Annotated in this window: 53 protein-coding genes, 1 pseudogene and 1 riboswitch (1 of these 55 running past the window's edge); of the genes and pseudogenes, 33 read left to right on the plus strand and 21 right to left on the minus strand. The window is 42.9% G+C overall.

Annotated features, from left to right (window positions below; translation table 11 throughout):
• The 7 genes and pseudogenes from PSE7429_RS24080 to PSE7429_RS00315 all read left to right on the plus strand — a co-directional run.
• A pseudogene (locus PSE7429_RS24080) lies at positions 1–247 on the plus strand (IS1 family transposase); the annotation flags it as partial.
• A 227-nt stretch (positions 248–474) separates the two neighbouring features.
• On the plus strand, positions 475–1248 hold the full coding sequence (locus tag PSE7429_RS24950; RefSeq protein WP_009625020.1) for an RNA polymerase sigma factor: 774 nt from the start codon (positions 475–477) through the stop codon (positions 1246–1248).
• Positions 1188–2828, plus strand: coding sequence for a tetratricopeptide repeat protein (locus PSE7429_RS00290; RefSeq protein ID WP_009625021.1), 1641 nt, complete (start codon positions 1188–1190; stop codon positions 2826–2828). Before PSE7429_RS24950 ends, PSE7429_RS00290 begins: the two co-directional genes overlap by 61 nt.
• A 153-nt stretch (positions 2829–2981) precedes the next feature.
• Positions 2982–4319 carry a hypothetical protein gene (locus PSE7429_RS26710; RefSeq protein ID WP_009625022.1) on the plus strand — a complete coding sequence of 446 codons (1338 nt, stop codon included), beginning with the start codon at positions 2982–2984 and terminating at the stop codon, positions 4317–4319.
• Positions 4320–4796: 477 nt separating this feature from the next.
• Positions 4797–5834, plus strand: coding sequence for a DUF1350 family protein (locus PSE7429_RS00305; protein ID WP_009625023.1), 1038 nt, complete (start codon positions 4797–4799; stop codon positions 5832–5834).
• A gap of 287 nt (positions 5835–6121) precedes the next feature.
• Positions 6122–6889 carry a uracil-DNA glycosylase gene (locus tag PSE7429_RS00310; RefSeq protein WP_009625024.1) on the plus strand — a complete coding sequence of 256 codons (768 nt, stop codon included), beginning with the start codon at positions 6122–6124 and terminating at the stop codon, positions 6887–6889.
• Entirely contained in the window at positions 6889–7179 is a 291-nt protein-coding gene (locus tag PSE7429_RS00315) for a DUF2288 domain-containing protein (RefSeq protein WP_009625025.1), read from the plus strand. Before PSE7429_RS00310 ends, PSE7429_RS00315 begins: the two co-directional genes overlap by 1 nt.
• Before the next feature lie 492 nt (positions 7180–7671).
• On the opposite strand, the gene PSE7429_RS00320 is transcribed toward PSE7429_RS00315, so the two are convergent.
• From PSE7429_RS00320 to rnc, 5 genes are all read right to left on the minus strand, one after another.
• On the minus strand, positions 7672–8346 hold the full coding sequence (locus PSE7429_RS00320; protein WP_009625026.1) for an esterase/lipase family protein: 675 nt from the start codon (positions 8344–8346) through the stop codon (positions 7672–7674).
• Positions 8347–8644: 298 nt separating this feature from the next.
• Entirely contained in the window at positions 8645–8848 is a 204-nt protein-coding gene (locus tag PSE7429_RS00325; protein ID WP_009625027.1) for a hypothetical protein, read from the minus strand.
• Positions 8845–9771, minus strand: coding sequence for a glycosyltransferase family 2 protein (locus tag PSE7429_RS00330; RefSeq protein WP_009625028.1), 927 nt, complete (start codon positions 9769–9771; stop codon positions 8845–8847). The genes PSE7429_RS00325 and PSE7429_RS00330 overlap by 4 nt, the downstream gene beginning before the upstream one ends.
• 48 nt (positions 9772–9819) lie before the next feature.
• A complete protein-coding gene (locus PSE7429_RS00335; RefSeq protein WP_009625029.1) occupies positions 9820–11442 on the minus strand; it encodes a cellulose synthase family protein in 1623 nt (540 codons plus the stop codon).
• Between the two features lie 318 nt (positions 11443–11760).
• Entirely contained in the window at positions 11761–12507 is a 747-nt protein-coding gene (rnc, locus tag PSE7429_RS00340; protein WP_009625030.1) for a ribonuclease III, read from the minus strand.
• Between the two features lie 63 nt (positions 12508–12570).
• Here rnc and PSE7429_RS00345 point away from each other — a divergent pair, with 63 nt between their 5' ends.
• From PSE7429_RS00345 to PSE7429_RS23160, 10 genes are all read left to right on the plus strand, one after another.
• A complete protein-coding gene (locus tag PSE7429_RS00345) occupies positions 12571–13878 on the plus strand; it encodes an ABC transporter substrate-binding protein (protein ID WP_009625031.1) in 1308 nt (435 codons plus the stop codon).
• A 280-nt stretch (positions 13879–14158) separates the two neighbouring features.
• Positions 14159–14551 carry a type IV pilus biogenesis protein EbsA gene (gene ebsA / locus PSE7429_RS00350; protein ID WP_009625032.1) on the plus strand — a complete coding sequence of 131 codons (393 nt, stop codon included), beginning with the start codon at positions 14159–14161 and terminating at the stop codon, positions 14549–14551.
• A 191-nt stretch (positions 14552–14742) separates the two neighbouring features.
• Complete coding sequence (locus tag PSE7429_RS00355) at positions 14743–15003, plus strand: hypothetical protein (protein WP_009625033.1); 261 nt, start codon at positions 14743–14745, stop codon at positions 15001–15003.
• A gap of 223 nt (positions 15004–15226) precedes the next feature.
• The gene (locus PSE7429_RS00360) at positions 15227–15670 is read left to right on the plus strand and encodes a hypothetical protein (protein ID WP_009625034.1); all 444 of its coding nucleotides are present in this window, start codon (positions 15227–15229) and stop codon (positions 15668–15670) included.
• 279 nt (positions 15671–15949) lie between these two features.
• A complete protein-coding gene (locus PSE7429_RS00365; RefSeq protein ID WP_009625035.1) occupies positions 15950–16858 on the plus strand; it encodes a hypothetical protein in 909 nt (302 codons plus the stop codon).
• A 78-nt stretch (positions 16859–16936) separates the two neighbouring features.
• Entirely contained in the window at positions 16937–17950 is a 1014-nt protein-coding gene (locus PSE7429_RS00370) for a hypothetical protein (RefSeq protein WP_009625036.1), read from the plus strand.
• Positions 17931–19277 (plus strand): glycoside hydrolase family 19 protein, encoded by a 1347-nt coding sequence (locus PSE7429_RS25390; RefSeq protein WP_144052466.1) that lies wholly within the window; start codon positions 17931–17933, stop codon positions 19275–19277. Before PSE7429_RS00370 ends, PSE7429_RS25390 begins: the two co-directional genes overlap by 20 nt.
• Before the next feature lie 51 nt (positions 19278–19328).
• Positions 19329–20171 carry a Uma2 family endonuclease gene (locus PSE7429_RS00380; RefSeq protein ID WP_009625038.1) on the plus strand — a complete coding sequence of 281 codons (843 nt, stop codon included), beginning with the start codon at positions 19329–19331 and terminating at the stop codon, positions 20169–20171.
• Complete coding sequence (locus tag PSE7429_RS00385) at positions 20164–20754, plus strand: AAA family ATPase (protein WP_009625039.1); 591 nt, start codon at positions 20164–20166, stop codon at positions 20752–20754. Before PSE7429_RS00380 ends, PSE7429_RS00385 begins: the two co-directional genes overlap by 8 nt.
• 46 nt (positions 20755–20800) lie before the next feature.
• Entirely contained in the window at positions 20801–21379 is a 579-nt protein-coding gene (locus PSE7429_RS23160; RefSeq protein WP_009625040.1) for a type IV pilin-like G/H family protein, read from the plus strand.
• Positions 21380–21606: 227 nt separating this feature from the next.
• Here the strand turns inward: PSE7429_RS23160 and PSE7429_RS00395 are convergent, their stop codons facing one another.
• From PSE7429_RS00395 to PSE7429_RS00415, 5 genes are all read right to left on the minus strand, one after another.
• Positions 21607–22818, minus strand: a complete 1212-nt coding sequence (locus PSE7429_RS00395) for an urease accessory protein UreH domain-containing protein (RefSeq protein ID WP_009625041.1) — start codon at positions 22816–22818, stop codon at positions 21607–21609.
• A gap of 71 nt (positions 22819–22889) precedes the next feature.
• Positions 22890–23339 carry a hypothetical protein gene (locus PSE7429_RS00400; protein WP_009625042.1) on the minus strand — a complete coding sequence of 150 codons (450 nt, stop codon included), beginning with the start codon at positions 23337–23339 and terminating at the stop codon, positions 22890–22892.
• Positions 23340–23374: 35 nt separating this feature from the next.
• A complete protein-coding gene (locus tag PSE7429_RS00405) occupies positions 23375–23968 on the minus strand; it encodes a superoxide dismutase family protein (protein WP_158467598.1) in 594 nt (197 codons plus the stop codon).
• Positions 23969–24270: 302 nt separating this feature from the next.
• Entirely contained in the window at positions 24271–24612 is a 342-nt protein-coding gene (gene petJ, locus PSE7429_RS00410; protein WP_009625044.1) for a cytochrome c6 PetJ, read from the minus strand.
• 469 nt (positions 24613–25081) lie between these two features.
• On the minus strand, positions 25082–25861 hold the full coding sequence (locus PSE7429_RS00415; protein ID WP_009625045.1) for an ABC transporter ATP-binding protein: 780 nt from the start codon (positions 25859–25861) through the stop codon (positions 25082–25084).
• A gap of 291 nt (positions 25862–26152) precedes the next feature.
• Positions 26153–26314: riboswitch (cobalamin riboswitch) on the plus strand.
• A gap of 345 nt (positions 26315–26659) precedes the next feature.
• Here PSE7429_RS00415 and PSE7429_RS00420 point away from each other — a divergent pair.
• From PSE7429_RS00420 to PSE7429_RS00455, 8 genes are all read left to right on the plus strand, one after another.
• Positions 26660–27037: a DUF1636 domain-containing protein gene (locus PSE7429_RS00420; RefSeq protein ID WP_040686829.1), complete on the plus strand. Its 378-nt coding sequence runs from the start codon at positions 26660–26662 to the stop codon at positions 27035–27037.
• 253 nt (positions 27038–27290) lie between these two features.
• A complete protein-coding gene (locus PSE7429_RS00425; protein ID WP_144052467.1) occupies positions 27291–29354 on the plus strand; it encodes a TonB-dependent receptor in 2064 nt (687 codons plus the stop codon).
• Between the two features lie 82 nt (positions 29355–29436).
• On the plus strand, positions 29437–30303 hold the full coding sequence (locus tag PSE7429_RS00430; RefSeq protein WP_009625049.1) for a (2Fe-2S) ferredoxin domain-containing protein: 867 nt from the start codon (positions 29437–29439) through the stop codon (positions 30301–30303).
• Positions 30304–30379: 76 nt separating this feature from the next.
• Positions 30380–31567 carry an ABC transporter substrate-binding protein gene (locus tag PSE7429_RS00435; protein WP_009625050.1) on the plus strand — a complete coding sequence of 396 codons (1188 nt, stop codon included), beginning with the start codon at positions 30380–30382 and terminating at the stop codon, positions 31565–31567.
• Positions 31568–31680: 113 nt separating this feature from the next.
• Positions 31681–32655, plus strand: a complete 975-nt coding sequence (locus PSE7429_RS00440) for an iron ABC transporter permease (RefSeq protein WP_009625051.1) — start codon at positions 31681–31683, stop codon at positions 32653–32655.
• Positions 32656–32998: 343 nt separating this feature from the next.
• A complete protein-coding gene (locus PSE7429_RS00445) occupies positions 32999–33898 on the plus strand; it encodes a Sll0314/Alr1548 family TPR repeat-containing protein (RefSeq protein WP_040686808.1) in 900 nt (299 codons plus the stop codon).
• Between the two features lie 283 nt (positions 33899–34181).
• Positions 34182–35018 carry a Cof-type HAD-IIB family hydrolase gene (locus tag PSE7429_RS00450; protein WP_009625053.1) on the plus strand — a complete coding sequence of 279 codons (837 nt, stop codon included), beginning with the start codon at positions 34182–34184 and terminating at the stop codon, positions 35016–35018.
• A 10-nt stretch (positions 35019–35028) separates the two neighbouring features.
• Positions 35029–35973 carry an endonuclease/exonuclease/phosphatase family protein gene (locus PSE7429_RS00455; protein ID WP_009625054.1) on the plus strand — a complete coding sequence of 315 codons (945 nt, stop codon included), beginning with the start codon at positions 35029–35031 and terminating at the stop codon, positions 35971–35973.
• 38 nt (positions 35974–36011) lie between these two features.
• On the opposite strand, the gene PSE7429_RS00460 is transcribed toward PSE7429_RS00455, so the two are convergent.
• The 4 genes from PSE7429_RS00460 to PSE7429_RS00475 form a co-directional block, all read right to left on the minus strand.
• On the minus strand, positions 36012–36860 hold the full coding sequence (locus tag PSE7429_RS00460) for a C39 family peptidase (protein ID WP_009625055.1): 849 nt from the start codon (positions 36858–36860) through the stop codon (positions 36012–36014).
• 61 nt (positions 36861–36921) lie between these two features.
• Entirely contained in the window at positions 36922–37725 is an 804-nt protein-coding gene (gene phnE / locus PSE7429_RS00465; RefSeq protein WP_009625056.1) for a phosphonate ABC transporter, permease protein PhnE, read from the minus strand.
• Positions 37722–38501, minus strand: a complete 780-nt coding sequence (locus PSE7429_RS00470; RefSeq protein ID WP_009625057.1) for a phosphonate ABC transporter ATP-binding protein — start codon at positions 38499–38501, stop codon at positions 37722–37724. Before PSE7429_RS00470 ends, phnE begins: the two co-directional genes overlap by 4 nt.
• A gap of 230 nt (positions 38502–38731) precedes the next feature.
• Positions 38732–39766, minus strand: coding sequence for a phosphate/phosphite/phosphonate ABC transporter substrate-binding protein (locus PSE7429_RS00475; protein ID WP_009625058.1), 1035 nt, complete (start codon positions 39764–39766; stop codon positions 38732–38734).
• A gap of 185 nt (positions 39767–39951) precedes the next feature.
• Here PSE7429_RS00475 and PSE7429_RS00480 point away from each other — a divergent pair, with 185 nt between their 5' ends.
• The 4 genes from PSE7429_RS00480 (at position 39952) to PSE7429_RS00495 (ending at position 44046) form a co-directional block, all read left to right on the plus strand.
• Complete coding sequence (locus PSE7429_RS00480; RefSeq protein ID WP_040686835.1) at positions 39952–40740, plus strand: hypothetical protein; 789 nt, start codon at positions 39952–39954, stop codon at positions 40738–40740.
• 81 nt (positions 40741–40821) lie between these two features.
• On the plus strand, positions 40822–41760 hold the full coding sequence (locus PSE7429_RS00485) for an RnfABCDGE type electron transport complex subunit D (RefSeq protein ID WP_009625060.1): 939 nt from the start codon (positions 40822–40824) through the stop codon (positions 41758–41760).
• Between the two features lie 17 nt (positions 41761–41777).
• Positions 41778–43163 (plus strand): DUF2330 domain-containing protein, encoded by a 1386-nt coding sequence (locus PSE7429_RS00490; RefSeq protein ID WP_009625061.1) that lies wholly within the window; start codon positions 41778–41780, stop codon positions 43161–43163.
• Positions 43164–43266: 103 nt separating this feature from the next.
• On the plus strand, positions 43267–44046 hold the full coding sequence (locus tag PSE7429_RS00495) for a Uma2 family endonuclease (protein ID WP_009625062.1): 780 nt from the start codon (positions 43267–43269) through the stop codon (positions 44044–44046).
• Positions 44047–44131: 85 nt separating this feature from the next.
• On the opposite strand, the gene PSE7429_RS00500 is transcribed toward PSE7429_RS00495, so the two are convergent.
• Together PSE7429_RS00500 and PSE7429_RS00505 are read right to left on the minus strand one after the other, a co-directional pair.
• Positions 44132–44410: a hypothetical protein gene (locus PSE7429_RS00500; RefSeq protein WP_009625063.1), complete on the minus strand. Its 279-nt coding sequence runs from the start codon at positions 44408–44410 to the stop codon at positions 44132–44134.
• Positions 44411–44544: 134 nt separating this feature from the next.
• Positions 44545–45012 carry a hypothetical protein gene (locus PSE7429_RS00505; protein WP_144052468.1) on the minus strand — a complete coding sequence of 156 codons (468 nt, stop codon included), beginning with the start codon at positions 45010–45012 and terminating at the stop codon, positions 44545–44547.
• A 610-nt stretch (positions 45013–45622) separates the two neighbouring features.
• On the opposite strand from PSE7429_RS00505, the gene PSE7429_RS00510 reads away from it, so the two are divergent.
• Both PSE7429_RS00510 and PSE7429_RS00515 read left to right on the plus strand, forming a co-directional pair.
• On the plus strand, positions 45623–47803 hold the full coding sequence (locus PSE7429_RS00510; protein ID WP_158467599.1) for a tetratricopeptide repeat protein: 2181 nt from the start codon (positions 45623–45625) through the stop codon (positions 47801–47803).
• Between the two features lie 335 nt (positions 47804–48138).
• Positions 48139–49128: a sensor domain-containing diguanylate cyclase gene (locus tag PSE7429_RS00515; protein WP_009625067.1), complete on the plus strand. Its 990-nt coding sequence runs from the start codon at positions 48139–48141 to the stop codon at positions 49126–49128.
• A gap of 48 nt (positions 49129–49176) precedes the next feature.
• Here PSE7429_RS00515 and glmU read toward each other — a convergent pair whose 3' ends face one another.
• The 3 genes from glmU to PSE7429_RS00530 form a co-directional block, all read right to left on the minus strand.
• The gene (gene glmU / locus PSE7429_RS00520) at positions 49177–50541 is read right to left on the minus strand and encodes a bifunctional UDP-N-acetylglucosamine diphosphorylase/glucosamine-1-phosphate N-acetyltransferase GlmU (protein WP_009625068.1); all 1365 of its coding nucleotides are present in this window, start codon (positions 50539–50541) and stop codon (positions 49177–49179) included.
• A gap of 198 nt (positions 50542–50739) precedes the next feature.
• Positions 50740–52128 carry an aspartate ammonia-lyase gene (locus PSE7429_RS00525; RefSeq protein WP_009625069.1) on the minus strand — a complete coding sequence of 463 codons (1389 nt, stop codon included), beginning with the start codon at positions 52126–52128 and terminating at the stop codon, positions 50740–50742.
• 228 nt (positions 52129–52356) lie between these two features.
• Complete coding sequence (locus PSE7429_RS00530) at positions 52357–53487, minus strand: LuxR C-terminal-related transcriptional regulator (RefSeq protein ID WP_009625070.1); 1131 nt, start codon at positions 53485–53487, stop codon at positions 52357–52359.
• Positions 53488–54219: 732 nt separating this feature from the next.
• On the opposite strand from PSE7429_RS00530, the gene PSE7429_RS00535 reads away from it, so the two are divergent.
• Together PSE7429_RS00535 and PSE7429_RS00540 are read left to right on the plus strand one after the other, a co-directional pair.
• Complete coding sequence (locus PSE7429_RS00535; protein ID WP_009625071.1) at positions 54220–54642, plus strand: cupin domain-containing protein; 423 nt, start codon at positions 54220–54222, stop codon at positions 54640–54642.
• A 177-nt stretch (positions 54643–54819) separates the two neighbouring features.
• Positions 54820–55932: a DegT/DnrJ/EryC1/StrS family aminotransferase gene (locus PSE7429_RS00540; RefSeq protein WP_009625072.1), complete on the plus strand. Its 1113-nt coding sequence runs from the start codon at positions 54820–54822 to the stop codon at positions 55930–55932.
• A 427-nt stretch (positions 55933–56359) separates the two neighbouring features.
• On the opposite strand, the gene hisC is transcribed toward PSE7429_RS00540, so the two are convergent.
• Both hisC and PSE7429_RS00550 read right to left on the minus strand, forming a co-directional pair.
• Positions 56360–57406, minus strand: coding sequence for a histidinol-phosphate transaminase (hisC, locus tag PSE7429_RS00545; protein ID WP_009625073.1), 1047 nt, complete (start codon positions 57404–57406; stop codon positions 56360–56362).
• A 107-nt stretch (positions 57407–57513) separates the two neighbouring features.
• Positions 57514–57671, minus strand: partial view of a LysR family transcriptional regulator gene (locus PSE7429_RS00550; protein WP_009625074.1) — the 3' end only. Its footprint extends 769 nt past the window's final position; only the last 158 of its 927 coding nucleotides appear in the window; its start codon lies beyond the right edge, outside the window; the stop codon is at positions 57514–57516.

Here is a 57671-nt window from a genome sequence, read left to right on the forward strand (position 1 = left end):
ATTTACACTGATTTCTACTCGTCTTATCCTGTCGTATACCCAGCAAGCGTCATAGGGCTGTGGGTAAAGAAACGGGAAAGACTAACTATATTGAGAGATTCAACGGTACGTTACGACAACGAGTATCAAGACTAGTTAGAAAACTCTATCCTTTTCTAAGAAACTAGAAAATCACATTGGGGCCATTTGGAATTTTATTCATCATTACAACACTTCTTTACCTGCTCGGTCATCCTTTCCTTTTTAGGACTACCCATTTTTTAGCTATTTTATGCTTTTTGTATAAGGATAAATCTATGATTTAATGTTTTGATTTAATGCTTTAGTCTTTTGCTTCTAAAGCGTTGAATTTTAGTTGGAACTAGATTAAGATTTTTTTGACTGAGACTAAGGGATTTTGTGGATTTATCTATTCTCGTTCATAAAATTCCTGTAAATATGCTGATTTGAAATGCGTCATCCATAGAACCTTAGATGAACGAACAAATGTGCGATCAAAACAATTGTTTAGACTTTTGGCATTTATGGCAATTGCATCAAAATTACTTATACAACTGTTGTTTAAAGTGGATGGGGGGTAACTTTACTGATGCTGAAGATGTCTTAAGTCAGGCTATGCTCAAAGCCTGTCATGAATGGCCAAAATACGTAACTAAGGTAAAACATCCTAAAGCTTGGTTAAGTCGTCTAATCCATAATTTCTGTATAGATATACTCCGAAAGCGTCGAAATGAATCAACAAGGATTGAAAATATCGAGAAGATTAAATCAAAGGAGAATCCATCCTTATATTATGCAGGCGTTGTGCCTGAAGCTAATCTTTTGAACTTAGAATTGTGGAGATATATTCAGCAGAAAATTAGATTATTACCTAAGAGTTTGAGTGCTTCTTTTATCCTATATTACTATCAGGAAAAATCCTATAGAGATATAGCTAAACAACTATTGATCTCGGAAGACAATGCTCGTAGATCCGTTAAAAAGGCTAAGAAATTTCTCCAAAAATATTTAAATAGATATCTGGCTGGTGAGGATGATACGGCTATAGACCCCCTCCCATTATCCATAGATTTAGCCGATTACTTAGCAGATTGTATAGATAGGCAGGCATTGCTTCCCTGCGATCGGGAATTAACAATCGTAATCAATGAATATCAAGAAGAAATCAACTATAACTCTACTGTCATATGTCAGGAAGAATTACCACATCATTGGTACAACTCAGTCAGTCTTCTAGGTTGGAGTTAAATTTTTACATTGACTTAAAAGACAAAATAACTAGAAGAGATCAAAAATTTATTTCCCTGCAAAAATACGTCCAAAAGCATCCCCAAGGCTGGAAAAAGAGATTGGAATTTGCAGATTTACTCTGTCAAATGGGAAATTGGCAACAGGCGATCGCGGAATATCGGCAAGTAATTGCTGTGCAACCGCAATTACTGAATGTGTGGCTGCAACTAGGGAGAATCTTACGATTGATGCGTTTAAAAGCGGATGCCGTGGAGGTATATCAAAAAGCTTTATTGCGGGCTGAGAAAAAAGGAACTCAAGAGCATATTCATGGGTTAATAGCTGTCTGTCGCGATCAAAGTCATAGGGCTATTGAGTCCTTTACCTTGGCAACAGTTATCGAGCCTGACAAGATCGCCCATTGGATGGCGTTAGCAGAGGTACATTGGCAAAGGGAGAATCCTTTGGGTGTTTTAAACGCCTTAGAAAAGGTTGACGCGATCGCCCCCAATGATTTTCTTGCATTAATTTACATCTATGATGCCTTGATCGCTCTTGGTGATTTTTCGGTTGCGAGAGATAAACTCAGTAGGGCGATCGCGATCGCTCCCGATGATATACGCATAATCCAGCGCCAGATTGACCGACGTTGTCAGATGCGACTGGTTTCTGGGCAAGAGGGAAAACTGACCAAAAAAATGCTTACCTCTTTACTAAAACTGTCACCTCATAGTGCAGATGCGCAAAAATCGCTGGCTTACTATTATATTTTGCGAGGGGACTGGCAGTTAGGGGTAAAGGTATTAGCAGCCTTGACCGCCCAATATCCCAATTATCCCCATGCTTGGTATTACTACGGTAAATGTCTATTTGAGACTGGCGAATACGAACAGGCGATCGCTGCCATGGGGCAAGCCTACCATCTATACCCCCATGATTGTGAAATTTATCTTGGGCTGTGCGAGATGTTAGCGACTGCCAAACAATTGCAGGACTTGCATACCTTGATAGAAGAAATGCTTCTCCGTTTTCCCGATCGGTGGCGAGTATGGTCAACTGCGGGGCGCATCTTCGTAGAGTCTTTTGCACAGAAAGAAAGAGGTTGTATTGTCTCCCAGCAAGCGATCGCCCTTGCTCCACAGTTAGCCGATCCTTGGATTCTGCACGGACGGGTATTGGCTTTGGCGGGGCAACATTCAGCAGCCATCCATGCACTTGAGCAAGGGAAAGCACTTTTGCGCATTGGCGGTTTGCAATTGATCCCAGTTGCTTTATGGCTGGGAGATAGCTATTTATTATCAGATAGAGACGATTTAGACGATTTATCAGATAGGGGCGGTGGCGATCGTGCGATCGCAACTTCGACAGCAATTAATTATTGGCAAGCAGCTTGTCAAGGGTGTCAGGATCTGCAAGAGCATAATCCTGCGATGACTTCTTACTGGCTTGGAAAAGCTTTAACTAATTTAGGCGATCGCTTAGGGGCTATACAGGCCTATGAGAATGCCTTGAAATGGCAATTACTGTATCCCGTTCGTGGAGAGGTAGAAATGCTTTTGCAACAACTCAAAGGCAAAAAATTAGAGCGACGAGTCTAAACATCAATCCTAAAGAGTTGAGAAACAAGTAGAAAAAACGTGGCTAACTCGAAAAATTCCTGATTTCGATCAGTTAAACGTCTAAATAATTGTGGTCATAAAAACCACAGATCTGAAAATAACTTTACGAACAAAGAATATTCAGGAGAATTTGTGAAGAAATTAGCTGCAATTTTGGCTGCGCTTCTTAGCTTTGTTTTGTGCCTAGGTGGGGTAAGCCCAGCTTATGCTCAACAAGCTACCCAGCCTGCATCTCGCGGGATAACCACTTTTTATGTCACTCCCGAACAACAGGCTGAAGGAGTTAAGGTATATCGCGATATCTTGCAATATGATGTGGCGATTCCCAATCTCGACCTCAGTGCGATGCTTCCTGAAAATTTAAGTGATTTTCCAGCCTTGTATAAGCAAGTACTAGAAGCTTCACGGCAGAAAAACGGCATTAATGGCTCGTTTACTCAGGGTTGGTTTGATTTCCAAGGGTCAAGAGCCGTAGTGCCAGGAACTAACACGCTTTTCACCATTGACGCTCCTGCTCAAGGTCGAATCTACAGTGTTGTTGCGGGGCTGCCTGCATCTCAATGCCCTGTCAAAATCGCAAAGACCTCGATCTCTTTCTTGGATAAAGTTGCAGATGCTGAATCCAAGGCAAAGGAATTAGATACTCAGGGATATTTAGTTTATGTCTCTCCTGTAGACGATCTGACCATCAAAGCATTTTCGCAAATTTTTTACGATCAAACTACTGGTAAGAAAAAGACCGATGCAAACTGCTTCTTAGTTTCTGGAGCCACTGAAAACGTTAAAACCGATTTCACGAAGATCTTTCCTTTGCTTCCTCCATCACTACAGCAACCAGCAAGGCAACAGCCATTTGAGTTCGAGGCTAGAGTTGGAGATTCAATTTTTCTTGTCAATGCAAGAAAAACTCTTTCACCACTTCCTCCCACTAATGCTTTGAGGTATGGAGAAACATACAATATTCAGAATGGATACGCTGGTTTTAAAGGAGGTTTTTTAGACACTAGAGCTACAGGCTGTCAGGGCAATGTTTACTGCGTATCGACGGCAACAAGCACTAACAGAGACAGTGGAAGTGGTAGCTGGAAAATTGTTTCTAAAAAGGGAACCGTGGACAACGGTAAACCTGTTTTAGCTAATGATGAATTTTATTTGCAAAATCAGTACGGTAATGCGACCTATTTAGATACTAGAGGCGCAGGTTGCAATGATGATAAATATTGCGTATCAACTGCAACAAGTACTAATAGAGATAGCGGTAGTGGAACTTGGAAAATCATTCCAAGTAATGCTAAAGATGGCTTTGCTACTCTAGCCCAAGAAGTCGTACTTCAGAACGGATATGCTAATTTCCAAGGAGGTTTTCTAGATACTAGGGGTGCAGGTTGTCAAAGTAATGCCTACTGTGTGTCAACGGCAACAGGTCCTACTAGGGATAGTGGTAGCACACTCTGGAAATTCATCAAGTAAGTGTTTAAGATTGCTGATTCTCAATAGATTGGCAACAGCTTCAGCAGCTTAATAAATGTGGATAATATTATTTAAATCCCATTTATTAAGCTGTTATTCACCGATCTATATTTCATACCAAGTTAAGAAATGGCGTAGCCATTTCTTAACTTAAAACCCCTTACTGACTATGTTTAGTTTTTAATTCACAAAAGTGTTATCACAAGGATAACTTTTGTATTGTTGAGCAGAAATTGAGATCTCTTTCTTGATATTGGGATGCGATCTATTTAGCCAGTTAGATAATGTATTTAACTAATAAGATATTTCCGAATAAGTGGCTGGGCATAATTAAAACCCAGAATCACAAGCTGTAGTGCTCGCTAGGTGTGCGTTATAGCTTGTGGGGTTTTATATTTAATTGTATCCAGCTACTTATATATAACTTTGTGGAATGGAATTAATTTTTGACAGGTAATTAACGTCAGCAGTTTATTTATGAAATTTCAACCTATTGCGCATAGCTGGGTGGCTCTACACCCAAAACCAAGGGGAGCCATTCAATTTATTGGTGGCGCATTCTTCGGTACGTTTTTCCCAATGTTTTTCTATCGTTCTCTGCTTCGGGGACTATTTGAGGATGGCTATACCATAGTTGTCTTACCATTCAACTTTACTTTTGATCACTATACTGAAGCTGGTTTTTTAATCAAAGAGCAGTATGAAATCATGCCAGAGCTAGTCAGAATCGCCATAGCCTACGGATATGACTATTCAGCTTACCTCAGCGATCGCAACTTTGCTTGGCTTGGGCATAGTATTGGTTGCAAATATATTGCTCTTTTGGAAGCATTTAGTGCCTTACCTTCAATTGATAATCAGCAAGAGCTGAAAGAACTGATTGGACGGATAGTTAGAGAAACAGCAACCAAAAAGGATTCTCCAGCAAAGCTCGATCGCAAGATTGATAATATTTTTGATGGTCTTTTAAGTTTAACTAACGATCTAAAGCTAAAGAGTAAAGAGGCTAAAGCATTAATTGCCGATTACGTTGAGCGATCGACCAATGTGAAGCAGTTAAAAGGTCTTGTCGAAATCAGTAGCCTCTTCATCAAGAACCAACCTTCTTTACTACTCGCTCCCGTAAATACGGGGCTTGATAGTGCTATTCCTAAGCCTTTAGCCACCGTATTGATTAATTTAGGAATAAATGTCAATCCAACGCCAGAACAAACCTATGCCCTCATCAAGTCTGGCAATTTATTCAAACTCTTAGGGATAGTTGCCTTCAAGACCGATAAAATTGCCTTATCAACATGCCTATGGTTTGAGAATGATTTTAAAAAGCCACCTAAGAATTTTCAAGAATATTTAATAGGCGGTCATTTAAGACCATTGGGTATGCAGTTGGCTAACGCTGTCATCAATTTTCCAGACTTTGGAGACAATATTCCTCTTGTTGAATCTATCCAAAAACGCGATATAAAATTTCAAATCCCCGTTAGTAAGTTATATCAAAGGCTAGAAAATAGGTAGGAAGTAGTTCAGCATAATTAAAAACCAAAACTAGAGAGTACCGCCCGCTACGCGGGCAGTACTCTCTGGTTTTATACCAAGTTAAGAAATGGCTACGCCATTTCTTAACTTGGTATAAAAACCCTTACTGGGTTTGGTTTTTAATTTAAGAAAGTGTGACAACACTTTCTTAAATTGGTATTAGGGCAAGAGCTTAGGGTTAAAGCTCAAAATATGTTGACTACAGGATTGCTTACATAGGTAAAATATTAGCTATAAGCAATGACTTTGGGGCATATACGCTTTCTATGACTGACAAAGAACAAATGAGCCTGTTCGATCTAACTCCATCGGAGGTTCCTTTGCTTGAGCTTCCCCATGCAGAGGTGACGACTGAGGTGACAACGGTAAAAAAAGCTCCTCGTTCTGCTAAAAGCCCAGTTCCTGAAGCTATAGCGTACGAGCAGTTTGACAGTCTCGAAGCATTGCGCGAAGCAGCTTGTAATTGCCAAAAATGTCCGCTTGCCTCAACGCGCACTAATGTCGTTGTCGAAAGAGGCGATCGCCATGCCAAGATTCTCATCATCGGTGAAGCTCCTGGGGAGCAGGAGGATTTATCTGGATTGCCCTTTGTTGGCAAATCAGGACAGCTTTTAGACAAAATCTTAGAATCTGTGGGATTTGACACGACTAAAGATGTCTATGTTTGTAATACCGTCAAATGTCGTCCGCCCAATAATCGGGTTCCTACCCCATTAGAAACAACTACTTGCAAGCCCTATTTACTAGAACAGATTCGACTAATCGATCCTAAAATCATTTTGCTTACTGGGGCGACTTCCCTCAAATCGATATTGGCGGAAAAGCTATCAATTACTAAAGTGCGCGGTCAATGGTACGAATGGGAAGGACGTTTTGTCATGCCCATATTCCACCCATCCTATCTATTGCGCAATCAAAGTCGCGAGCAAGGTAGTCCGAAGTGGTTAACATGGCAAGATATTAAAGCGATCAAAGCTAAGTACTTAGAGGTTATTGGGGGCGATCGCACAGTTGATGATAGCGAGGAATTTTAGTGAGTACGGCAAGAAAAGATTTAGAAGAAATGGTGGATGTGGCGCTGTGGGAATGGCTATCTCCCCATGCGGCAAGGGCAAGGGTGATTTTAGTTGGGGCAAAGTTGGATCTAGTGGATGTGGGAATAGCTCTAACCGAAGATAATACGCAGTTAGTCCAGTCTTGGATCGAGGATGGATGGTTACGCCATCCCACTGCCGAAGAGCTGAGCTCTTGGAATGCTAACCAAGAACAAGAATTTACGAGTTTGGTCGTACCACCCTTTGTCCTTGTGAGAATTGACGCATAGCGTAGATGCTAGCTACCCCAAAAGATGAGTGGCGGCGCGAAGCGCCGCCACTCATCTTTTGGGGTAAGCTTAGCGACAGCTAGATGCGCTAACGAAGAGCTGTAAAAATCTATAAAAATCCATAAAAATCCATAAAAAAGGGGGAGTAGTAATTACTACTCCCCCTTTTTTTATATTAACCAAAAGAAAAAGCCTAGGTTACTTTCCCTGTTTCGTTCCTAGGCTTTTTCTTTTGTTCGCTCCTCACACCTCTATACTATACATCCGTCTTTTAAAAATGTCTACTAGATTGTTGTAAAATTGAGGGCTTTTTCATAAGCCTTTTGGCTGATATTTGCTTTTTAGGGGCGATCGCCATTCTTTCAGGGGTGTCGCAGGGATTCTTTCTAGGCGTTATACCAATTCCCAAAATGGCAACGCCATTTTGGGAATTGGTATAACCTTACTGGGTTTCCAAGTTAAGAAATGGCATAGCCATTTCTTAACTTGGTATTAAAGATATTTCGACCAAATATCGATCGCTTCTTGGGAGCCGTACCATTTCCCTGATCTTGCTGAATGATAAACCCCATCAATTTCAATATTCGTAGCCCCATCTAAATAGGCTGCTTCAAGGGGAATAATGCCATCGCCCCAAGCATCTCCTTGCCCCGTAGTAAGTTCATAGCTGCTATAGGCTAGCCATTTTTGCGGTGAAGACTTTGCGCCTCGAACAGATTTCCCTGCGACGCAGATATATTCAATATCGTCATAAAAAGCATCGGGATAATTGTCATTGACAAAGCCTAAATTTCTTAGCGACCAAGGTTCAAGGCTGCGCTGGGGGGTGCCGAGACAGACTAGTTTGGCAACCTTAGATCGCGCATCCCAAACCTTGTCATAGTAGGGGCGATCGCCTAGATAAATTCGCGCTAGCCATCCCCCTGCCGAATGGGCAATGATATTGACTTTAGATGCGCCCGATCTCTCTAATTCTAAGTTTACGGTTTGATCTAGTTTTTCTAAAATGGGGGCAATTGATCGCCCGCCTACTGTCGGAACCCATTCCCACCACTTTAAAGGAACTACCGTCGCCGATATATTTTGCTTGGCTAATTTCTCAGCGATCGGGATGTAGTCGGTGGCTCCCGCGAGATAACCTGCCAGAATGATAGTGGGATTGGACATATAGCAATGTTTGTTGTCAAATTTATCAAGGGCGTAAAAACCAAAGCCAAACCTTAAACCTGTAGCGCACGCTGCCCGTGCGCTATAGGTTTAAGGTTTTTATATTTAATTGCGCCTATTTACTTACAGCAATTATCGATCAAACGAACCACAAAGAAATTTTTGAAAGCGTTGCTTTGCAACGCTTTCAAAAATTTCTTTGGTTTGGGTTTGAGCGCAATGCGCTGTAGGTTTAGTTTGGTATCAAAACCAGATTCAAAAAGCTGTGGCGTGCGTAGAGTGCGCCACAGCTTTTTGATTATATTTCATCGGGTCTTTGGCTGAGGCAGCTACCGCCGCGAGCTGCGTTGCGGAAAGTTTGTACCGCTTCTACGGTATTAATATGACCGCAGTAAGGACAGTAAACTTGCTCGCCAATTTGGGGCTCGATGTCGGCACGACTCCACCATTTTCGACAGCGATCGCAATGAAAGTGATAGAGAAATTCTAAGGAAACCTTCATAGGCTTTGCCTAGTTTCTCGATAAGCGGCATATACGCCCTTAACGTTGTACCAATTCAAGAAAATTCTAGCGATTTCTAGGGCTAATTGGGGCTTACCTTGATTGATGAGCCATGTGAGGAGAGGACGCAGCGATCGCTCGTTGAGCAAGCCACCCAAGGACAATATACCCCAAAGCAATACATGGAGCCATGTCATCTGAATCATCATTCTCACTTGCCAAGTGGGATGTTTTTGGTAAAACAATACCCCCATACGTCCCCTCTGGGCTTCGACATCGACGAGGGCTGGCAATTGCTCGATCGTAAAGGCGGGATGCCAATGATAGCCAACAGCCTCAGGACATTTGATTAGTCTTAAGCCGAGATTTTTGAGGCGTACGCCCAGTTCTAGATCTTCCCAGCCATACTGACGGAAGCCAGTATCAAACTTGCCTGCTTCAAGCAGCCAATGTTTAGCGATCGCTACATTACCCGTTGCAAAAAACGCATGGGAAATATCGGTGATTTTGACAGGTTCAGAGGTGGGTTCGTCAAAATTAGCCGTATTAATTACTTGACCGTAGGTAAAGGCGCGATCGCCATTAGCTAGGGATTTTTCTAAAGCCTTTGCATGGGCGGATAAAAATATGGGGGTAACGACAAGATCGCTATCGATAAATACGATTACTTCGCCACGCGCGACATCGATGCCTGTATTTCTGGCGATCGCCGCTCCCTCATGATTTTGCAAAACTAATCGGACATGGGGAAATTTTTGGGGATGGCTTTGCAAAAATTCCACCGTGCCATCGGTGGAGCCATCATCAACTACTACAATCTCATAGGGAGTTGTAAAATTCTGCGCTTCCATCGCTTGCAGGCATTTCTGCAATATTGGTAGGCGGTTATAAGTTGGGATAACAATTGACCACATATTGACCATTATAAAATTTAGAGAGCGTTTGGCGCTCTCTAATTTCGGTTCATTCAGTTAATTACGTGATTGCTGCCAAGACTGCCAAAGAGTCAATCCGCCAACATAGCCATAGCTCAACGCATATAAGACCATAAAGGGCAAAGTTATATATAGACCCTTATGGAAAGCCAATACCGAAGCGATCGCACTATAAATGCATAGCCCGATTTCGATCGCCGCCGTAGCATCAAGGGGGATTTTATAAGCCTTATTTTCCCAGCGATCGCTCTTATGTTTGATATCGAACTTGGGCGTACGGCGAAAATTTGCGCCAGTATTTGACAAGCCCGCGAATACGGCTCGGCTATTGCTCCAAGAAATACCTGTGCCTAAAACTGCTAACAGAAAAATCCGTCCGAGGCGACGATACCAAAGCTTGGGATATAGATCACGTTGGGCATGGAAATATAAAAATGGGGGGCCAAAGGTAGCTGGCAGCATAAATACTGACCAAATACCCTCAAAAGAAACTCGCAAAGCGGTTGCACTATCAGGCGTGATCAGCATCAGAGGAATTGAAAGCAAAACCAAAAGCAACATCAAAGGATGGGCTGAATATCCCGATAAATGCATGGTGGCTTGAAATTTGACGGGAAAACTGAGATTGGCTTCCCAGATGGCAAACATTAACTTTTTGGCACATTGAATGCTTCCCTTTGCCCAGCGAAACTGCTGTAATTTGAAGGCAAGCATGGCAACGGGTAGCTCCGCAGGCGCGACGATATTATTGTCATAAACTACCTTCCAGCCTTTGAGTTGAGCGCGATAGCTCAAGTCCATATCTTCAGCGAGGGTATCGGCATGCCAACCACCTGCGTCAATAATGGCCTGTCGGTTCCAAATACCCGCAGTACCATTAAAATTTAAGAAATAGCCGTTGTTGCACCTTGCCTGCTGCTCGATCGCAAAGTGTCCGTCTATTCCTGTGGATTGTAACTTGGTAAGCAACGAATATTCAGAGTTTATATGTCCCCAACGGGTTTGGACTACTGCCACCTTGGCATCGGGATTCTCGACATAATGGCGGATCGTATCCTTGAGCCAGTTGGCGGAGGGGATAAAATCAGCATCAAAAATAGCAATGTAATTTCCCTGCACGAGAGGCATTGCGTCTTGCAAAGCTCCTGCCTTAAATCCTGTGCGATTGACACGATGGACATATTCGATCCAGAAACCTTGATTTTGGTATTCTTGGACGGTTTCGCTGAGGATCTCTTGAGTATCATCGATAGAGTCGTCAAGTACCTGAATTTGCATTCGATCGCGGGGATAGTCCAGCTTACACACAGCATCAACCAAGCGGCGCGATACATAGCGCTCGTTAAAAATCGGCAACTGGATCGTAACGATTGGCAGTTCCTCTAAGGCGATCGCATGATGCTCTGGGGGATCGACCGCCAAAACATAGCTGGCAAAGCTATTGTTTAGAGGTTTGTCGAGGCGAAATTGATCGAAATTGTCAAATTTATTGACAGCGATCGCCCCTGCACTTGTTGATGGCGCTGTGGCGGCTTGGGCGGTTTGGTATTCTCTAGCAGGATTAAGCTGCGGAAAAACAAGTTGTTTCCGTAGAGAAAGCTTAGGCTTATGGACAGCAGTGAGCCAATAAGCATTTAGCCCATAAAGTAATAGCCACATTGCTGCCACAGCATTGAGGGCGGCTAGGATCGATATTAGTATCAGAATGACTCTTGACTCCTTCTTACCACACGAAGCACTAATCTATAAAAATTGAGCAGAAAAGCGAAATTAGCACACTAAGAAATATTACGATGCTTGTCCTGTATTTGTAGAAAAATTTACGATTTGACGTTAAGTATTTATACGCTTAAGTGTGAATCTTAATAAATATGATGAAGGTTTGCCAAATATCTACAGATGGAAATAGATGGAAATAGATGGAAATTACCTAAAATAAATTTGCGTCGCAAATTTATTGTTGCGGTTTGGGGGCGGTTAAATTTCATTTTGCATTCTTTCAAGGGCGATCGCAGCCGCTTCTTGTTGCGCCGCCTTGATACTTTTACCCTGTCCTTTGCCCCAACAGCGATCGTTAAACCATACTTCTACAGAAAAAATATTGGTCTGCTTTGATTCAGTTGTTTCAATGTTGCGATATTCGGGTAACCTCTTCCACCGACCCTGCGTTAATTCTTGCAGCGCGACCTTGTAGTTACCCAAGGCAGGAATTGCTAGCAACGCTGAGGCAAAACGTTGCATATGTGGGTCGAGCCATTTGCGAATCAAGTGCAGATCCCTTGTATTGACATATATCGCTGCCATTAAAGCCTCAAGGGCATCCGCTAGGAGCGATCTCAGAGCTTGGGCATCGTTCCGAGCCGCATTTGAGACGACAACATATTTTTGCAGTTCGTAAATGCTGGCAATTTCGGCGAGGGTTTTGTCACTAACGAGATGCGATCTCAATGCGGCTAGGTCTCCCACCGAGCGATCGCCATAGCGCTCTTGTAAAAATAAACTCACCGACAGGCGCAACACGCTATCGCCCACAAACTCTAATTGATCGTTGTTGTAGGTAGTTGAGAAACTTGGATGCACCAAAGCGCGATCGATTAGCAGCCAGTCAAAACCTTCAGGGTTTTGCGATGGATTGATCGTTTCTAGTTTTGTCTGCTCTAGTCCGAGCTGTTCTAATAAACGGACTAATTCTCTTTGACGGCGTGGATCGATGGTGGATGGCATGAGACTTTGCAGATACAATTACAGCAACTTCGTAAATATGTATGATCGTAGTTCATCGCAACCATGACTAAAAGGTTTTTCTCCACACTTTGCCTAGCTTTCCTAGCGATAGTGACAACTATTTGGATTGTGGCTTGTCAGTCCAGCCCAACATCTACAGGCTCTAACACCACAACACCAGCGACAGGCTCTGGTGGCGGTACTAAAGATGCTCTCCGTTTAGGCTCCTTACTCCCAGCTACGGGAGATCTATCTTCGATCGGTGCGCCCATGATCAAGGCGACGGATTTTCTCGTTGAGACCGTGAATAAGTGCGGCGGTGTGTTAGGTAAACCGATCGCTTATTTTAAAGAGGATGATCGTACTGATCCGCCCGCAGGTGCTGAAGCGATGACCAAATTGGTTAAGGTCGATAATGTCGGGGCTGTAGTTGGTGCTTATGCCAGCAGTGTTTCCACCGCTGCTTTAGCGATCGCCGTTCCTAACAAAGTCGTGATGATTTCGCCTGGCAGCACCAGCCCCATCTTTACCGAGCGGGCTAAAAAAGGTGAATTTCAAGGCTATTGGTATCGGACTGCCCCACCTGATACTTATCAGGCTCTGGCTCTCGCCAACTTAGCCTATAAGAAAGGAGCGAAAAAAGTTGCTACCCTCGTCATCAACAATGACTACGGCGTAGGCTTTGAGAAAGCGTTTGTGGAAGCTTTTGAAAAACTGGGCGGGACAATTGTAAATAAAAGCAAACCGACCCGTTACGATCCCAAAGCAACCACCTTTGAAGCTGAGGCAAAAGGAGCCTTTGGCAGCAAACCCGATGCCGTCGCCGCCATTCTCTATCCCGATTCTGGTGGTGCAGTGATCAAGGCTGCCTTCGAGCAAGGTTTAACTAAAGATGTAAAAATTCTGCTTACCGACGGCGTTAAAACCGAAGATTTTCCAAAACTAATTGGCAATACTCCCGATGGTAAATTGATCTTGGCAGGAGCGATCGGCACAGTTCCGGGAGCCGATGGTAAAGCCCTTGCCGAATTTACCAAGAGCTATAAAGATAAAACAGGGCAAGATCTAGCCGCTTTTGTCCCCCATTCCTACGATGCCGCCGCCCTAGTAGCGATCGCTGCTGAAGCTGCCAAAGATGCCACCGGTGATGGGATCAAGAGCAAAATTCGTGACATTGCCAATGCTCCTGGCAAGGAAGTTACTGACGTTTGCGAAGCGATCAAACTTGTTAAGGCAGGTACAGAGATTGACTATCAAGGTGCAAGTGGCAATGTCGAGCTAGATGAATATGGTGATGTCAAAGGCAGCTACGATGTTTGGGAGGTGCAACCCGATGGCAAGATCAAGGTAATCGATCGCGTTTCACCCTAATCACTAACCAAAGCTAAATAGGTAAGGATGGGCGGCGCGAAGCGCCGCCCATCCTTACCTATTTAAACCAAATCACAAAAGTGTGGCTACACTCTTGGGAATTAAAACCTAAATCCAGTAAGGGTTTTAAAATCACAAAATGGCGTAGCCATTTTGTGATTTGGTATTAAACCAAAATTCTTGGAGATGATTGGATAGTCTCAGTCTCAATCTTCCCAAAACCTGCTAATCTTTTTGTAAAAATTCACCCAATACAGTCATCAATAAAGGCGCTACACCTATGGCGATCGAACTTAAAGCTGCTGCTCCGCAAGAAGTTTCAATCTACATGCCCTATTATCGAGAGCCAAGCAAGCGTCAGGCTCTTCCCTACGCAATTTCTCTATACAAACATGGTGAAATTACTGGTGAACGTCATATAGAAGGAAGCGCTCCCGTTTCTTTTATGGCAGTATGGCGGGTTGCCAATCTACCCTCCGACCTCGTTCTATGTCGAGTCACCTTCGATGGAGATGCCGACATGAGCTATGAGATGACATTAGAAAATTCAGAATTTGTTGGCTATCTAATTGAGGTGGTTTCGAGTATTCGTGACAAAGGCTATGTGGATTTCCCCCAAATCTTCTATAGCAAGTTGTTTCGCCTGAAACTAGCTAGCGCTGAAGGTAATTAGGAGCAATTAATTTTCTGCTTTAATTTTTTTGCTAAAGATTTGCTTTAATTTTTTGCTAAAGAGCAGCCCAAAAAACATCAACTAATGTATAATCCTAAGCTCAAATCTTGCTAAAAAAAACAAAGTCAGCTAAAGTCCTGATGCCGCTTTTTATAAGGCAAAAGAATAGTTAAATTTAAGGGGTTTACATTGTGTCATATGCCGCCCAACGCCTCGAACAACCAGAAAGACCAGAACCTGTAGCCAAAAAAGTCGATCCGCTCATTATTAGAGCTGCTAAACAGATTTATCGATACTACGCGGATTCCTATGCAGCGCAATTGCCCCGTCCGATGGGCATAGCGATCAACCGCATAGATATGACTGGAAAACTGATTTACTCCCAACTAATTTTGTTGCCCCAAGAAAGCTTTGTCCCAATGGAGTTAATTGAACTATCTGACTACCATTAAATTAAAGTTAAAGTTGGTTTAATTAAATTGCTGATAGATTGCATAAATTATGAATAAATTTATGAATAAATTAATTTAGTTGAAATCAATTTATTCAAAAATCATAAAAATTGATTTATATAAAGTCTTTGATTATGTAGAAGTTTGTGGTTAAGCGGTTAAAATTTGACTTAGCTATCTTGTTCGATCTAAATTTATTAGGATTTTACCCTAGGTATCTGTTATGACATACGCAACTTCTTCTACTTCCGTAACTACGACAGTTACTGCGTCGGTGCGTTTTCAAGACAAGCTCAAAGAAAGCAAGAACTTTGGTGATGCTTTGGTAGAGATATTTTCCGATCTTGTGGAGTTGGAAATCGTAACTTGGGTTGCCCATGAGGGCGATACTACCCATAAAGAAGGTAATCGTCTAAAGACCACTATTAACCTGATCGATGGTGATATCGAAAATGAGATTGGGGCTGATTTCTTACAAGGGTCTCCCTATGCGGAGCTACGGAGCTTTCATGAAACTCAGGTCGCCAAGGGGGCGGAAACAATTGCCAATAATCTCAAAACCCTAGTAGATATTGGTGAGAAAGTGACAGAAATGTTACAAGGTAACAAAGATGAGAAGCCTAGCGATATCAATGCAGGTGTAACGCGTTTGCCAAGCTATGCTTAATTGATTGAATCGTTGAATTGTTGACAAGACTTGCATTAATCAAGACTTGTATTAATCAAGACTTGCATTAATCAAGAATTACATTAATTAAGACTTGCATTAGTATAGGGCTTGCATTAATCAAGACTTGTATTGACAGTATTAAACAGTATTAAGCAGTATATTAAAATTAAAAAATCATAACTCTTATAGCAATGTAGCAAGCAATGAGTTGCTAGGATTTTGTTTACAGCATTTATAGCTTTCAATGAACTTTCGATCTAGGGCTTAGGCAACAGTATGCAATTTGGTAAAAGCAACGCTGAGAAAGACGAGCAGAGGAGTAATGCTAGGATTGAAAAAGCCTCAAAAAAGCAGGTAGAGGCTTCTTTGTCTATAGATGAGAAAGATGTCCCCAAGGAAGCAGCAGGACAAAGTGCATCGCTCAATAGCTTTCGAGAAACGATCAAAGATGTTTTAGAAGAGATTACCTCTCTAGAGATCAATACGATGATCGTTGGCAATATTCCCATGTCAAAGTTTGATGTGCAGGAATTTTATATGGATATTTCCGATAAGATCGCATACAAAACTGAGCAAGGACTGCAAAACGTTAAAGAATCTCTACTCGAACGTAGCGCTCAACTCAAGCCAAAGGGAGCGTCACTTCCGCAACAAACGTCAACCTCCTTACTACCGAAGGAAGCCGCAGCTATAGAGCAATATAGAGCTGAGTTGACTAGCTATAACCAAGACTTAGAAACTTACAAATCCGCCGAACAGATTTTTAATGATCGCAAGAATTCCTTAGATCCTCTCGCTAAGGAACAGTTTGAGCGGGAACATGCCTGCTATTCTGAAATCTCTAGGCAGTTAGCAAAGTTGAAGATTCCTAAAGATGCTAGCGGTAAGATTATTTCCGATGCCCCGATGATTCGTTATTTTCGGAAGTTATGGGAATTTGAGCAGTCGGTTTTAAATGGCGAACGCATTTTTGCCCAGACTAAGTTTCACCTTGATGGAGATTTGACAAATAAATTTATCGACGATTTGTTTATGCCGAGCAAAAGCAGAATCGATCCGAAAATGACCCAGCTTGTTTTTGATTTGCATCGTCAAGGTGTTGAGAATGCTCAAAAGCAATGGTCGGGGCTTATTACAACCTGTGTAAACCTAGTCAAGAGTCTCATGCCGTTTCGCGCTCAATAAGTTGACAGAGATGCGAACGACTGGCAGAGATACGAATGATTGTCAAAAATGTAGAAATTTATAGATTGTGGAGTTAAGGTGGCTACACCTGAGTGGCTGGCGATTGCCAATGATGAAATTAGTCTAAGGCTTAACCCAAATGTTGTAGAACAGATCGATCTAGATACTAAGGGGTTGGCTAGTTACAGGCTGCTGGATCGTGCAGAAATTATTTATAAGTTTAAAAGTCAAGAATTATTGCAAGTATTGGCTTCTAGTGTTGGTATCGCTTCCCTACGCCAAGGGGCGATCGTGATTTGGACTTATTACACGGAGTCAACTGAAACTACATCTGAAACTACATCTGAAACTACATCTGAAACCATATCTGAAACCATATCTGCATCTGTTTCCACATCGCCACCGTTATTAACCGAATCGCCCATACTCAGAACATTAATGAATATTGATGGGGATCTTTGCCAAAAAATTTGTCAAGATATCCTCTACCATCCTCAAGCCGATCGCATTTTAAAAGCCCATAGTTTTATTGTCAGTCAGATTTCTCGCCAATTTTTGACAGCGATCGTGGACTATGTTGAGGAAAAACTACGTCCCTTTACGATCGCAATGATATCTTTTGTCACGACCATTACATGGTGTGACCCATTGCGAGACATCGGGAAGAGGTTGAGCTGGTCGCCTTTGGTAATTTCACTTTTAACGAATCCTTGGATGGTGGCGATCGCTGCCCCGATTACCGTCTTGTTGATCTGGTGGATTTTCTCGCGGCTGAATATCGACTTACCGACATTGCCAAAATTTAATCAGAAGTTATTGGCAAACCTGCTTCAGCTTTTAGAAAGTACAGGTTTTCAATTTATCGCGATCGCGGCGATCATAACCCTATTGTTATGTTGGGTAGCCCTCCTCTTTTTACAGCCCATAAATGGTCGTTTCGATAATTTAATTCAGACATTTACATCCTATCTAGAACCGTACTTACCCCTTGCGATTATTAGTTTACGCAAGGGGATTCTCAGTGTATTGGGGCAAATATTTTTGCGCTATCCCTTCTTTGTCAAATTAATTTTTGGGCGTTTCATACGATGATAGTAAAGAGTTTGCTTCCCAAACTTTTTATGGCAGTTCTTACAGCAAGCTTTACAGTAAGTTTTACAGCAAGACGATGAAACAAGTTGAGATTTGGCGATCGCAAGCTGCCGCAACTCTTGCCTTTCTAGTTCCTAAAATTGTTGGCAATGCTCCTACCGATCGTGATGGACTGGTAGATGATCTTGTGCGTGCGCTCAATAATTTGCCTGCTCGCCCTGATGGTCGTCAGCCCTATGCGGGCATTTTCCCAGCAGCCGATCTGCAAACGTGGCGCAATCGTGCTGCAACTACGCTTCAAGCTTTGGTTCCCAAAATTCAGAATGTTGAGGGTAGTGTTTATGATGGGGCGATCGATGATTTAATTCGCTTTATTCGTAAATTGCCCGCACGTCCGACAGGGCGATCGCCCTATTCAGGACTATTTCCCCCTGCCGATCTAGCCACATGGCGACAACAAGCCTCACAGGCTTTAGTTGCGGCGATCGCGACTATTACAGATCCCAAATATAACGATATCGATGGCAGAATTGATGACCTAATTCGGGTAATGAGTAGGTTGCCCTTACGTCCCATTCTCCGTAAGCCCTATGAAGGTCTGTATCAAGCACCAAATCTCGTACAATACCGCAAATTAGCATCCCAGCGGTTACAGCAATTGATAGCCGATCTCAAGGACGATTTCAATCCCAAAGATGTATTGGTAGATAGTACAATTCGCGCCTTAAATAATTTGCCTGCCCGTGCGGCTACTCAAGAACCCTATGCTGGTTTATATCCGCCAACTGTAGTTACTCCCAATCTGCTGACCCTAGACCAATTAAAAGCGATCGCGATCTACACTAGCCAAGATCGACTCAATCAGTTGCTACCCAACCTCAATACAACCATGCAGCGTTATGGCATTACTACCCCATTACGCAAAGCCCATTTCCTATCCCAAACTGCCCATGAAAGTGATGGCTTTAGCACTAATGAAGAATATGCATCTGGTGCGGATTACGAAGGACGTAGAGATCTGGGCAATACGAAAGCAGGCGATGGTGTGCGTTTTAAAGGTCGCGGTTTAATTCAAGTTACGGGAAGATCCAACTATGCAGCCTGCGGTCAAGCTCTCGGAGTGGACTTGATCAATAATCCTCAACGTCTTGCCGATTTCGATCTCGCTTGTCTCAGTGCTGGTTGGTATTGGGATTCGCGATCGCTCAATGGCTATGCCGATAATGATGATATCCTCCAAATTACGCGCATTATCAATGGTGGGCTGAATGGTTTAGATGATCGACAAGACTATCTTGATCGAGCCAAGCAAGTATTTGGAATTTAGCGTGGTTGTAGAATGGATTGAATATTTACAGGTTTTAGCGAGGGTAAATTAATGACTCTGCAACCTTTAATCTCTGATTCAGAGATCGCTCCTGAGATTGATTATCCTGACAGTGATGGTAATCCTATGGCTGACAATACCGAGCAATATCGCTGGATTGTGATTATTAAGGAAAACCTAGAGATTATGTATGCCGACGATCCTAATGTATTTGTGGCAGGGGATTTGCTCTGGTATCCAGTCCGTCGCACTCAAAAACGAGTTGCGCCTGATGTGATGGTGGCTCTAGGTCGTCCTAAAGGTCGAAGGGGATCTTATAAACAATGGTTAGAAGATAATATTGCGCCACAGGTAGTTTTTGAGATCCTGTCACCCAGCAATAAAGATCGACGCGGACAAGATTCCCTTGAAGATAAGTTTGACTTTTACCAAACCTATGGCGTTCAGGAATATTACATTTATGATCCCGACGATCTCATTTTAGAAGGCTGGCAGAGAGTGGGCGATCGCCTAGTCCAAATTCCATCAATGCTCAATTGGGGCAGTCCATTATTAGGGATTAAATTTGATTGGGCGATCGGACAGGAATTAATTATCTCGCGTCCCGATGGTCAGAGATTTTTGTCACCTGTAGAACTAAGTCAGCGTTTACAGCAGTCAGAAATCCAAGTGTGGCAAGAACAGCAACGCACCGCTCAAGAGCGTAGACGAGCTGAAGCCCACCAGAAACGAGCCGAGCAAGAAAGCCTACGTGCAGAACAAGAAAGCCTACGTGCAGAACAAGAAAGCCTACGTGCCGAGCAAGAAAGCCTACGCGCCGAGCAAGAAAGCCTACGTGCAAATCGTCTTGCGGAGCGGTTAAGAGCTTTAGGTATCGATCCAGACGATGTATAAGCTTAATGGCAATTTGGGACTCTGTGGCGCACATCGCACTGGTAAAACCACCTTAGCGATCGCCCTAGCCGATCGCTTGCATATTCCCTTTGTGCGCACCACGACTAGCCAAGTTTTTGCCCGACTTGGTTTAGATCCTGCCGAGCCGATGGACTTTAATACGAGGCTGTTTGTGCAAAATCATGTTTTAGATGCTGCCGAACAGGTATGGCAGGATGCGGCTACACCATTTATTAGCGATCGCACCCCCATCGATATGATCGCCTATACCCTCGGCGATATCCAAGGCAAAACTGAAGTGGACTTTGACTTACTCAATCAATATATAGATTGTTGCTTTGCTAGTACTAATCAATTTTTTCAAAATCTGGCAATTATCCAACCAGGAATACCTCTTATATATGAAGAAGGCAAAGCAGCGCTCAACGCCGCCTATATCGAGCATATCAATACTTTAGTGATTGGGCTATGTCGTGATTCTCGGCTTCAGGCAGAAGTGTTTTGCAATGCGCGGGAGGCGATCGGTCTCGAAGCAAGAATCCTTAATATTTCGGATGAATTTAAATCTCGGAAAACTGGGTAATTTGATCTAAGGGAAAAGGTTACAAGTTAGTTGCAGGTACGGGACTGTGGATTTCAAGAATTTAGTATATATAGTCAGTTTATTGCTTCGCGATCGCCAAACCAAAATTCAAAACCTTAATGGTAAAGGCTTTACATTGATTGAGCTGCTCGTCACAATGATTATCATTGGTATTCTAGCGGCGATCGCTCTACCCTCATTTCTCAATCAAGCCAACAAAGCTCGCTATTCCGAAGCAAAAACCTACACTGGTACGATGAGTCGTCTGCAACAAGTCTATTATCTGGAGAAACAGATATTTGCTGGCAACATCAGCCAGCTAAATGTAGGCATAGCCACGACAACAAGTTCCTTCACTTACTCTGTCATTACAGGTGATATTAATGGGAACTCAAATCCAGTTCAATTGGATCGAATCGCTACCAATGTTGCAACACCATCTTCCTCTACCTTAGGCGTTTTTGAAGGTGTTGTTGGTGTAACAGGCGTATTGGGTGCTCAAACAACAACAATAACTACCGTTTTTTGTATTGCTAATGTACTAGGACCTGGTTCTGTAGCACGTGGGGCACTGGATGGCTCTGGTCAAACTACATGCCCGCTTAACTTTACTAGCACCGACTAATAGATTTGCCAACATAGTAAGACAAAGCTCACGCTGTGGCGCGGTCTTTATCTTACTATATCTGCTGTCAACTGTATTAACGTCAGTTCGGGTTAAGCTGGCAAATTTTAAAAGCCCAAAAATAAAAGCCTTGCTACGCAAGGCTTTTATTTTTGGGCTTTTAAAATTTGCCAGCTTAACCCGAACTGACGTTACTTAAATATTCACAAAAAAGCGATTTGCTAGGCTTATTTTTTCATCGTTTTTAAGTTAACCATTCTCAAAGATAAGGCGATCGCTGTAATTGCCCCACAGGAAATCGTCAAGATCCAATTTTTAGGACTCCATTCCACCGCACCCAGATAACTTGAACCGATCGCAATTGTATGCACTGAGGCGAGTACCAAAGCAGGAACCGAAAGTAAATGTAAATAACGCCAAGCCTTACCGAGTTTAGCTACCATCCAATCGGAACTGGTGATTGCGGCTGGAGTCATTAAGGCGATCGCGATCGCGCCTAACCAAATTGCTAGTTGATGCCTTGGGATCAAGAAAGATAAAGCATCAAAATTCCATTGAAAAGTATGTTCAAGCATATGGAAAGTATGGGCGATGGAAAGGATGAAGGCTCCCATCCCGATAGCACGGCGATAGGTCATTAACGCTGACCAAAATTTTGATAGTTGTCCGAGTGGACGTGCTACCAAAGCAAGGACGAGCAAAATTAATCCACCATGCCCCGTATAATCCACCATGTCGCTACTTCGCAATATCGTTAGGAGCCCAATTGTTAGGGTGATCCAGCCCCCCATCCGAAATAACTGACTGCGGCGATCGCGACTTATTAGTCCTGCAAATATGCCAATGCCCAGCATCGATGGTAAAGTGCCGATGCCAAAAGCCAGCATCGTTAAAGCTCCCTGCATCATACTGCTAGTTTCGGCTGCCTTGAGTTGGGCTGTATAGAGAAAACCACAGGGGATTAACCCCCATGTCATCCCAAGTAAAGCGGGCGTAATAGGATGGGAATAGAGGGATAACTTCATCATGGCATTGCTAAGACGCTGATGGAGTCCGAGGGCAGCTATTGGATTGAGAAAAGGCATCTGAGGTAAACCTTCAGGCTCGATCTGCACCAATCCCATCCACACTAATAAAATTCCCGTCAAAATCGCTAGCCACCGTCGCAGATCGCTTTCTATACCTGCTAACTGACCACTGGCAATTAGTACCGAACCGATCGCCCCAATCGCCGCACCTACCAGTACATAACTGAAAATCCTACCAATATTGAGCAATGCGTGAAAGTACAGATGCTGTTGCCAAACTTGGGAAGACTCGCGATCCTGTCGATCTTTTCCAGAAAGTGAAAAGGCAACGGTTAAGGGGCCACACATACCCACGCAGTGACCAAAACTTCCTAAAAATCCCAAGGCGGATATAAGCAATAAATCTAGCATTCTTCACATATAACGCAAATTGGATGCTTATTTGCCAACATTTACGGTAAAAGTTAATTCAAATTGGATGCTTATTTGCCAACATTTACGGTAAAAGTTAATTCAAAGGGTGAGAAATCTTCATCTCCCTTGGGTGCGCCGTTTAATAGCAGTTCATATCTGCCTACCTGTGGAAATACGATCTCTATACTCGGCAAGCCCAAGTAGCGATCAAGGATCGATGGCATTTGGGATACTGTAAATTTAATATTTTTGTTGGTTAGAGACCTTACTTCTAAACGACAGTTACAGTTATTGTAAGGAATGACTTCGCCGCCCCGTCTTGTTAAAGCGATCCAAGCTCGCGATCTTTGACCTGCGATCGGGCGATCGTCTGGCTCGATATGTAATGTCCCTCCGACTTCATTAGCGGTTCTTACTTCATGGGCAATGCGAAGTGGCAAGCTCTTACTTCCTAAATCCGCGTTGAGATTAGGAGTAGATAGATTCAAGTTTAATAGGATAGAAGCAATTTCCAACATTGATTAATTAATGATTGTTTTTTGAGATGGAATGGTTAGAATTTCTTAATTACTCCACAGGCAATGCGAGTCTTGTAATCGACATTAGGAATAGTTGAATTCCCATTGGCACCTGCATGGATGAGAATGGATGTACCGCCTTGCTTGAGCAGTGAGTTGGGCTTGTTATCCAAACTTAGTCGGGGAAGTAGGGCGTTCAGTTTTCCCTTGCCATCTTTCTTAACTACGATATTGGGCAAATCCCCTGCTGGGTTATGTTTTTCTCCCTCATGCTTTTCATGGTTCTCATGGGCTCCATGATTTCCATGCATAGGATTAATCTCATTATCATCGTCATCATCTTTAGGATTTTTAGGATTGAAGTGATTACCCGATGTCTTAAAATCTGGAGCGTCACATTTCCCATTCTCATGGATATGGATCATATGCTCACCCTGAGTGAGGTTCTCGACATTGACGATAACCTGCAATCCTAACGGCGTTTGGGTGAATGTTGCTGTACCCACCTGCTCGCCTTTGATATTAAAAATACTGGCGATCGCACTTTGAGGATTGCGAATAATCACGGAGGTGGCATTTTGAGCAATCACAGTTGCGGAAGTGACTGCGGTAGCTGCTGTGATTGTCATGCAAGCCAAACCAAAATTAACAAGATTAAACTTATGCCTAAACTTATGCCTAAACTTATGCCTAAAAAGAGCTAGAAGATAATTTTTATCAATCATTTTATTGGTCTTATTGGTCATATGTGCGCTTTCTTAAAACCTGTTTTTCTAAAATGCTTTCCTATTGAGGTTTTCATTTTGTCTATGGCAAAATGAAAACTCAAAACCCTTATTAAGTAGCTAGGCGCAATTAAATATAAAATCCTAAAACCTGTAGCGCACGCTGCGCGTGCGCTACAGGTTTTGATTCTGGGTTTTAATATCTCCTAGCTTTTTGCCCAGCCATTGTCAGCTTGCTCGATCACATAGTTTGCGACTAGATTAATTTCATTAGCAGTGAGTTTTTTGCCAAAAGCAGGCATTGCACCTTTCCCCTTCGTAACTTGGGCGACGATTGCCTCAACCGAGTATTTGCCATACTTTTCTAAGGCATCTTTTTTCAAGTTTTTGGCTGCTACTACTCGGTTTGTGCCGCCTGCATGACAGGAAGCGCAGTTTGAACTAAAAACTTTTTGACCTGAGGTCTGTTCGGCAAAGGCAGGTTGGCTAAAGGATAGCCCCAAAAACATGGTCAGCGCGATCGCTAAAATAGAGAAAATGCGTTTCATAGTTATAATTCCTTGGTCTAGTTACTTAAATATTCGCTAAATATTCACGAAAAATAAGGGCAAAGCTTTACGCCGATGCCCTACGCGGCTTAGCCGCAAAGTCGAGTTGAATTTTAGTCTGGGTACATCATGCCCCTACTTGCTCTGGCAGTCAAAAGACGGCTCGTCAAACAACATAAAATTTCATTAATACCAATTTACTGAAGTGAGCCAACAATTCAGTGAATTAAATCAGTGAATTAAAAAACAAACCCAGTAAGGTTTTGAGATTCCCAAAATGGCAACGCCATTTTGGGAATTGGTAAGTAGTTCGGCATAATTAAAAAACAAAACCAGAGAGCATACCGCCCGCACAGCGGGCGGTATGCTTTTCTAGGTTTTAAGTTTACTTATGCCTAGCTACTTAATAAAACGTGAAAATTAAGAGCGGAAAATTCACGAAGGCTCAATAGGCGTATAGATGAGATGGCTACAGACTGGCATAGGGATATACCTGTATGCCTAAATCTCCATTTACAACCTTGGCTTTGACTGCAAATGCTTTCTCGATATTCTTGGTAGTGATCACTTCATCAATTTTCCCAATACACAATAATGTACCTTTTTCCATAATCGCAATGCGATCGCTATATCTAGCAGCCAGATTCATATCATGCAGCACCATTACGATAGTCAATCCTTGATTGCGGTTTAAGTTTTTTAGCAGTTCTAAAAGTTCTAATTGATAACGAATATCCAGAAAAGTTGTGGGTTCATCAAGCAAAATCACTTGAGGATCTTGGGCAAGTGCTAAAGCAATAAAGGTGCGCTGACGTTCGCCACCAGAAAGTTTGTCCATAGTGCGATCGCGATATGAAGTAAGATGACAAAGTTCTAAGGCTCTTTCGACAACTTCTTCACCTTGTCGATCTATCTGCCATTGCCACCATGTTTGGTGAGGGTTTCGCCCTAAGCAGACCATCTGATAGACCGTTAGTCCTTCAGGAGCGATCGGCTGTTGCGGTAGAAAAGCCATGTATCGACAAATCGCCGAGTCATGGAGAACATTCTTGCCATTAAGGAAAATAGAACCATGTTGAGGTAGAAGTAAGCCACAAATTGTCTTGAGTAATGTGGATTTGCCGCAGCCATTTGCGCCAATAATGCTCAACCACTCACCCCTATAAACTTCAAAATTAATATTCTCTAGAGTCGGAGTGTTCCCATATCCACAACTCAAATTCTTAATTTGTAGAATATCTGCTGTCATTTTTAGCAACCAATTAACAAGTCAAAAAGAATAAGATGTCGCAATGCAAGTTTGAATATCTCATCTTTTGCTTTCCATTCTATACCTTATTACATTTGGAGAAATTACTAACTCTAAGTTAAAGCCAAAACTCGATAATCCCTCATAAGTACCTAAGCATAAATAAACTTAAAACCTAGAAGAGCATACCGCCCGCTACGCGGGCGGTATGCTCTTTGGTTTTGGTTTTTAATTATGCAGAACTACTTAAAGTTTCTGATAGGTTATTGCTATGCTGTCACTCTACTGATATAGTTCAATACATTGTTTGGTTCTAGTGAGGAGCAGTCACTAGAGGAAACGGGGAAAGTTCGGTGTAAATCCGACGCTGTACCGCAACTGTGATGAAAGCTAATTGATCGTTTATTAACAAGCTTTTCGAGTCAGGATGCCCACCAACAACTCACGTAAACCTATATCCCATCTGCGAGTTACAGAATGAGAGATCCTATTAAAGCTTTGCTGTGTCAAGCTGGACGGCTTGTCACATTGATATCGCTATATGACTATTGGACAAACTATTTTCTAGTTTGTCATTTTTTGCGTCTACGGTTTTTACATTTTCAGCGATCGCATCTTCTTTGCTTGCCGCTTCTCCCTTCCTTGCTTTGTAATTAGCAAAATTATAGGAAGAGGAACTTATATCTATCTCAACCCAAATGTTGGGTTAACTTCTCGTTGAGAAAAATTGAGAAGTCAAAAAATATTGGAATCCTTAAATTGCGCGATTGCGCGAAAAAACACCGCGAAAAAAACAAAATGACTCAACATAAACTCTTTGTTTGTACCCTTTGTCGGTTTTCCAAGACAGAAAAAGAACATGAAGGATTGAGAGGTGGACAGCACCTATTCAATGCGCTGAGTAAGAAACTAGAAGGATTAGGCGATCGCTTGCAGATTGAGCCTGTAAGGTGTATGGCAGCCTGCGATCGCGCCTGTGTCGTTGCCTTTACGGGAGCGAATAAGCTCACCTTTATCTTTAGCGATCTGCGTCCACTAGAAGCTACTCCTGAGATATGGCAGTTTAGCCGACAATATCTGGAGCATCCTACTGGAGCCGTTCCCTATCAAGAACGTCCTGAAGCGATTAGGCAAAAACTATTTGTGGTATTGCCACCTTCACCTAATCCTTTGTAATCCTTAACCTAAGAGCATTCTGGTAGATCAGCACTAAAAACTTTATTCAAAAAATCTCTACAAATATTCTGTAATAAATTCAAGACTTTCATCAATGATTAGAACTATCTTCACAAGTAGCTCAAAAAGCAGCCTCACAACATATTTTCTTCCCCAACCACTTCAAATTGGCGGATTATCTGGTTTGATGCTGCTGCTTCTAGGTGTCTCTATGCCTATGGAGATCTTTGCTAAACCAACAGAAAATCAAACAATGCCTTCTCCCATTGCTCAAGATCCAAGTTCAACTAATTCAGAGCAAAAACAAAATAATTCAATACCACCTAAGCCAAAAGTAGATGATACATCTGAAGAGGAGATTACCGTAGCTGGGAAAATCCTCAATCGACCCGTAACTTCCACCCAACGCCGTGATGCAACTTTGCAGGATGGCACTCGCCCTGCCTATACAATTAATCGTCAGGAGATTGAACAACAGGGAGCAAGAACTGCTAAAGAAGCGCTCAAATTTTTACCAAGTATTTTGGGCGGCGGGACAGTAGGGACAGAATTTAATGCCTTGAGTGGTCAATTTATTCGTGGTTCCAATACTAATCAAGTTTTGATTTTACTAGATGGTCGTCCTATCAATAATGTTGGCAGTGGTGGCTTTGACCTGTCAACGATTCCCTCAAGTTTAATTGAACGCATTGAAGTAATTCCGGGGGGCGGCTCGACACTCTATGGCTCCGATGCGATCGGTGGGATTATCAATATCATCACCACCCGCCCGACAGAAAGATTTGCGGCTAATGCCAAAGTCGAAATTGGTAGTTATGGATTAAATGAACAATCATTACAACTTAGCCAAAAGGTAGGCGAATTTAGTTATGTAGTTGGATTCTCGCGCACTCAGGCGCAAAACAACTATCCTTTTACTATTCCTGAAGCTGGTTTTAGTGGGGTTAGAACCAATAATGACGGGATTTCCAATACTTCCAATATCAAGCTGGAATATCAGCCAAGCGATCGCACCAAGTTATCACTCACAGGTTTCTATGTAGCCCAAAATTATGGTGTGCCTGGAGGAGTCCCGATTCCCAGTCCTCTATTTGGTCAAGGATATTTCAATAGCCTGACGGACAATAACCGCAAGTATACCGATCAAGTATTTGTCGATTTGGGATTGGAACAAAAACTAGGAGAAGGCAATGATTCGCTGCTTTCAGTTAGGGTTTACAGCGATCGCCTAAATACGCGCTTTGATAACCGTACCGCCTTTGCAAATACCCTAGTTGGAAGTCCCCCTGTTCTCACAAATACGCCTCAAACCCAGCAAAGATTTGAAACGCGCCAAAATAGTCTTGGTTTCCAAATTCAGCACAACTGGAAGTTTGCTTCCACTCAAAATATTACCTATGGCTTAGACTATCGCTCGACCAATGCCATTAACGAAACGACCAACCTAACTACGAACTTACTTAGCGCTGGTTACAATGCAAGTATTTCGCAGGGTGCGTTATTTGCTCAATATAGTAATGACCTTACGGATCGATTGAATATCACCGCAGGACTTCGGCAAGAGTTTAGTAGTTTAGTCAATGGTTCGGTCACAACTCCAGCGTTAGGAATTAAATATGCGCTTACCGATTCCACCACAGTCCGCGCCAACTACATTCGCAATTTCCGCACTCCCACGATCACCAATCTTTTTAACCCCAGTCCTAGTAACATTGGCAATCCTAACCTGTTACCCGAAACAGGCGATAGCTATGATATTGGCATCGATCAAAAGCTTGGTGAGATCGGGCTATTCAGGCTGACCGCCTTTTCTAATAATATTTCTAATTTGATTGCTTTTCAATCTATTTCTCCCCCTGCTAATGGCATCTCTGGTACATACCAAAATCTGGGACAGGTCGTGACTACAGGGATTGAGGCGGCTCTAAATATACGGGTTGCCCCCAATGTCTTCCTGTTTGCCAACTACACAGCCAACGATCCAAGAATTTTGTCCAGTGTCAATGCTGGAGAAAATGGTAAAGAATTACGCTTTGCAGGTGGCGATAAACTCAGTTTAGGGCTGTCCTATGAAGATGCTCAAGGTTGGTATGCAGGATTGTTGATGAGTTCTCTCGGAGGCTTTCCGACCAATAATACCAATACTGAGTTTCTATCAGGTCAGACCACTTTTGACTTGCGGCTCCGCGGTCCGATCACTAAGCAGATAACGTTAACCGTTGGCATCGAAAATATTTTCGATCAACGTTTTCAGTTATTTGCGGGTTTTCCTGATGGTGGGCGCACGATTAGAAGTAGTTTAAGCTTTCAGTTTTAAAATCCAATAGAGATCTAGGATAGGCGGCGCATCGCGCCGCCTATCCTAGATCTCTAACAAAAGTTCTATTAGGAGCAATATCATGAGTACATTTTCTCGCCTCGTTACACCTCTCAATCTCACCGAAATTGAACATTTACCCAATGGAGCTAGTATTGAATATGAATTCTTTCCCACGGATTTAGATGTGACTGCGCCATTACTGCATTATCTCTGTCAAGAACGCTGGCAAAATATCGGCATTGGGCATATGGTCGATGGCAGTGTTTTGGAATTGGAATTTAACGCCGCGCCTAAGCTTTTTAAACTTTATGATGGCTACCTCACTGTTCTGACCGAAAGCTGGCATTTACATCTATGCTTAGCGGAAAATCTCGGTGGTCCCGATCGCCGCACTTCACCCGAACAAAGCCAAGCTAGGCTAGTCAGCCGCGCCGCCCTCTATCGTCGCCTCAATCCAGAAGGAGAGCCGCGCAGTTGGGGCATTCAGTTTTGGAATGGTGCAGGCGTAAAGATGATGACTTTCTTTTTGCCAAATCCTTTTGTAGGCGATAACGAAGATTTGCTGTCAGAACGCAAGCCAAATTTAGAAAAGCTCAAGTTGTATGAGGAATTGCGCGAGACTTATATTTTAGGAACCAAAGAAATTCCCTATGATCGCAATCCTCTCCAGAAGCGTTATATTTCTGTCTGTCGCTCCAGCCGTTGCTTACCTTCACGGGAATATCAGCCGATCTATGAGGCTCTGCAAGAAGCGGTCAAGGAGGCAAATATTGATGATATTGAAGTTTGTGTTTCGGGCTGTTTGGAAGTCTGCAAAATGGGACCTGTGGTTTTCTATTCCGATGACAAAACTTGGTATACGCGAGTCACGCCTGAGATTGCCAAGCAGATTATCAATGATCATGTGGTTGGTGGAGTGGCGATCGCCAAACATGTTTATCCATAAAATCCCTATAAGGGAATAGGCGGCGCTTCGCGCCGCCTATTCCCTTTAGGAAAAGTGAGCAGTTCTCAATCAATTCATGAAAACTATAAAGAAATTATGCCTAGTATTTGTCCTGATTGGCGCAACAGTGAGCAGTTGCACCGTTACACCCGTCGCTAAGCAACGCGAAGGCTGTGTTGACAAATATGAACCCGATCGCGATTATTTTCCTGTTAAATCCAAAGTTGATCATGCGATCGGCTTTAGCATTTCTTATCACAAAAATTACAAGGTAGTTACTGTCAATCAACCTTGGAAAAGTGCGAAGGAAGAATTTCGCTATGCCTTAGTACAATGTGGCACGCCCAACCCTGCTGGCTTTACCGAAAGTCAGATTGTCCAAGTTCCTGTTCGCACTGTGGCAATTCTTTCTACTACCCACTTAGCGCACTTAGAGAAACTAGATTTACTTGATCGCATTGTGGCAATGGATAGTCTGGAATTAGTCTATGGTGAAGATGTGAAAGCGAGATTAAAACGTAATAATGTGCAAGATGCTGGACGCAATAATGCCTTGAATCTGGAAAGATTATTAGCGCTTAGCCCCGATCTGATTACTACCTATGGCACTGGTAATCCCGCCCGTGATAGCCATCCCAAGCTTTTAGAAGCAGGGCTAAAAGTGGCGATTAATGCTGAATATATGGAATCTTCGCCATTGGGACAAGCAGAATGGATTAAGTTTACCGCGTTATTTTTTAATCAAGAGGATAAAGCCAATCTGGTATTTGCAGATATTGTGACTAGATATGAGAAGGTGGCGGCGATCGCGAAAACCGCCAAACAACGTCCCACGGTCTTGATAGGATTTCATCGTAGTGGAACTTGGTATATGGCAGGAGGCAAAAGCTACGCGGCGAAGTTTCTTGAAGATGCTGGGGCTAGTTATCTCTGGGCTGATGAACCGACTGCTGGTAGTAATCCTCTTAGTTTTGAGGCGGTATATCTGCGTGGGCGATCGGCAGATTTTTGGCTAAATGGGAGTCAAGATTGGAAGCAGAAAGAAGATATTCCCAAATCCGATGGGCGCTATCGTGATTTTCAGGCTTGGCAAATTGGACAGATGTATAACAACAATGCCCGAATTAGTAACAATGGCGGTAATGACTATTGGCAAAGTGGTATCACTAATCCTGATGTGGTATTAGCTGATTTAGTGAAAATCTTTCATCCTGAATTAATGCCAGATTATCAACTCTTCTACTATAAAAAACTTGCGCCGTGATTTTATATGGCAAGGATAGGGGGTGCTTCACGCCCCCTATCCTTGCGTTTTACCACTACCTAATCCATATCTTGAAATATTCTCTTAAAGAAAATCGGATCGCCTTAATTTTTATGGCACTTATGCTCAGTCTTGGCTTGAGTGCGATCGCCAGTTTAGTTATCGGCTCCGTGTGGATTCCCATTCCCGATCTGATGAAGATCGTCTTCCATCAATCTCCAGAACTCGGTTGGTCACAAATTTTCTGGCAGTTTAGATTACCCAAAGCACTCACAGCCATTTTTTGTGGAGCCGCTCTCGCCGTGAGTGGTTTGCAAATGCAAGTGTTATTTAGCAATCCCTTAGCGGGTCCCTTCGTGTTAGGGGTTAGCTCTGGTGCGAGTTTAGGCGTAGCGATCGCTATTTTAGCAACGGAGTCTATGGGGCAAGTTAGCGCTGTATTAGGTAGTGAATCAACATTGATAGCCGCTTGTATTGGTGCTGCTTTTTCGATGTCGCTAGTGGCGATCGCTTCGAGATTTGTACAGAACTCCACAATACTCTTAGTACTGGGTTTAATGATGGGCTATGGTGTTGGTACAGTAGTGAACATTTTGCTGTATTTTAGTTCTCCTGAACGGATTCAGTCTTACATCAACTGGACATTTGGCAGCTTTGCAGGTGTAACGGTAGCGCGATTACCTTTACTATGTGGCGCGATATCGATCGGATTAGTATTAGCGATCGCCTCCATTAAGCCTCTCAACACTATGCTTCTAGGGGAAATGCAAGCCCGCAGCCTCGGCACAAAGATCTCACGCCTCCGTTTAGGAATTGTGGTTAATGTCGCTCTCTTAGCAGGAACCGTCACTGCTTTCTGTGGTCCAATCGCCTTTTTAGGTGTCGCCGTGCCGCATCTCTGTCGCGCCCTATTTCGCTCTACCGATAGTCGGATTATGCTCCCCGCCACAATTTTAGTTGGTGCAAATTTAGCGATCGTCGCTGATTTAGCTACCCAATTACCAAATAAGAGTTTATTACCTCTTAACTCAGTGACATCTTTATTAGGTGCGCCCATTGTGATATGGACAATTCTGCGGCGGAAGTAGCGAAAAACGAACGCAAATAGCAAATGAGTGTAATACCAATTCCCAAAAGGGCGTAGCCCTTTTGGGAATTGGTATTAGTCTGGATGGCTCGGTTTTATCTAAATGCCGAGACGATTAGCCTTGCGATCTCGACTGTTAGGTGATGCTAAGAAACTTTTTGTAAAATAAAATCGTCTCTCGTAGTATTAACGTACTATGTTGCAGGCAACTTAAAATTTCTGACTAGATTTAAATTAAATATTTAGGTTAAGTACGAGTTAAATTTGTCAGAATGCTAAAAAACGATCTCAACCTTGCTAATAATAGCCACTTAACTTATAGCCTGAACCTTTTGGGGAATTTTATGAAACGCCCTTTGCAATCTGTATTTGTGTCTGTATCTGCATCTTGCTTAGCAGTCTTAGTTACTGCTGTCACTGCGATGCCTAGCTTCGCCGCCGATCCGTTTCGCTCCACAAATGCAAGAGAGATCGGTAGTGAAACTCAAAAAGCCTTTGAATTAATGTTCAAAGATGGAAATTATGTAGCAGCAGTAAAACAGTTGGATTTAGCTGTTAGAACGGAAGCTAACGATCCACTTCTGTTTTCTTTGCGAGCATCTACTTTTTACGCTAAAGAAGACTATTTGTCCATGAAGATTGCAGGCGATCGCGTTCGTGTCAACGCTGAAGCCTTAAAGGGTAAGGATAACCTCAGAGCTTACACATATTTAGCCGTTAGTGATCTGATCGCAGCGGGATATATTATCAAAACTGAAGGCGTATCTAGTGCACCTTCGGCTTTGCCCTTAGTGCAGAGCGTCTTTGACAATATCCAAAAAGCCAAGGATATCTCCCCTAACGATCCTGAACTAAATTTGATTAAGGGCTATGTGGATATGCTGATCGCTTCAGTATTGCCCCTCTCTGACCTTGAGACTGCTTTAGAAAGTCTGAAGCAATATGCTGCCCCCGATTATTTGAAATGGCGTGGAATTGCCCTCGCCTACCGCGATGCGCGGAAGCCAGAACTCGCACTGGATGCCGTAAATAAGGCTTTAGCTTCTGCTCCCAACAATCCAGAACTGAACTATCTCAAGGGACAGGTGTTATGGATGCAGGGTGGTAGCAGTATTCCCACTGCCAAAAAGCAATTTGAACTTGCCCTGAGCAAATCTAAGCAATTGAACCCCAGCCTCTTGTCTGAGATTCGCGAGCAATGTCGCAATATTTCCAATGGTACCAATTGTCCCGAACAGAAATAAGGTTTTGGATTAAAGCTACTGAAATAAAAACTAGATTTGTTTGGAATATAAAACCCCAAAGATAAGTGGCGGCGCAGAGCGCCGCCACTTATCTTTGCTATATATATCGTAAACAAAAGAGGAATGCCGCGCTCCGCGCGGCATTCCTCTTTTGTTTACAGTTAACGGCAGATATATAAGGATCTGACAATACAAAGCCTATAAGCTAAGAACGGTATTATAAAAAAGTAGGGTCACTTCATAGATTGATTCTATTTTTTTATAGAAAGTAAACAAAAAACTCATGGCGCAAGACATTAAACTGATCGTGGTAGATATTGATGGCACGATTAGCGGAGATGCCAATCAGGTCAATGATGCGGTGAAACAGGCAGTGAAAGCTGCTCAAGCAAAGGGAGTCAAGGTCGCGATCGCCACAGGGAGAATGTACCGTTCGGCTCTACGATTTCATGAATTGATCGCCTCCGATATGCCCTTAATTTCCTATCAAGGAGCCTTTATCAAGGATCCGAAAACTGGTGAATTAGTTGGACATTGGCCAGTGGAAATAGGACAGGCTTTAGCGCTCCTTGACGATCTAGGCGAATTTGCCACTAACGATAGATTGTCAATCCATATCTATGTAAATGACGAACTCTACGTTCGGAAAATGACCGCCCAGACGGAATTCTATGCCAAGCGATCAAAGGTAGACGTTACAGTAGTTGGAGATTTGCGCGAATTTCTGATTAAGCAGTGTCAAGAACACCCCCCCACCAAGATTTTGGCTCTGAGTGATACCGCAGAACTAGTCACGGAAATGCTGCGAGTCCTTAAGGATCGCTATACGCCCCAACAGCTCTATCTCACGAAGTCCGTGGCGACTTTCTTTGAGGCGACTAATCCGATCGCGAATAAAGGTACAGCCGTCAAGCACTTAGCTGAAAATATTTTGGGGCTAGATCGATCGCAGGTTTTAGCGATTGGTGATAATTTCAACGATCTAGAAATGATTGAATATGCGGGTATTGGTGTCGTAATGGGCAATGGTGCTGAAGGATTAAAACCCTTGGGTGATTGGATTGCCCCCAGTGTGGAAGATGACGGTGTGGCAGTAGCGATCGAAAAATTCGTACTATAAAGGGAATGTAATGCAGCGATCGCTTGTGGAAAGTTTGAGATCTTGTTTCTCTTGGCTAAGTTTATGCAGCCTTGTGATGATCGCGGGTTGCTCAAGTTCTTTAGTATCTAAAGCCCTACCTGATCAAGTTCGCATTGGAACCTTTAACCTCGAAAATTTTGATGGGTTGAGCGAGGAAAAGGTTAATGTTGTGAGCCAAATTATGGAACGTAACTTTGATGCGATTGGTTTACAGGAAGTGAGTCCTCTAGCGGCAGAGAAATTGAAAGAAAGACTGAATAAATCTCAATCTTGGGAATTTATTTTAGGGGAATCAGGCGGCAAGCAAAGGATAGCCTTCTTCTATCGTAAAGAGGCGATCGCCGCTCAGAAAGTGACGGAATGGCAAAAGGTAAATATGACAGGAACTTTGCGATCGCCCCTCGTAACCTATGTTCAAGTTGGCAATGATGGTAAGAAATTCGATTTTACTCTCGTGATCGTGCATCAAAAGGGTGGCAGTGGCAAGGATGCTGATCGTACTCGCCAAAATCAAAGTGATCTCCTGCGAAAGGAGGTTGATCAATATCAACAGAATCCACAATCCGATCCCGATCTGATTCTCGTCGCTGACTTCAACAGTCCTACATGGGCGGATCAGAATCGTGGTTTGCGCAATGCGCCCCTAACTTTTCTCACCCGTGCGATCGAAACCGATGCCCAAGAGAATTGTTTAAAAAAACATGGGCAACCGAAAACTCCCGAAGGTCGTCCCCGCTATTCCAATCGCGGTACTGGTTGTGTGATCGATCATATTGTCGTTTCTAAAGCCCCTAAGGGTGCAGAAACCGAATATATTCCTCAATCAGTGCAGATTCTCGATCCGCAAAAAGATTTGGGCTTTGACAGCGATCGCACCTATTTTACTAAGGTGTCCGACCATCTTCCCGTACGTGCAATTTTTCGTACAAATTAGTTGTCATCGGAAAAGGCGACGCAATGCGTCGCTTTTTCCTAGAGTCCCGATGGTAAACCAGTTGGCTTGCCCTTTACACTGGTAACAATTCTTCCCCAGCCAGACTCACCGCCACTATCCCAGAAAACTTGCTGCATTACATCGTAGCTATAGGCATCATAGGCTCCACCAACGCCAACATCGTAGCTATCGCTAGCACCATGACGAGTACCGTAAGGATCGTGGATGAGCCAAACTTTATTCGTCGGATCATGCCCCACTACTATACAAATATGTCCGCTTCCTTTATAGGCAAATCCCACCACTACAGGAATATTCGCCTTAAGCGACAGTAATAAATCTTTGGCAGAGAGAGAGTAACTGAAGTAAGAATCAATACCAAGTTCTTTTAACGCCCATGTTTGCGCGTCGTGATCGGTGGTATCGCCATACTTGCTCACAATCCGCATATATACAGACTCAGGTTCTACTACACTGTAATTTCCTGATTGAGCCTTTTTGGTTAACTCTCCACCTAATAAATAGTCCGCAAGCATGGTATTGCTGGTGGTATTACATTGCCGCCACCCAGGACCAAAGATAGCTTCATCGTTATCCAACTGCGAGCAGTATTTGACTGGCAGTTTAATTAGTTGATTGAGATCCTGTCCTTCGATTTTGATATGGGGCTCGTAGGCATAGACCTTCTGGATCTGGGTTTTACCGTCCTTGGCGGTGAAGGGGGATGCCAGCGTCATTAAAAGATGTTGGTTGCGATCGGGGCTATATTCTGTGACATAAAAAGCCTGATCTTTTTTAATAAAAATCTTCTCGGAATCGGCTAAATCCGTTGATCCCAGCAGCTTTTTTTTCAGGAAAGTGTCTGCTTGAGCGATCGCTTTAGGCATAGGACAACCTCGGTTTGGAGTTCGATAACGCTATAAATCATCGCATATCGCCATCAGGATTTTATTCCGATTTAAACTTGTTCCGCAATTGACTGCTGAGGGTATCGATCGCCGTGACAACTGCCAATAAAACGATCATCATCGTTGTCGCTTTGTTATATTCAAAACCACGAATATAACTGACTAATTCAAAGCCAATTCCCCCAGCTCCAACTACCCCTAAAACAGAAGCGGCGCGAATATTGTACTCAAACATATAGAGGGTATAGCCAAGGCATAGGGGTAAAACCTGCGGCATGACTCCATACTGAGCGATCTGCCACCATGAGGCGCGACCGACTTTTAAAGCTTCGAGCGATCGCTTATCGACGGATTCGATCGCCTCTTGATAGAACTTGGCAAGATAGCCGATCGTGTAAATCCCTAGCGCCAAGGTTCCCGCTGGTGCACCCAACCCCGTCGCCGCCACAAAAAACAAGCCTAAAATAATGGACGGAACTGAACGTACCGCATTTTGTAAAAAATTAGCCAGCCAACGTAACCATAAGGGCGAAAGATTTCGGGCAGATAGCAAAGCGATCGGTATAGAAAGAATTGCGCCAATCGTCGTTCCCCACAGTGACATTTGCACAGTTTCAATCAAAGCATTGATCGCAACATCTAAAATACTCAAATCGGGCGGCCAAAGACGGGACAGAAAATCTGTCATGTAGGGCAAACTCGTTTGCAGTAATTTGAGATCAACTTTTAATCCCCTTAGTGACCAGATATAAGCCCAACCTAGACCGACAATTACTAAAACCCTAATAGCCCAGATATTGTAGCTAGAAGTATGGGGACGAATCCGATCAATAAATTTCATCATGCAGCGCTAGCAGACTGGACTGGGGAGAGATTTTGCAGTTTGGCAAACTGCTTTTCCATATTTTGACAATCCCCATCATACATGACTTGCCCTGCTTCAAGGATGATCGCCCGTTGGGCATATTGAGCGGCTAGGGCGAGATCATGCAGTACGACTACAACCGTCAATCCTTTGCGATGCATGGAAGCAAGGGCTTCCATTACTTGATTGATGCCGACGATATCCAAACCTGTCGTCGGCTCATCAGCCAGCAAAATCTGTGGTGATTGGATCAAGGTACGTGCGATCGCCACGCGCTGGCGCTGTCCGCCGCTTAACTGTCGGGCTTTTTGGTAGGTCTGCTCCTGTAGCCCGAGCTTTTGTAATAGCTGCATAGCAACACGGCGATCGCGTTGCGGAAATCCCCACAAACTCTGCCATGTGTTTAGCTCACCCAGACATCCACATAAAACATTGTCTAGAGAGGAAAGCTGATCGACTAAGCCCCCTCCCTGAAAGAGAAAGCCCACATTTTTACGGATTTCACCAATGTTTTGCGGTTCGACCTTAGTGCCAAATACTTGAATCTCCCCTTGATTTACAGGAATTAAGCCCACTAGCGATCGCAATAGTGTGGATTTTCCCGCACCGTTTAGACCTAGTAGGGCAACAAACTCGCCTTGGTTAATTTGTAAATCGATTCCATTTAAGATTGGACGCTTTAAATTAGCTTGATAAGCCGTGCGCAGATTGTGACAAGCGATCGCAGGGGCGTTATTGACTGATAAAGATTCCATATTTTTAAAATCCTAATTGAAAATCCTAATTGAAAATTCTAAGTAATACCAATTCCCGAAATGGCAACGCCATTTTGGGAATCTCAAAACCTTACTGGGTTTGTTTTTAATTCACTGAAGTGTTGGCTCACTTCAGTGAATTGGTATAAGTGGGCTTAATTAAATATAAAACCCTAAAACCTGCGGCGCACGCGCAGCGTGCGCCGCAGGTTTTAGATCTGGATTTTAATTTAAGGTTTGAGTCCTGCACGGGCAATAGCCGTACGCATGGTGGCTAAATGTTGTTCGTGATCGACCTTGACTAGTTGGGTAGAGTTATAGAGACTGCGAAATAATTCGTTATTCTCCGCTTCATTCAGCTTTAAAAAAGCATTAATCAACTTTTCCCTGACATCCGCAGGTACGCTATCGTCAATGGCAATGCCGTGGGCGGGTACATTGGGAACGGCGTGGAGTACGCGCAATTTTTTGCTTTCTTCAGCCGTAATCCAAGGGGGAAGCAATGCATATTCTGATACCACAGCCACATCGGCTTGATCGCGCAAAACAGCCTGTAACGCACTGCTATAGCCGTCACCATAGGTTACTTTGCCAAAAAAACTATCTAAGCGATCGGGACCATCAACAAACTTTAACCCCACCAATTCGCTCACGGGGAAAATAAATCCCGAACCCGAAGAACGCGAGGTAAATGCCATACGCTTTCCTTTCAACTGTTCTAGGGTTTCTTGGGGAGTTGCTAAGGTTTTTAGGGGGCTGTTTTCGGGTACGACAAAGATCGAGTTATAGGATTTACCGCCTGAGTAATCAGCACGAACTTCGGCTAGATACATCTTTGCTCCTGATAGCTGTTCGGCTTTTAGGGCTGCGCGTCCGCTGACAAAGGCAACATTGGCTCGATTGGCGCGGAGAGCTTCGACTGATGCAGTTTCATCGGCAACGATCCCCTTGACAGGACTACCTAGTTCTTTCGATAAAATAGCAGTAACTTTATCAATTTTGCTCTGGAGATCCTTGGTGTCGCGGCGGGTGGCAAAGGCGATCGTAATATCATTGCTAGGAGTCTTAGCTACTTCAGTTGGAGCAGGTTTAGCATCTTTGGTTTGTTCCTTGCTAGCGTTAGTCTGGGCTACATTCGATGTAGATGAAGGTTGCTGATTATTTTGGCTATTTTGACTATTTTCTGTGCAAGCGGTCAAACCCATCAGGGAAACTAATCCTGCGATCGCAACAAACTTGGCAGGAGAAAATACAAAAAATTTCATTATTTTTTAAAAGTCGATCAATATACTAAAAAGAATTAATGGCAATAACTACTAGATATAGCTTAAACTTATTTGAGAATTAAAGTCAATAAAATGGCTGTGATTCTTGCTATAAAATGAGACTAATTACTCAAAAGAATCCTCAAAAAATTCCAAGGCTTATAAAATTTGCTATTAAAATCACCATGACCGAAAATCAAATTCCTAAAGGTGCGGAACGCGAAGTGAAAATGATCGGTAGTGCGGCGATCGATGGTGCACCAATCGCTTACATCATCGTTCTTGCTTCCGTTGCTACAGTATTAGCATTCATTCCATTTTCGATCGTGCTTGGTTCTGGTAAAGGTATTCCTTTAAGTCAAAGCATCTATCCTTTACTTGGCTGGTTGTTAGGTCCTTTGGCGGGAGCCTTAGCTAGCGGTATTGGTACTTTAATTGGCGTATTCCTTGCCCCCTATACGGCAGGAGTGCCTGCAATCGCCATTTGGGGAGCAGCGATCGCCAGTTTTGCAGCAGGGGCTATGGTTACTGGTTGGAATCGCCAATATTGGTATTTGGGATTGGTCGGGATATTTGTAAGCGAACTTGTGACCTATGCTTATTTGGCGATCGCTCGTAATGGTATTCCTCTCGATACTTTTATCGCAGGAGCCTTTATTGATTGGTCATCGATACTTCTATTTGTATTGCCCACGCGAACGTTATTTGCCCGCATGATTGGCAGCAAAGATTTGATCAGAGTAGGAATCGGCATCTTTTGCGGCACTTGGATGATCTGTGGGCTTGCCCATCTCAGTCAAGTTCCCTTTACCTATTATCTCTTTAACTGGCCAGAGCCAATTTGGAAAATGTTAATTCCCGTTATTCCTGTGGAAAATGCGATGCGCGGTCTGTCTGGTGCCGTGATTGGTACGGGTGTGATTTCGGGATTGAGAGCGATTAATATCGTTAAACCGAAAGAAGCCTTGTATTAGGCCGCGACGCATAGGCATCGTTACAAAAAGTGCAACGGACTATATTTCTAAAATTGATGCACTTATACTGATGCAAACTTTATGGTTAATCAGAAAGCTATGCAGTTATGGAAGTTGCCTTTGGTTTTGCCGCGATCGCTTTCCCCATTGTTTGCTTTGAGCATCCCCCCCTTCAAAGATGCTCGCGATTATCAGATTCTCTTTTTATCCGTCTTTTTATTGTTAGGGGTAAGTACGCGCGATTGGTCTTTGAAACCGATCGCGATCGCCCTGACCTTTAGCATTTGCTGGTTAACCCAGATGGCGATGGTCAGCCTATTCCCACCTGCCTCCCAGAATCACGACCGCTGGCTATCGCTCAAAAGTGCCACGATTACCGCCTTGGGTTTAAGTCTACTGCTGCGCTCCGACGGCTATGGGGCGATCATCTGTGCTTCGTTTTTGGCGATCGCTAGTAAGTTTATTTTTCGTACTAATGGCAAACATTGGTTCAATCCTGCGAACTTTGGCATTGTTGTCGTTCTGTTGTTAGACACCTTTGTTTGGGATAACCATGCATGGGTGTCTAATGGGCAATGGGGTGAAGATAGCCTTTATGCTTTAGTTTTCCTCGGTTTTGGCGGGATCGTTCTCAAAAAAGTAGGGCGTTGGGATACTAGTTTCATGTTTTTGGCTTCCTATGCCCTGCTAGAAGGATTGCGGAATTTTTGGCTGGGTTGGACTTGGGATGTGCTTGCCCATCGTTTGACTAGTGGCTCTTTGTTGCTATTTGCCCTATTCATGATTACCGATCCGCGTTCCATTCCTAATGCTAAAACAGCAAGGCTGATTTGGGCAATGGCGATCGCGGTTTTAGCATTTATCTTCCGTAATGTCTTCTTCAATGCGGATGCCATGTTTTATGCATTATTCCTAATTTCACCGCTCACCGTTTTGTGCGATCGGCTGTGGAATGCCCCACGATTCCAATGGTTACCCAAGCGTCATAGCGCTCATAGTGCTTTGCTCTCTAATCCATAAATTACTAAGGTTAGATTATGAAACGATTTTTGCTGTGGATGCGTGTACTGTTGAGTACTGTCCTTGCTGGTGTGGTGGTGTTTGCTTATTCACCCTTGGCTTTTGCTTTTTGTGGATTTTATGTATCCCAAGCCGATGCTAGTCTCTTTAACAAAGCTTCACAGGTGGTAATCGCCCGTGACGGTAAGCGCACCGTTTTAACGATGGCGAATGACTATCAAGGCGATGTTAAAGACTTTGCCCTTGTCGTACCCGTACCCGTGTTACTGAAAAAAGAACAGGTACGCATTGGTGAACAGAAGATCATTGATCGCCTCGATTCCTTTAGCGCACCTCGTTTGGTTGAGTACTTTGACTCCGATCCCTGCGCAAGATATGAAGCCTATGATCGAATAACTCTTGGAGGTGCGACAAGAGCTGCTGCACCAATGATGGAATCAAAAGCAAGAGCAGATAATTATCAAGTTACGATCGAAGCCAAATTTGCGGTTGGCGAATACGATATTCTCATTCTCAGTGCTAAGGATTCCGATGGTTTAGAGTCTTGGCTGATTGATAATGATTACAAGATTCCGCAAGGTGCAAAGGAGTTACTTCAACCCTATATTCGCCAAAACATGAAGTTCTTTGTGGCAAAGGTGAATATTGCCGAACTCAGTAAAACAGGTTCGCAATCTCTCAGACCGCTGATGATGGCATACGAATCCCCAAAATTCATGCTTCCTATCCGCTTGGGGATGCTTAATGCCAATGGTGATCAAGATTTACTTGTCTATATTCTTTCTCCTAAAGGACAAGCCGAAGTCGCTAATTATCGTACGATCAAAGTTCCATCGGGTGACGATATTCCGACCTATGTGAAGAGTGAATTTGGGGAATTCTATAAGTCAATGTTTAAAACTTCCTACAATAAGGAAGGACGCAAAGTTGCCTTTTTAGAATATGCATGGGATATGTCAAGCTGCGATCCATGCTCTGCCGAACCGCTCTCTCCCGAAGAACTTCGCAAGGCAGGGGTGTTTTGGATTGGTTCCCCAGATGATGCTGTCAATTCATCGCGGCTGTTCCGCCGACCACTACCTCCCAACAACGGAAGAGTTTTTATCACCCGTTTACATATTCGCTATAGCCGCGATACATTTCCCGAAGATTTGAGCTTTAAGGAAACCTCGAATCAAGAGTTCTTCCAAGGTCGCTATGTTTTGCGATATCCCTTTAAAGGTGAGACAAACTGTGATGCTGGAAAAGCATATCAGCGATCGCTGCGTCCGCGTTTTGAGAAAGAAGCCCAAACCCTCGCAAGCTTAACAGGCTGGAATCTTTTCGATATTCGTCGCAAGATGAATATCTCTAGTTTGCCCGATCCTGTCGAAACTCCATTTTGGGAAAATATCTGGAAATAGCTACTGACTGGGTGAAAGTGAATGAATGCGATCGCATTCATTCACTTTTTATGTTTTGCTATACTTATGGCATAACAAAGCTAACGTAACATACCAAAAAGTTATGATTACAATACCTTACGAACACCGCTATCTACCTACTGCGGAAGACCTACCAGATTCCGACGAAACTCCTGTGGATAATGAACTCCAAAATGATATTCCTAATGTTCTCCTAAATTTGCTGCGATCAATTTGGGGCGATCGCCAAGATTGGTTTTGGGGTGTAGATATGTGTTTCTATTACGAGCCAAATATTGAGGAACCTGAAAAATCTAAAGCAATTGTTCCTGATGCTTTTTTAGCTCTTGGCGTAGAGAGACTGACTAATGAAGGTGGAAGATTAAGTTATGTGCTATGGCAGGAAAAAGTACTGCCAATTCTTGCGCTCGAAGTCATCTCTAAAAAGTATAATGGCGAATATGATCGCAAGCTCTTGCAATATCAGGATTTAGGAATTCTCTACTATGTTGTTTACAATGCCTTGAGTGGAAGAAGAGGGATTTACAAAAAACATCAATCTTTAGAAGTCTATAAGTTAATGAATGGCAAGTACGAACTTATTCCATCGGTTTCACTTTTGCAGGAAGGTGGAAAAATGGTATGGATGCCAGAAATCGATCTAGGTATTGGCTGTGAAATTAGTAATCGTGGTAATTGGGAGCGCGAGTGGGTCTATTGGTATGATCGCAATAGCGTGCGATATCCAACTGCTGAAGAACGTGCTGAGAATGCTGAGATGCTCGCTGAGCAAGAACGCCAACAAATGCTACAAGAACGTCAACAGAAGGAAAAGTTAGAAACTTATTTAAAGTCACTGGGAATAAATCCCGATGAAATTTGATATTGGCGATCGTACTAAATTCCAGACAAAAATTGAGAGATGTACAACGTGCATCTCTCAATTTGGCTACTAGGTTTACTCAAAATTATCTGCCAGAAGGATCGGCAGAACCATAAGGAACTATCCTTCTCATCTGTAATGTATGGACTTCTTCACCCCATACTTTTATTGCGGTGCTGTCAGTAGTCACTTTCTGGCTAGGTGTAATTGTGTTACTTTCCATGTCCGATTTAGTTTTGAGGAAAACTTCTACGCACTTGTCAGTATATGGAGTACCAGAGCTAGACTGTGCAAATACTGCCAAGGGAATTGATAGAGAAGTAGTTGAAAGAATAACAAAAGCAGCAATAAGTTTACTCAACATGGTAGATTTCCTCAATGTAAAAATAGATAAACAGATAAATTGTTTAGTGCGTTTCTATCTCAGGAATTTCTGAAATATGTTTCAAGGTTTTTCCTTGCCAGCTTTCAATCTATTCGTAAGGGGTTTCCCTTTGCTCAGTTAACGCAGCGTAGTACAACATCAACAGCTTCTGTTCTTGCTGAACCAGAACCACCACCAAAAGCTTTTTCTGCCTTGGCTTCCACTTTTAAAATGATGCCAGTAACTAGAGAGGAATTTCTTGCAGCCTGATTGCCAGAAGAGGAAGAGGATTGATTATAACTACCTGAATAGTTTCCATAAGTTCCAGCATTTACGTTGCCACTCATGTTAGAGCTACTGTTAGAAGCGGAATTTCTTGACGATGCATACTGTTGTCCACCTTTAATAAGAGAAATAGATGCAGAAGTCCATTGTATGCGAATCGAATCTAGGGTTCTTTGTTGATATTTAACAATCGCCCATCCATCTGGAGCGTTATAAACTTCTTCTTTCCTATCGTGAAATTGTTCGCAACTTGCATTTGTCCATCCACAGCCTCCTTCAGCTCTCGCTCGAACTGATATGGCTCCACGCTGTTCCATTGTTTCCCCACGTCTACAATACTGTGCTGATACAGGTAATGAGATTAAGAAAACAGTTCCTAATGAGACAGTAAAACTTGAAAATCGAGCCAAGTTTTTATCATCCATACATTTATTTTTTCTCCGCCAAATAAGATTAGCTTTAAGGAATAAGTAGGTTGCTGGAATTAAATGCTAGATGGGTTTGTCGCTAACCCAAACCTGTAACCATACGCTAAAAGTTTGGAGGATATATTTAATTGCGTCTAACTACTCACAACTTCGATTAAAGCAGCAAATTCCGAAAAGGTCATTGTCAATCTATGACTGACTAGTTGACTAAAAAATGACAAAAAAGTATTGTCATCACGATACTTTTTTGTCAGAACATTTCGCATTCACTGACAAAAAAATGGCAAAATAAAAATATGAAATTGTTATATTTTTATCTCTAAAATCTGGGATAATTTTGTGAACTAAGTGTAAAGTTCAAGGGTCAGCTTGAATTAGTGAGGGTTTCATTATGCCTAATGATTGGAAGCTATCGATCGCTGGTATTGAAAAGGTAAACGAAGCCATTAAAAGCAGTGGGCGGAACAAGACCGATGACTATTGGGTAGAAAAAGCGAATGTGTCTCTAGAGACTTGGAATCGTTTTCGGTCAGGCAAAGTAAAGATAAGTCCTGCAAGCTTTATTGCTTGCTGCCAAGCATTAGGGCTTAAGCCCAATGAGCTACAAGAGCGAATATTTGCACAACCAAACCTCAGCTTTTTGGGAAGGGATAGAGCTATAGAAAGTATTAATGCTCTAGTAAAAACTAACAGATTAATAGTTATATATGGTGTCGGTGGTCAGGGTAAGACGACTCTAGCGCAAAACTATTTACAAGGGCTAGCAGTTGATGGATATCGGTTTATTGAACTATATATGCCCATTGATGCCGCAAATATTCCTTCAGCAAAAAGCATTTTAGACGAATGGTTTAATCGAGATTTTCAGGAGATGCCATCTTCTCAGTTTGGCGTTACTTTAGATCGATTGCGACGCATAATTAGGGAACAGAAAATTGCTTTTTTGATTGACAATATTGAGAGCTTACTGGATGAAAACGGGAAGTTCATTACAGATCACGCTCAATATTTAGAACTATTTAGCGTGCTATCAGATCACTCAGTTAAGTCTATGACTCTTGTTACAAGCCGATGTCGGTTGCTAGAATCTCGATTACGCAGTGTATATAATTACGCTATTCCATCATTAAGTCAGTCTGATTGGCAAGATTATTTTACCTATAACAATGTCAATTTTGACGAGCAATCATTAGCCGAAATGTACAGTAAACTGGGTGGGAATGCTAAAGCCATGACTAGTCTATGTGGTGAAATATATGTGGATTTTGATCGCGATGCCACAAATTTCTGGAAACAACGTGGGTCAGATATACTTGCTTCGGCAGATTTAAAAGATCTGGTCGCTGGACATTTAGAACGCTTAGTAACCATAGAGCCATTAGCCTATGGTCTTTTAAGGAGGATGGGTTGTTATCGCTATCAGAGTATTCCCTATATTCCAATTGAGGCTTTGTTCTATCAGTTATGGGATAGCCCTGAAGCAAGTCATATCGACATTATTGAGGTTCTCAAAAATCGGTCTTTATTGGAGTTAGCCAATGGAGAATATTCATTACATCCAATTGTGAGGGCGGAGGCAGTACGTCATCTCAAGCAAAATGAAGAAGAATTTACTAAAGCACACCACAGGGCTGCTGACTTTTGGAAAGCTCATGTTCAGGCTTTAGATACTGACAAAGATATCCTCATGGCATTTGAGCCTTGCTATCACTACTTAGAAATAAATGCTCTCAATAAAATTTTGGAAATATTCTTGAGGCGAGATTTAATTGAAGATGAACATCTTCATATGGCTTTTTATGGAAGGTTTTCTCCAACTTTGGTGCTTGAGCTGTTAGATAAAGTAGAAGAGCGAGCATTGCTTTTACCTCCTGAACAAGGTATGTCAATTTTGGCACTTGTAAAAACTTTTTATGGAAGCTTATACTTGTTCTCAGGACAAGCTCGAAAGTCAGTGTTAGCGTTAGAAACCGCAATCAAACTTATCGAGGAAGTCAACTCCCCACAATTAATAGTTTTTCTGATCTCGAATATTTTTCATATTATTGCTTGCAAAATGGAATTGGGTGAATTTGAAGAAGCGATTGTACTAACTAAGCAATATATAAACAATATTGATAAGTACAAGTCCTTGGCTAATCACCCATTAATTGCGCCATATTTTTCTACTTATCCACAAATACCTCAGTCTTTCATGCTTGCAACGGAACTAGATCATGATGCTTCGGTAGCGATTGCTGAAGAGGCTTATGCATCTATCGTAAATCGCTCATTGCCTATGTCTCGCGGGGGGAAAGGATTTGCTTTGATGTATCTTGGATTTGTATGTCTTATGAGTAAAAGGTTTGATAAGGCTCTAGAAATTTACAACACGACTTTAAAATTTAGTCATGAAACTAGCCACAGACAGTTAGAAGGCAAGGCAATGTATGGACTTGCAGAAACATATCGAAATATAGGAGATCTAACAAAAGCAAAGGAGTACTGCTTACAATCGAAAAATATATTGATGAAGATAGAATCAAAGTTAGATCTGGCAAAGGTATTAGTAGAAGAAGCTTTGATTGCTCGTGAGATGCGAGAGCATGGTTATCAAGATGATTTTGAAAAGGCGATCGCTCTTTTTACAGAATTGAACGCACCGAAACATGTTGAAAGAGTCCGAAAGTTGATGGGCTGATGAATATAACTACTAAGTAGTTCAGCATAATTTAAGAATCTAGAAGAGCGTACTGCCCGTGTTGTGGGCGGTACGCTCAGAATTTTAATATTAAACCCACAATTGCCTGATTAAAACTTACAGCCCTTTTTTAACTCTTTTTAGACAACAGTCCTTTTATACCAATTCACGAAAGTGTGACAACACTTTTGTGGATTGAAAACCAAACCCAGTAAGGGTTTTCAAAGCTCAAAATGGCGTAGCCATTTTGAGCTTTGGTATTAGTAGAATTGGTTTTGATATCATGCATCCATAAAGATATTGTTTTACGTATTATTTTTTTTTAGCATTTATCTATGAAAGTACCTGAATACCCAGAAAATGAAGATGTCCGCATAGAAATATTGCGATCGCTAAATATTCTTGATACTGAGCCAGAAGAACGTTTTGATCGAATTACTAGAATAGCAAAGCGATTATTTGGCGTGCCTATTGTCTTGATAAGTTTGGTCGATCTTAAGTGCCAATGGTTTAAATCGTCTCAAGGCATAGAACCTTCCCAAATGCCGCAATCTCGTGATGTATCCTTTTGTGGTCACGCTATTGTAGGGGATGAAATTTTTATAGTTGCGGATGCTTTGCTGGACGATAGATTTTACGATAATCCCTATGTAATTGATGAGCCGAAAATTCGCTTTTATGCAGGAGTTCCATTGATTATATCTAAGGGCATAAAGTTAGGTACACTCTGCTTGATTGATCGATGTCCGCGCATACTTAACGAAGAGGATCGAAGGTTGTTGCAGGATCTCGGACAGATGGCTGTACAAGAATTGGCTGTATTGCAATTAGCAACCATTGACGAGCTAACCCAAATATCCAATCGGCGCGGTTTTGTGGCGCTATCTCAATATTCTCTCAAATTATGCAAACGGGAAAATAAACCAGCCTCTCTTTTCTTTCTCGATCTGGATTTATTTAAAGAAATCAACGATCGCTATGGACATGCGGAGGGAGATCGAGCTTTAATCGATTTTAGTATGATTTTAAAAGAATCTTTTCGGGAGTCGGATGTAGTGGGCAGATTGGGAGGGGATGAATTTGTCGCCTTATTGTCTAATGTCGATCGCGAGGAAACGCAACTAGTTTTGGAGCGTCTGGAGCGATCGCTAGAAGAGTTTAATCAAAAATCCAATCGTGGTTACCAAATTATTTGTAGTGTTGGCATCGTTGCGTTCGATTCTAGCCGACATCAATCAATTAACGATCTTTTGGCTGAGGGAGATCGGTTAATGTACGCACAAAAGCAGGAAAAAAGAAAAAAAAGCGTTTATAGTCCTTCCTAAAAACAAGAAGATGTGCAAAGCACATCTTCTTGTTTTTAATTCTTGTTTTTAATTTTTTTTCCGACCTTCTGGATCGTAATAATCAGGTTTGGTAACTTGCTGCGATCGCGCGATCGCTAAAGAATTATCAGCAACATCCTCGACAATTATCGAACCTGCGGCGATATTTACGTTTTCACCGATTTGAATGGGAGCAACGAGGACAGAATTAGAACCAGTTTTACTGCGATCGCCAATGATGGTGGGATGTTTTTTAAAGCCGTCATAATTAGCGGTAATCGTGCCCGCGCCAATATTTACCTGTTGACCGATGGTCGCATCTCCTAAATAACTGAGATGGGCGGCATTAGTGCGATCGCCCACTTTGGCATTTTTAAGTTCTACAAAATTACCGATGCGGCATTTTTCACCGACGACTGATTCACCACGAATGCGCGCAAAGGGACCAATTCTACAGTTGTCAGCGATCTGGCTATCTTCAATCACGGAGAATTGTACAGAGCAATTTTCCCCAATGATACTATTTTCGATGAGGCTAGATGGTCCAATCGTCGTACCCGCACTAACTTTTGTATTGCCGCGTAAATGGGAATGGGGTTCGATGGTGACATTGGGGGCGAGTTCTACTTCATCGTCGATGGTAATGGTTTCAGGCAGTAGCATCGTTACCCCTGCCCGCATCCATTTATCACGCGCTCTTTTTTGCAGCACTGCGTAGGCATGGGCTAATTGAAGGCGATCGTTAATCCCCAAGCTCTCATCGGGATCTTCCAAATCGCTAGCATAAACTGAAGTGAGATAATCAAAGACTTCAGTGAGATAATATTCCTTCTGAGCATTGTTTGTCGTCAGCTTTGGTAGAGCCAGAGCCAATTGCGACCAATCAAAACAATAAACCCCAGTACTAACTCGTTGGTTGAGAATTTGTTCGGGATTGCAGTCACGATGTTCGATGATGCGTTCGATCTGCATGGTGCGATCGCAAAACACCCGTCCATATCCCGTGGGATTGGGAAGGATGGCTGTCAGTACGGTTGCCGAAGCTTGATGTTGGCGGTGGCTATCGATGAGGGCTTGAATTGTTTCCGCACGCATCAATGGCGAATCTCCAGTCAGCACGACTAACTCCCCTTCAAAACCTGCCAAGGGTTCTAATAACTGTTGAATAGCATGTCCAGTCCCTAATTGCTCTGCTTGTTCGGCAAACTCCAAATGGGGATAAGAAGCAAGAGCCTCCCGCACTAGATCGCTGCAATAACCTACGATCGCAATGCGGCGATCGGCTTGAAGTGGATCCGTGGCATTGAGAACGCGCTCAACTAAGGATTTACCTCCTAACGGTTGTAAAACTTTGGGTAAGGTCGATTTCATGCGCGTTCCTTTACCCGCCGCCAATACTGCTACTGCTAACATAGTCTTCTATTTCTCCATGAATTACTAAATAAAATCCCCTTTTCCCTATTCTCTCTACCTGATACCAAAGCTAAAAAATGGCGTAGCCATTTTTTAGCTTTCAAAACCCTCATACTACTCCCTTCCCAGTGAAGAATTAGACGTGGCGGCGCTTCGCACCGCAACGCTAATTATTGGTTTGGAATCGAGGGATGAAGGCTATCCGTTGGGACGACTCATTTGTTCGAGATCGAGAACTTCAGCTAACTTCTCCGCTGTCATCAGCCCTTTGTCTAAAACCACCTGACGCAGAGACTTGCCCGTTGCCAACGATTCCTTTGCCACATCCGCAGCATTCAGATAGCCAATATGGGTATTTAGAGCCGTCACCAGTGAGAGACTGCCTTCAGCGTAGGCTAGACAGCGATCTTCGACGGCTGTAATGCCGCGAATGCATTTTGCTGCCAAGGTATCGATCGCTCGTCCTAAAATCTCAATACTCTGAATTAGATCGTAGGCAATGAGAGGCATCATCACATTTAATTCCAATTGACCTGCTTGGGCGGCAAAGGCGATCGCGGTGTCATAGCCAATTACTTGATAACAAACCATATTTGTCATCTCCGCAATTACAGGATTGTATTTCCCAGGCATGATTGAGGATCCTGGTTGTACGGGAGGCAGTTGAATTTCTCGCAATCCTGTTTTGGGTCCCGAATCCATCAAGCGCAAATCGTTAGCAATTTTGCAAGTATCTTGGGCAAGGTTACGGATCGCACCCGACACATTTACAAAGGGAGCCATACTCTGCATCGCTGCCATGAGGTTACTGGCGGGTTTGAGTTCAAACCCAGTAATTTCACTTAATTTCTCGGCTACGCGATCGCAATAGCGGGGATGGGTATTTAGTCCCGTCCCCGACGCACTTCCCCCTAAGCCTAAGGTTTTGAGATCGTTGGCGGCGAGGTGAATACGTTGAATGTGATCGCTAATGATTTGGGCATAGGCTTGAAATTCGTCCCCAAGTCTAACGGGAACTGCATCCTGTAAATGGGTGCGTCCAGACTTAACGATATCGGCAAAGGCGATCGCCTTGATCCGTAACTGTTCGTTGAGATTTGCTAAGGCAGGAAGTAACACATGATCTAGGGCTAATAACGCGCCAATTCTGATCGCAGTGGGGATGACATCATTAGTTGACTGTCCGTAATTAACATGATCGTTAGGATTGACAGCATTGTAATTGCCCTTAACATCACCCAAAATTTCTAGGGCGCGATTGGCTAAGACTTCATTAACATTCATATGGTGGGATGTGCCAGCGCCTGCTTGATAAACATCAACAACAAACTGATCGCGTAATTGACCATCTAATATTTCATCCGCCGCCGCCGCGATCGCCATGCCCATACCAACAGGGATACAACCGAGTTCGGCATTAACTAATGCTGTCGCTTTTTTGATGAGTAAGCAAGCATCGACAAAAGTAGGAAGGGGCTTAAGTCCGCTGATCTTAAAGTTATCGATCGCCCTAGCAGTTTGAATACCGTAATAAACATCATCGGGCAGGGTCATTTCCCCCATGGAGTCGCGTTCGGTTCTGGTCATAGTTTTATGGGGCTTTTTAGCTCTTAGCTTTTAGCTTTTAGCTTAGGTTAATTTGGCAGTTTTTAAGTAGCTGGGCATAATTAAAATCCAGAACCAAAAGCTGTAGCGCACGCGCAGCGTGCGCTACAGCTTTTGGGATTTTATATTTAATTGTAACTAGCTACTTATTTAACTTGAGTAAACCCATTGTTGTTTTTTTGCGATCGTCCCGTCAAGCTAAAAACAACTCTATTGCAGCCACCCATTGACCATCGCTAAATGTAGAGCTTGAAAACGAGTTCTCGCCTTGAGTTTGGCTAAAATATTATTAATATGAAATTTTACGGTGCTTTCGCTAATGATCAATTGTTGGGCAATGTCGCGATCGCGCAGTCCTTGGGTTAATAACTGCATCATTTCCAATTCCCGCTCGGATAGGGGATTAGTTTCTTTAATAAAGGGAATCATAATCGCGATTTGTAACTCGGTGCTATGAATATCGATCGTGCCACCCAGACTGGAAATGATGACAAACAATTCGTGAAATAGCGATCTCAGCCATATTTGGGGATGATTATGGGGATGATTATGAAGGGCATTGTTCGTCTGTGCGGTGGGGGTCGCTACGATCGCTTCTAGAGATATAGCTGTATCGGCATAAATTAAGCGGCAATAGGCTCCGCCAATTTTATTCAGAATTTCCGCCGTGCGTAAAAATACGTACTCAAGTGTGAGATCTAGCGATCGCTCAGTGCCCACCAGCGTTAACCGATGGGAATGCAAAATATCGGCTAGGCGATCGGATAGGGCGGTGCGCTCCTGCCAAGGATGCCGATCTAGGGCTTGCCAAGACTGCTTTTCCTGTTGATGGTTAAAGGCACTGTCAATGGCGATCGCCGCAATTGTACAGAGCATCCGCAAAAACTCTAGAAATTCGGGTGGCATTTTGTGATGGCTAAAGGCTGCCAAAACGCCTACGACTCTGCCCTTGATCTCTAAGGGATAACCTGCAAATCCCAGAATATTATTGGTAATCGCCCAATGGCGATCGCCTACCCAAGTTTCATCGGCTAAATTGTTACTGAGAAAGGAAACCCGATTTTGGGCAATTTTCCCCACCTTGTACGCGCCGATTGGTACTTTGGCAAATCTACCATCGGTACGTGTATACATCCCCGAAGAGGCGACGAGCTTCAGGTAAGTTCGATCTGGCTCTAGTAACCAAATCCTTGCAAAAGCACAGTCAAACCGCTCCACGATCCCATTGGTAACTCGCAGCGCAATTACCTCTGGCTCTAGGCATCCAGAAAAAGTTTCTGCAATTTCAGTGCCTCGATGTAGGTCAAATAAGAGCTTAGTCGGATTGAGTACCTCAGCCATTAAAATCTAACCTAAAAAGATCTTGTCCCAATTCTGTCAATATCGCTATATCTCAATATCGCTATAGCTAAGGAAGTTATGTCATAAAACCCATGCCTAGAGTGGCGGCGCGAAGCGCCGCCACTCTAGGCATGGGTTTTGAGCTCGTTCTAACATAACTAACATAACTAACATAACTGACTACTGCTATAAACGCCGTTTCTCGACGCGATCGGAATTCTCCAATAACTATTGAGACGCAGATCCATCTTTAGCTATGTATATATAAATACTTCAGACAAAATTTCGGACAAAATTTCAGACAAAATTAGTAAGCGATCGCACTACTCCCTTCCCAATCCAGAAATAGCGGTGCGGGGCAAAGCCCCGCACCGCTATTTCTGGATTTTATAGGTCTATTTCTTTAGGGGGAGGAGAGTATAAGAACAAGTGGGTAATGAGGATGCAATGAGGATGCAATTTAGCAGGTTTTCAATAACGACAAATTAAACGATGAAAGGCTTTTTCTATTTTCTAATTTTCTAAAACTGTCCGCAGGCTAGCTGCAAGCACTCATTTGAAAATCGCAATAAACCAAAAACGAAGAGTGTACTGCCTGCTATGCAGGCGGTATGCTCTTCGTTTTTAATTATGATGAATTACTCATTATTTATGATGAAAATAATGCTGTTTAAAGAGGATTATTGGGCTTGATGTTATTCTAGGAAGTAATCAGATTTCTAAATTGCAGTTATGTCACCAGTACAAGAAGTTTCTTCGGCGATCGCAAGCATAGCAAGTCTAAATGGGGAATCGCATGGTCATGGACCTACTGTAGAACGTCCGTGGGGATCCTTCACTACCCTCGAAGAAGGTCGCGGTTACAAAATCAAACGGATCGAAGTTAAATCTGGGCATCGTCTCAGTCTCCAAATGCACCACCACCGCAGCGAACATTGGATCGTTGTTTCAGGTACAGCCAAGGTAACCTGTGGAGATAAAGAAACAATGATTAGTACCAATCAATCCACCTATGTACCAAAATGTACGGCTCATCGGTTAGAAAATCCCGGAATTATTCCTTTGATCTTGATCGAGGTGCAAAATGGTGAGTATTTGGGAGAAGACGACATAATTCGCTTTCAAGATGACTATGCCCGTCACGAAACAAAATAAACGACGCATAGCATTCGTTTAGCCCCAAAAGAGGGTTGTCGCGCGGAGCGCGGCAACCCTCTTTTGGGCTTTATTTCCTGATACAGTTGACGGCAGCTATATTTAGGATTGCTTTAGTTAGTTATGGTTTGCATGATAGCGTTTAAAATAGTTGAGGCAATCTAGAATCGTTTCAACGTGAATAAAATTCCTCCCTTTGATGTATCGCAGCAATATCAACAAATTGGCGATCGCCTCAACAAAGCGGCGTTAGAAGTACTGGCATCGGGGCAATACATTGGCGGACAAGCTGTAAGTCAGTTTGAGACTGAATTTGCGCAATATATCGGCTCAAATCACGGTATTGCTTGCAACTCAGGTACTGATGCTCTGTATTTAGCCCTAAGAGCTTTAGACATTGGGGAGGGTGCCGAAGTAATTACTTCACCATTTACATTTTTTGCCAGTGCAGAAACGATTAGTATGACGGGGGCAAAGCCAGTATTTATCGATATTGAAGCCCATAGCTTCAATATGAATGTGGATTTAATCGAAGCGGCGATCACCGAGCGCACTAAGGCAATCATGCCTGTGCATCTATTTGGTCGCTCCGTAGATATGACCAAGCTGATGGCGATCGCCAAAAAGCACAATCTCTACGTCATCGAAGACTGCGCTCAGGCAACAGGGGCGACCTTTGACGGACAAAAGGTGGGGAATATTGGGGATGTGGGCTGTTTTAGCTTTTATCCCACCAAAAATCTGGGTGGCTGTGGCGATGGGGGGATGATGACCACCAATAACCCCGAAGTTGCCAGAAAATTACATATTTTGCGCGAACATGGTAGCCCGAAGCGCTATTACCACGAATATATCGGCATGAACTCTCGTCTCGATGCGCTGCAAGCGGCTCTATTACAGGTTAAACTGCCCTACCTCGACAAGTGGAATGACCAGCGTCGGGAAATTAGCGATCGCTATACCCATCTGCTGAAAGATGCCAATATTCCCAAGCTAGTCTCTCCTCACTACTGTGCGAGTAGTGTGTGGAACCAATACACAGTTTGCATCGGCGATGGGCAAAGAGATCAGGTGCAAGCCCAGCTTCGCGAACAAAATATCATCACGATGATTTACTACCCCTTACCCCTGCATTTACAGGAGGTTTATCGTTACCTCAACTATAAAAAAGGAGATTTCCCCGTTACCGAAGATATTTGCGATCGCGTTCTGTCTTTACCCATGTTTCCCGAACTTCGCGAAGAACAACAGCAGCGAGTCGTCAGCACTTTACAAAATATTCTGAAATAGCCTCTACTATTTCTATGGTTCCATACCCAAGCAGAGGAGATTGGCACGAAGTGCCAACCTCCTCTGCTTGGGTTTTATGTACTAATTAACGTCAGTTTGGGTTAAGCTGACAAATTTTAAAAGCCCAAAAATAAAAGCCTTGCTAAGCAAGGCTTTTATTTTTGGGCTTTTAAAATTTGCCAGCTTATCCCGAACTGACGTTGAGAAAGGGTTTGCTACGCAAACCTTTTCTCAAATCCCAAAAGTAAAAGCCTTACTTAGCAAGGCTTTTACTTTTGGGATTTTATTGGGATTTTAAAATTTGCCAGCTTAATCCGAACTGATATGAACTGACGTTAAAATATTCGTTTTATGAAGGTAAAAAGATAAAGATCCCTCGATCATGCTTTAACTATCCACCACCTAATTAGAAAATTTTCTAAAAATCTTAAAGAATGGATAACAGATCAATTAGAGCTTGATTTTGTTCATCAGTGCCAACGGTAATTCGTAATTTATCAGATAGTCCTACTTGATTGAAATAGCGGACTAAAATGCCAGATTCTTTGAGTTTTAAATAAATCTCTTCAGCATTGCCTTTGGGTGGAGTGGCAAGCACAAAATTACCATGCGATTCTAGTACGGTGTAGTCAAGACTTTTGAGATCTAAAGTAAGTTTAGTTCTTGAAATTTTGACTTTTTCAGCATTTTTATTTTTGTATTCTTGATCGCGCATGGCAGCAGTACCCACCGCGATCGCTACGGCATCAATGTTATAGCTGTCTTTAACCTTAAATAGTCCTGAAAGAAGCTGAGGATTCGCAATCCCAAAGCCCAAACGCAAGCCTGCTAAGGAGTAACCTTTTGATAGGGTGCGTAGCACGATTACATTGTCAAACTCTCGCACCAAAGGCAAAGCCGAATATTCTGCAAAATCGACATAGGCTTCATCGATCACTAGAATACCTGAAACCTGCCCTGCTAATTGGCGTAAATCGTCCAAAGGCACGGCATGTCCCGAAGGACTATTGGGGGAGGCGATAAAAGTTACAGCCCCATTGGATGCCACTAATTCAGCGATCGGTAACTGAAAATTTTCACCATAGGGGACTTCGACTATTTCCGCAGGTTGCATCGCCGATAAAGTCCGATATAGCACATAGGTTGGCATCGGATAAACCACCTTGCGATCGCCACCTTCCGCACAAGCCCTGATCAAAATATTTAAAACATCATCACTACCATTACCCACAATCACCCAATCCGCAGGCACATCCAGAGCCTCGCTGACAGATTGACAAAACTCATGGGCAAAGGGGTCGGGATAGCGGCGCAAGGCATCACTATCAATGTTTTGTAAGGCAGCGATCGCCTTTGGCGAAGGCGCATAGGGATTTTCATTGGTATTCAGTTTAATAACCTTGATACCCGACTTTGGTTGTTCTCCAGGGACATAACCTGTCATGGCATCAATGGCTGGGCGGAAGTAGCTCATGGTTTAGAAAGAAAAAGAAAAATGGGAAAAATTAGGCTTGAAATTTTTATTTTATCGCGATCGCTTTATATGGGTTTAGAACTTTGCTAGCTTTAACCAGATTGCAACTAAGCTTTATCTCGAAATACGGGTAATACTTCATTACAAAAAGCTTCAGTTGCCTTAGATCGATAGCGATTGGGATTACGAATTTGTAACAACATACGTTTGATGACAACTCCGTCAATTCGCACTTGTTGCAAAGCCCCCATTTGCAACTCTTTTT

This window comes from Pseudanabaena biceps PCC 7429 (assembly GCF_000332215.1).
Taxonomy (GTDB): domain Bacteria; phylum Cyanobacteriota; class Cyanobacteriia; order Pseudanabaenales; family Pseudanabaenaceae; genus Pseudanabaena; species Pseudanabaena biceps.

Bases quoted from the DNA above. Each gene is read 5' to 3' on its own strand.
- PSE7429_RS24950 (WP_009625020.1), top strand. From the start codon at position 475: ATGAACGAACAAATGTGCGATCAAAACAATTGTTTAGACTTTTGGCAT.
- PSE7429_RS00290 (WP_009625021.1), top strand. From the start codon at position 1,188: ATGTCAGGAAGAATTACCACATCATTGGTACAACTCAGTCAGTCTTCT.
- PSE7429_RS00305 (WP_009625023.1), top strand. From the start codon at position 4,797: ATGAAATTTCAACCTATTGCGCATAGCTGGGTGGCTCTACACCCAAAA.
- PSE7429_RS00310 (WP_009625024.1), top strand. From the start codon at position 6,122: ATGACTGACAAAGAACAAATGAGCCTGTTCGATCTAACTCCATCGGAG.
- PSE7429_RS00320 (WP_009625026.1), bottom strand. From the start codon at position 8,346: ATGTCCAATCCCACTATCATTCTGGCAGGTTATCTCGCGGGAGCCACC.
- PSE7429_RS00325 (WP_009625027.1), bottom strand. From the start codon at position 8,848: ATGAAGGTTTCCTTAGAATTTCTCTATCACTTTCATTGCGATCGCTGT.
- PSE7429_RS00330 (WP_009625028.1), bottom strand. From the start codon at position 9,771: ATGGTCAATATGTGGTCAATTGTTATCCCAACTTATAACCGCCTACCA.
- PSE7429_RS00335 (WP_009625029.1), bottom strand. From the start codon at position 11,442: ATGTGGCTATTACTTTATGGGCTAAATGCTTATTGGCTCACTGCTGTC.
- rnc (WP_009625030.1), bottom strand. From the start codon at position 12,507: ATGCCATCCACCATCGATCCACGCCGTCAAAGAGAATTAGTCCGTTTA.
- PSE7429_RS00345 (WP_009625031.1), top strand. From the start codon at position 12,571: ATGACTAAAAGGTTTTTCTCCACACTTTGCCTAGCTTTCCTAGCGATA.
- ebsA (WP_009625032.1), top strand. From the start codon at position 14,159: ATGGCGATCGAACTTAAAGCTGCTGCTCCGCAAGAAGTTTCAATCTAC.
- PSE7429_RS00360 (WP_009625034.1), top strand. From the start codon at position 15,227: ATGACATACGCAACTTCTTCTACTTCCGTAACTACGACAGTTACTGCG.
- PSE7429_RS00365 (WP_009625035.1), top strand. From the start codon at position 15,950: ATGCAATTTGGTAAAAGCAACGCTGAGAAAGACGAGCAGAGGAGTAAT.
- PSE7429_RS00380 (WP_009625038.1), top strand. From the start codon at position 19,329: ATGACTCTGCAACCTTTAATCTCTGATTCAGAGATCGCTCCTGAGATT.
- PSE7429_RS00385 (WP_009625039.1), top strand. From the start codon at position 20,164: ATGTATAAGCTTAATGGCAATTTGGGACTCTGTGGCGCACATCGCACT.
- PSE7429_RS00395 (WP_009625041.1), bottom strand. From the start codon at position 22,818: ATGCTAGATTTATTGCTTATATCCGCCTTGGGATTTTTAGGAAGTTTT.
- PSE7429_RS00400 (WP_009625042.1), bottom strand. From the start codon at position 23,339: ATGTTGGAAATTGCTTCTATCCTATTAAACTTGAATCTATCTACTCCT.
- PSE7429_RS00405 (WP_158467598.1), bottom strand. From the start codon at position 23,968: ATGACAATCACAGCAGCTACCGCAGTCACTTCCGCAACTGTGATTGCT.
- petJ (WP_009625044.1), bottom strand. From the start codon at position 24,612: ATGAAACGCATTTTCTCTATTTTAGCGATCGCGCTGACCATGTTTTTG.
- PSE7429_RS00415 (WP_009625045.1), bottom strand. From the start codon at position 25,861: ATGACAGCAGATATTCTACAAATTAAGAATTTGAGTTGTGGATATGGG.
- PSE7429_RS00420 (WP_040686829.1), top strand. From the start codon at position 26,660: ATGACTCAACATAAACTCTTTGTTTGTACCCTTTGTCGGTTTTCCAAG.
- PSE7429_RS00425 (WP_144052467.1), top strand. From the start codon at position 27,291: ATGCCTTCTCCCATTGCTCAAGATCCAAGTTCAACTAATTCAGAGCAA.
- PSE7429_RS00430 (WP_009625049.1), top strand. From the start codon at position 29,437: ATGAGTACATTTTCTCGCCTCGTTACACCTCTCAATCTCACCGAAATT.
- PSE7429_RS00435 (WP_009625050.1), top strand. From the start codon at position 30,380: ATGAAAACTATAAAGAAATTATGCCTAGTATTTGTCCTGATTGGCGCA.
- PSE7429_RS00440 (WP_009625051.1), top strand. From the start codon at position 31,681: ATGGCACTTATGCTCAGTCTTGGCTTGAGTGCGATCGCCAGTTTAGTT.
- PSE7429_RS00445 (WP_040686808.1), top strand. From the start codon at position 32,999: ATGAAACGCCCTTTGCAATCTGTATTTGTGTCTGTATCTGCATCTTGC.
- PSE7429_RS00450 (WP_009625053.1), top strand. From the start codon at position 34,182: ATGGCGCAAGACATTAAACTGATCGTGGTAGATATTGATGGCACGATT.
- PSE7429_RS00455 (WP_009625054.1), top strand. From the start codon at position 35,029: ATGCAGCGATCGCTTGTGGAAAGTTTGAGATCTTGTTTCTCTTGGCTA.
- PSE7429_RS00460 (WP_009625055.1), bottom strand. From the start codon at position 36,860: ATGCCTAAAGCGATCGCTCAAGCAGACACTTTCCTGAAAAAAAAGCTG.
- phnE (WP_009625056.1), bottom strand. From the start codon at position 37,725: ATGATGAAATTTATTGATCGGATTCGTCCCCATACTTCTAGCTACAAT.
- PSE7429_RS00470 (WP_009625057.1), bottom strand. From the start codon at position 38,501: ATGGAATCTTTATCAGTCAATAACGCCCCTGCGATCGCTTGTCACAAT.
- PSE7429_RS00475 (WP_009625058.1), bottom strand. From the start codon at position 39,766: ATGAAATTTTTTGTATTTTCTCCTGCCAAGTTTGTTGCGATCGCAGGA.
- PSE7429_RS00480 (WP_040686835.1), top strand. From the start codon at position 39,952: ATGACCGAAAATCAAATTCCTAAAGGTGCGGAACGCGAAGTGAAAATG.
- PSE7429_RS00485 (WP_009625060.1), top strand. From the start codon at position 40,822: ATGGTTAATCAGAAAGCTATGCAGTTATGGAAGTTGCCTTTGGTTTTG.
- PSE7429_RS00490 (WP_009625061.1), top strand. From the start codon at position 41,778: ATGAAACGATTTTTGCTGTGGATGCGTGTACTGTTGAGTACTGTCCTT.
- PSE7429_RS00495 (WP_009625062.1), top strand. From the start codon at position 43,267: ATGATTACAATACCTTACGAACACCGCTATCTACCTACTGCGGAAGAC.
- PSE7429_RS00500 (WP_009625063.1), bottom strand. From the start codon at position 44,410: ATGTTGAGTAAACTTATTGCTGCTTTTGTTATTCTTTCAACTACTTCT.
- PSE7429_RS00505 (WP_144052468.1), bottom strand. From the start codon at position 45,012: ATGGAACAGCGTGGAGCCATATCAGTTCGAGCGAGAGCTGAAGGAGGC.
- PSE7429_RS00515 (WP_009625067.1), top strand. From the start codon at position 48,139: ATGAAAGTACCTGAATACCCAGAAAATGAAGATGTCCGCATAGAAATA.
- glmU (WP_009625068.1), bottom strand. From the start codon at position 50,541: ATGTTAGCAGTAGCAGTATTGGCGGCGGGTAAAGGAACGCGCATGAAA.
- PSE7429_RS00525 (WP_009625069.1), bottom strand. From the start codon at position 52,128: ATGACCAGAACCGAACGCGACTCCATGGGGGAAATGACCCTGCCCGAT.
- PSE7429_RS00530 (WP_009625070.1), bottom strand. From the start codon at position 53,487: ATGGCTGAGGTACTCAATCCGACTAAGCTCTTATTTGACCTACATCGA.
- PSE7429_RS00535 (WP_009625071.1), top strand. From the start codon at position 54,220: ATGTCACCAGTACAAGAAGTTTCTTCGGCGATCGCAAGCATAGCAAGT.
- hisC (WP_009625073.1), bottom strand. From the start codon at position 57,406: ATGAGCTACTTCCGCCCAGCCATTGATGCCATGACAGGTTATGTCCCT.